The following is a 56162-nucleotide window of genomic DNA, read 5'->3' as shown; positions in this document are numbered from 1 at the left end:
TGCAGGCGTCCAGCGTTTCCACCGCTTTGACCGCCGCTTCATATACGCCGGTATGCCCCACCATGTCGCCGTTCGGGTAGTTGCAGATAATGGCGTCGTATTTGCCGCTGCGGATGGCGCTCAGCAGCTTGTCGGTCAGCTCGGCGGCGCTCATCTCCGGCTGCAGATCGTAGGTGGCGACCTTCGGCGAGTTGACCAGCACGCGGTCTTCGCCCTTGAACGGCGCTTCCACGCCGCCGTTATAGAAGAAGGTGACGTGGGCGTATTTTTCGGTTTCCGAGATGCGCAGCTGGGTTTTGTCGTGCTTCATCAGCCATTCGCCGAAGGTGTTGGCCAGCGACGCCGGCGGATAGGCGCAGGCGGTCGCGATGTCGGCGGCGTATTCGGTCAGCATCACGAAATCGCCGAACTGCACCTGTTTGGCGCGCGGGAAACCGTCGAAATCCGCGTTCACGAAGGCGCGGGTGATCTGGCGCGCGCGGTCGGCGCGGAAGTTCATGAAGATCAACGCGTCGCCGTCCTGCATCGCGGCATCGGCCTCACCGGCGGCGCGGATCACGGTCGGTCTGACGAACTCGTCGTTTTCACCGCGCTGATAAGCGGCCTGCAGCCCGGCGATCGCATCCTCGGCCACGGCGTCGCCTTTGGCCGCGGTCAGCAGGTCATAGGCCAGCTGCACGCGATCCCAGCGGTTGTCGCGGTCCATCGCGTAGTAGCGGCCGATCAGCGAGGCGATGCGCCCGACGCCCAACGCGGCGAAGGCGTCGCGGCAGCGTTGCAGCGGGGCTTCGGCGCTGCGCGGCGGCGTGTCGCGCCCGTCGAGGAAGGCGTGCAGATAAACGGCTTTGGCGCCGCGTTGGGCGGCCAGCTTGATCATGGCCAGAATGTGCTCGTCATGGCTGTGCACGCCGCCCGGCGACAGCAGGCCCATGATGTGCACCGCCTTGCCGGCCGCTACGGCCTTATCGATCGCGGCGGTCAGCACCGGGTTGGCGAAGAAGTCGCCGTCGGCGATCGCTTTGTCCAGCCGGGTCAGATCTTGGTACACGATGCGCCCGGCGCCCAGGTTGACGTGGCCGACTTCGGAGTTGCCCATTTGCCCATCGGGCAGGCCGACATCCAGCCCGGAGGCGGCGATCAGCGTATGCGGCTGCTCCCGCCACAGGCGATCCATCACCGGAGTGCCGGCGTTCAGGATCGCGTTGTCCTGCCGCTCTTCACGGTGGCCGTAACCGTCCAGGATCACCAGAACCATCGGTTTTTTGTTGCTCGACATTGCATTGACCTCTTATGAACTTTTTAAGCTGCGAATAGCCATGCGCCCGCCGCAAGCATGGCTATTCACCCTCGAAAAACCGGCTGATTTTACATCGCCGCCGGCGATAAATAGCCCAAAGAGATCAAGGTTGCGGCGAATCGCGCGGGCTTTTATGCTCTGACGTCGGGAATTTCTCAGCGCAGCCCGCAGTTTCTGCAATCGCGCTTGCTTATTGGCTGTATTTGCCGCACTCGGCAGGTATACTCTGGAACCTTGACTTATTTATCCCTTAACTGACGGGAGTTGTTACACCCCATGCTGCAAGAAATTATGCCATTCGTAAGCAGACACCCTATTCTGAGCCTGGCTTGGATCGCTCTGCTGGTCGCCGTGATCGTCATGACCTTCAAAAGCCGTTTCTCCAAGGTCAAAGAGATCGCCCGCGGTGAAGCTATTCGTCTGATCAACAAAGAAGAAGCCGTGGTGGTCGACACCCGCAGCCGCGACGATTTTCGCCGTGGTCACCTGGCCAACGCCATCAACCTGACCGCCAGCGAAATCAAAAGCGGCAGCCTGGGCGAGCTGGAAAAACACAAAGCGCAGCCGATCATCGTCGTGTGCGCCAACGGCACCGCCTCCCGCGAGCCGGCGGAGAACCTGAGCAAGGCCGGTTTTGAAAAGGTGACTATGCTGAAAGACGGCATTTCCGGCTGGAGCGGAGAAAACCTGCCGCTGGTGCGCGGTAAGTAACCGTTTAACCTATTTGAGGTGGCAATCCATGGCTAACATTGATATCTACACCAAAGCGACCTGTCCGTTCTGCCATCGCGCCAAGGCGCTGTTGAACAGCAAGGGCGCGGCGTTTAACGAGATCGCCATCGACGGCGATAACGCCAAGCGCGAAGTGATGATCGAGCGCAGCGGGCGCACCACCGTGCCGCAGATTTTCATCGATGGCCGGCATATCGGCGGCTGCGATGATTTATATGAACTCGATGCTCGCGGCGGCCTGGATCCACTGCTTTAAGCAGCTTGCCGGTTCACCGAGTGTCAATAAGGACGTTTAACCAAGGGTATTACTCACATGTCAGAACAAAACAGCACCGAAATGGCTTTCCAGATCCAACGTATTTATACCAAGGACATCTCTTTCGAAGCGCCGAATGCGCCGCAGGTTTTCCAGCAGGAATGGCAGCCGGAAGTTAAACTTGATCTGGATACCGCGTCCAGCCAGCTGGCTGACGAAGTGTATGAAGTGGTACTGCGCGTAACCGTGACGGCGACCCTGGGCGAAGAGACCGCGTTCCTGTGCGAAGTGCAACAGGCGGGCATCTTCTCGGTAGCAGGCATCGAAGGCACGCAGCTGGCGCATTGCCTGGGCGCATACTGCCCGAACATCCTGTTCCCGTATGCGCGCGAGTGCATCACCAGCCTGGTTTCCCGCGGTACGTTCCCGCAGCTGAACCTGGCACCGGTCAACTTTGACGCGCTGTTCATGAACTATCTGCAGCAGCAGGCGGAAGGCGAAGGTGCCGCACCACATCAGGATGCCTGATGAACACCGTCAATGCTTCAATGACTGTCATCGGTGCCGGCTCGTACGGCACCGCATTGGCCATTACGCTGGCGCGTAACGGCCACACCGTGGTGCTGTGGGGGCATAACCCCGCGCAAGTTCAAACGTTGCAGCAAAATCGCTGCAATCAGGCGTTTCTGCCCGACGTTCCCTTCCCCGATACCCTGCTGCTTGAAGCCGATTTGGCGCGGGCGCTGGCGGCCAGCCGCGACGTGCTGGTGGTGGTGCCGAGCCACGTGTTCGGTGACGTGCTGCGCCAGCTGAAGCCGCATCTGCGCCCGGACGCCCGCATCGTGTGGGCTACCAAGGGGCTGGAAGCGGAAACCGGCCGGTTGCTGCAGGACGTAGCGCGTGAGGCGCTGGGCGAGGCGATCCCGCTGGCGGTGCTCTCCGGGCCGACGTTCGCCAAAGAGCTGGCCGCCGGCCTGCCGACGGCGATCGCGCTGGCGGCGACCGATGCGCAGTTCGCCGACGATCTGCAACAGCTGTTGCACTGCGGCAAGAGCTTCCGCGTCTACAGCAATCCCGATTTCATCGGCGTGCAGCTTGGCGGCGCGGTGAAGAACGTGATCGCCATCGGCGCCGGCATGTCCGACGGCATCGGTTTTGGCGCCAACGCCCGCACCGCGTTGATTACACGCGGGCTGGCGGAAATGAGCCGTCTGGGTTCTGCGCTCGGCGCCGATCCTTCGACGTTCATGGGCATGGCGGGGCTGGGGGATCTGGTGCTAACCTGCACGGACAACCAATCGCGCAACCGCCGCTTCGGCATTATGCTGGGGCAGGGCAAAGGCGTGCAGGAAGCGCAGGACAGCATCGGTCAGGTGGTCGAGGGCTATCGCAATACCAAAGAGGTGTTGGCGCTGGCGCAGCGGCACGGTGTGGAAATGCCGATCACCGAACAGATTTATCAGGTGCTTTACTGCCATAAAGACGCCCGCGAAGCGGCGCTGAGCCTGCTGGGGCGAGCCCGAAAGGACGAAAAACCCAGCGCGTGACATAAAACGATATGTCGGGGCAGCATGCTGACCCCGCTAATGACCTGGGCCGCTTCGCGCTACCGTGTGAAGCGGCCCGTTTGGCAAGGCAGAGGGGAATGTGATGTCGTCAGAAGAGTTGGAACAGGTCTGGAACAGCATTAAATCAGAAGCGCGAGCACTGGCTGATTGTGAACCGATGCTGGCCAGCTTTTTCCATGCGACGTTGCTCAAGCACGAGAATCTGGGCAGCGCGCTCAGCTATATGCTGGCCAACAAGCTGGCGACGCCGATCATGCCCGCCATCGCGGTGCGCGAGGTGGTGGAAGAGGCCTACAAGTCCGACAACCAGATGATCGTGTCGGCGGCGCGCGATATCCTCGCGGTACGGCTGCGCGACCCGGCGGTCGATAAATACTCCACGCCGCTGCTTTACCTGAAAGGGTTCCATGCGCTGCAGGCTTACCGCATCGGTCACTGGCTGTGGCAGCAAGGGCGGCAAGCGCTGGCTATCTACCTGCAAAATCAAATTTCCGTCGCCTTCGGCGTGGACATCCACCCGGCGGCGACCATCGGCTGCGGCATCATGCTCGACCACGCCACCGGCATCGTGATCGGTGAAACGGCGGTGGTGGAGAACAATGTCTCTATCCTGCAGTCGGTCACCCTGGGCGGTACCGGTAAAACCAGCGGCGACCGTCACCCGAAAATCCGCGAAGGGGTGATGATTGGTGCCGGCGCCAAAATTCTCGGCAATATCGAAGTGGGCAAGGGCGCGAAGATCGGCGCGGGCTCGGTGGTCTTGCAGGCGATACCGCCGCACACCACCGCCGCCGGCGTGCCGGCGCGCATCGTCGGGCGGCCGGAGAGCGATACGCCGTCGATGGATATGGACCAATACTTTAACGGCACCAATCACGGCTTCGAGTACGGCGACGGCATTTGAGCGCCGTCTGTGCAGCCATTCAGGGGGAGCTTCGGCTCCCCCTGTGTTTTTCAGGCGGCGGTCAGCCCTGTTTCGGGAAGTTGGTGATATCGGTGACGATGTCGTCGATCGCCGCCTTGACGTCATCCGCCGTGACCGGCGTGCTGTCGTTGTTGACGGTTTTACCGTAGGCCTTGCGTACCACTTCCATCACCGTTTTACCGGTATCTTGGTCGATCAGCTCGCCTTCGATATACAGCGCGGTATTTTGCGTCCGGTGCCCGGTAGCAGCCATGGTGCTGGCGACCACGGCGGCGACCGGCACCACCTCATAGAATTTCATGTCTTCATTTTCGGCGGAAACGGCGGTGATGGCGAGCTTGGCCACCAGCACGCGCGAGCCCGTCGGGCTTGGCAGAATGGTGAAGCGGTTCTGCAGCGCGGTTTTGATCCGCTGGGTCGCGTAGGTCTTAATCTTGTTCAGCGTGTCCTGGCTGACGCGCGCCGTGGGTTTCTCCGCCGGGAAATAGACCACCGGTTGGAAATAGAGGCCGCGATAGTTGGATTCCTTGTAGCTTGGATCTATCCAGCGCAGCGTTTTATGGCCGCTTGGCGAGGTGGTTTCCTGCAGTTTGCTGTAATCGGACAAGAAGCCCGAATACTGCGACGTTTGGGTGACTTTGGACGAACAACCCGCCAGCAACAGGCCCGCTGCCAGAACCGCCATGGCAACGCTCAAGCGTTGTTTCTTCATATGGTTTCCTATGATGAGTGGTGATTACCCTTACAAAACATAGCGCATTATCTACGCCTCATCGGGCATTTTCGGGGCCGGGCGTGCCCTGCCGCGGCCTTTTTTCAGGATCGTGATGCGCCGCCGGTTTTCGCCGTCAGCGCCGATGATAAGGCGGCGAGCAAGTCGTCCGCCTTGGCCAGCGTCTGGCGTTGCTCAGCTTGCCACCGGGGCAACAAGGGCCAGAGATCCGCCTGATGTTCTGCCTGCAGGCACCAGACCTCACGATCGTGCCAGTCGCCGAGGGCGCTTTGCGCCGCCTTGAGGCCCGCCATCGCGGCGGGAGAGAGGGGAAGGCGTTGCGGATAGGCTTCGGCCGCGTAGCGCAGGCGCTTTATCAGCAGCCGCAGGCGGTGGCGATCGTAGCCGGTATCGGCCAATGCCCGGCGCAATTGCTGTTGCTGGCGCTGCAGGCGTCGGTTCAGGCGGTGTTTGGCGGTGCGTCGCGCCGTGCGGCGGAAGCGGCGCGGCCAGGCGTGCAACAGCGAGGGAAAGTCGATGATCTGCGGATGGGCGAGCAGTTGACGGTAGCGGGCCTGAAGATCGCTCTGGCGCACGTTGGCCTGCCAATCCAGGCGATGGCGCGCCAGTTCGGCGATCAGCACCTCGAGATCGCGCAACGGCGTCGTGAGCCTGCCCAACTCGGCGGCGGCCCGATCGAGCCGCGTTGCGCCTGTTGCAGCCGCAACAGCGCCTCGTTCAGCGCCGGCTCAAGCCGGCGAAGCTGGGTGACAATATCTGCGACGAAAGCCATGTGCCGTGCTCTGGAGAGGATGACCCTTTCAGTATGGCGCGTCGTCGCGGATTACGCCTTGATCAGCGCGCCGGCATAGTCCAGCTGCCGCCAGGCCTCATACACGACCACCGAGACGGCATTCGACAGGTTCATGCTGCGGCTTTGCGCCTGCATCGGGATGCGGATTTTTTGCTGCGCAGGCAGCGCATCGAGGATATCGGCGGGTAACCCGCGCGTTTCCGGGCCGAACAGCAGGTAGTCGCCGGCCTGATAGCTGACGGCGCTGTGCGCCGGCGTGCCTTTGGTGGTGAGGGCAAACAGCCGTTGCGGCTTTTCGGCGGCGAGAAAGGCGGCGTAATCGGCATGACGGCTGACGCGGGTGAACTCATGGTAGTCCAGCCCGGCGCGGCGCAGGCGCTTGTCGTCCCACGGGAATCCCAGCGGTTCGATCAGGTGCAGGTTAAAGCCGGTATTGGCGCACAGGCGGATGATATTGCCGGTGTTGGGTGGAATTTCGGGTTCAAATAAAACGATGTTCAGCATGTTGCAGGCCCCTCGTGAACGAGGGGCGCAGGATAGCAAACTCTTACTGTTCTGTCTTAGTCGACAAACGCTGATGATGCAGCGGCAGCCACAGCACCAATCGCAGGCCGCCAAGCGGGCTGTCTTCGGCCTTCACCCAGCCGCGATGTTGATTGACCGCCGCTTCGACGATCGCCAGGCCGAGGCCGGTGCCGCCGGATTCGCGGTCGCGCGCCTCGTCGGTGCGATAGAACGGACGGAAGATCTGCTCGCGGTCTTCGGCGCTGGCCGGGGCCGTCGTCGTCAACCTGGATGGTCACGCCCTGATTGTCGGCGCTGAACGCCACGGCGATGCGGGTGTGCGAATAACGCAGGGCGTTGCGCACGATGTTTTCCAACGCGCTGTCCAGCGCGCTCGCGTTGCCGAACAGCGTCCATGGGCCGGGCGGCGCGGTGATCTCCAACTGCTTGCCCATCTGTTCCGCTTCGAAACGGGCGTTGTCCAGCACGTCGGCCCACAGTTCGTTGGCCTTCAGCTGCTCGCGCGCCAGCTCGCTCTTCTGCTGACCGCGCGACAGCGCCAGCAGATCGTTGATCATCGAATCCAGCCGCTGCGCTTCGGTTTCGATGCGCGCCAGTTCGTGGCCTTCGCCGTGGCGGCGGCGCATCAGCGCGGTGGCCAACTGCAGGCGCGTCAGCGGCGTGCGCAGCTCGTGCGAGATGTCCGATATCAGGCGTTGCTGAGCATTCATCATGCGTTCCAGCGCGCTGACCATCTGGTTGAAACTGGCGCCGGTGGCCAGGAATTCCTGCGGGCCGGCCTCCAGTTCCGGATGCTGCTTCAGGTTGCCGCGCGCTACTTCATCGGCGGCGTTTTTCAGTTTGCGCGCCGGTTTCGCCAGGCTCCAGGCCAGCCACAGCAGCAGCGGGGCGCTGATCAGCATGGTGACGATCAGCAGCAGCAGCGGCCGGTCGAACATCAGGTTGATGAAATCGGATTGCGGGCTGTTGGCGGGACGGATCAGGTACAGCTGGTAGTTGTCTTCGCCGTCGCGCACCGCGAACGGCCCTACCAGCTCGACGCGGCCGTACTTTTTCTTCTTCGGATGATCCGAGTTGTCGGATTGGCCGATGAAGTTGCGGACGATCTGCATTTCATTGCGCTGCGCGCCGATCACCCGGCCTTCGCTGGTGACCAGCAGCAGGCGTTGGCCCGGCGGCGCCCATTTGTCGATGGCGCGGAACAGGCGGCGCCACCACATCAAATCGTTGGCCGGATCGTTTTGCAACTCGGCCTCGACGTGCTGTTCCAGCATCAATCCCTGCCGTTGTTCACTGTCGAGCAGCGAGGTCATTTGGCGGGAGTCGAGCTTGGGCACCATCAGCACCAACATTAGCACCAGGGCTAACGTGAACCAGAAAATGGCGAAGATGCGTGCCGTCAAACTGTTGATCATGTTGCAGATACCATCAAATAACCACGCCCGCGCAGGGTTTTGAACCACGGATGCCCGTCTTTGCGATCCGGCAGCTTACGCCGCAGGTTGGAGATGTGAATGTCGATGGCGCGATCGAACGGTGTCAGGCGTTTGCCCAGCACTTCTTGGCTCAGCAGTTCGCGCGACACCACCTGGCCGAGATGCTGCGCCAGCAGGTAAAGCAGGGTGAATTCGGTGCCGGTCAGATCCAGCACTTGGCCGTCGAAGCTGGCCTCCTGGCGACCGGGGTTCAGCTGCAGGCCATCGACATCCAGCGTCGGGGCGCCGCTGTCGACCTGCTGCTGCTGTTCGCTCCAGTTGGAACGGCGCAGAATGGCGCGAATGCGCGCGACCAGCTCGCGATCGTTAAAGGGTTTCGGCAGGTAATCATCGGCACCCAGCTCCAGGCCCAGCACGCGGTCCAGTTCGCTGCCGCGCGCGGTCAGCATGATGACCGGCGTCTGGTGATGTTGGCGCAGTTCTTTCAGCGTATCGATGCCGTTTTTCTTCGGCATCATGATGTCGAGCAGCAGCAGATCGACGGAGCTGTCCAGCAGCGACAACGCCTGCTCGCCATCGTGCGCGACGACGATATTAAAACCTTCCATTTCAAGCAGTTCTTTTAACAGCGAGGTCAACTCGCGGTCGTCGTCAACTAACAGAATCTTGTTCATTATGATTTACCTCCAGACGCAAAATACGTCATCAACTGTTGCCATTCCATGACTTTACGTAGTTTTACATGCACTGACGCAGGTTTTCAGGTGTAGCGGTACACTGCTCCTCGTTGATTCGCAAAGTGAGAAAGCTTGAGGAGTTGAAATGCGTAAGGTGACCGCATTAGTTATGGCATCACTGCTGGCAATTGGTTCGACCGCTGCCTTCGCTGCCGACACTATACCGGACACAGCCCAACCTCCCGGCAACGACGCGATGACCCGAATACCCGGCCAACACCATATGTTCGACGGTGTCAGCCTCAGCGAACAGCAGCGCCAGCAAATGCGCGATTTGATGCGCCAGGCCCGGCACGATCTGCCTGGTGTCAATGTAGCTGAAATGGAAGCCATGCATAAACTGGTGACCGCAGAGAAATTTGACGAAGCCGCCGTGTATGCCCAGGCGGAAAAGATGGCCCAACAGCAGGTCAAGCGCCAGGTCGAGATGGCCCGGGTGCGTAACCAAATGTATAACCTGCTGACGCCAGAGCAAAAAAGTGTTTTAGACCAGAAACATCAGCAGCGTATGCAGCAGATGGAGCAACAAATTTCTGGTTTGCAGCAAGCTTCTGCCCAGAAGTGAAGTACGACTGAGTAGTCCCCTGTTTTTCCTTGCCATAGACACCATCCCTGTCTTCCCCGCCATGATGGCGGGGTTTTTTTTATCCGACATTTCGCTATATTGAGCGCCACACCTTTTGACCGGGATCCCTTGATGGAACAGCGCTATGCACGCCTGGTAAAGTCCGCTGCGTTGGCCGCTACCGCGCTGGCGTCGTCACTGCTGTTGATCAAAATCGTCGCCTGGTACCACACCGGTTCGGTCAGCCTGCTGGCGGCGCTGGTAGATTCGCTGGTCGATATTGCCGCCTCGCTGACCAACCTTCTGGTGGTGCGTTATTCGCTGCAGCCGGCCGATGCCGAGCATACCTTTGGCCACGGCAAAGCGGAGTCGCTGGCAGCGCTGGCGCAAAGCATGTTTATTTCCGGTTCCGCCCTGTTTTTGTTTCTCACCGGCTTCCAGCATTTGTATGCGCCGCAAACGCTGCGCGATCCCGGCGTCGGGGTCGTCGTGACGGTGATCGCGTTGATCAGCACCCTGATTCTGGTCACCTATCAACGTTGGGTGGTCAGAAAAACGCGCAGCCAGGCGGTGCGTGCAGATATGCTGCATTATCAGTCAGATGTCATGATGAATGGTGCTATTCTTATCGCTCTTGGGCTAAGCTGGTATGGCTTCCGGCGGGCAGACGCGCTGTTCGCGCTGGGCATCGGCGTTTACATCCTGTATAGCGCGCTGCGCATGGGCTACGAGGCGGTGCAGTCGCTGCTGGATCGGGCGTTGCCGGATGACGAACGCCAGGCGATTATCGAGGTGGTTTCCTCCTGGCCCGGGGTGAAAGGCGCGCACGATCTGCGCACGCGGCAGTCGGGGCCGACGCGTTTCATCCAACTGCATCTGGAGATGGAAGACACGCTGCCGCTGCGCGAGGCGCACCGGTTGGCCGATCAGGTGGAACAGGCGCTGCGGCACCGTTTTGCGGGGGCGGACGTCATCATTCACCTGGATCCGTGCTCCGTGGTGCCGCCGGGTAGGCAGGGGCATTGAGAGCTATAATCAGATAGAGGCACAGATCGAAGTATTATCATGAATATCTGAGTTAGCTCAGCGTGCCATGCGGTATTTTTACCGTTATATTGCGTGACTTGAATCAATTCAGCTGGGTGTTTTTGATATAATATCCAGCAATAAGCCGTAAAGCTGGTTTTCTGCAGCCGGAGAGGTTTCAAGACGATCGGCGGAGACAGAATTCTTAAGAAATTGCATCTACACAGTTCAGAGGTAGTCATGATCAAGAAAATCGGTGTACTGACGAGCGGCGGTGATTCGCCGGGTATGAACGCTGCAATCCGCGGCGTTGTGCGTTCTGCGCTTTCAGAAGGTTTGGAAGTTTTTGGTATTTACGATGGCTACCTTGGCTTGTACGAAGATCGCATGGAGCAGCTGGACCGCTATAGCGTGTCCGACATGATCAACCGCGGCGGCACCTTCCTCGGCTCTGCCCGCTTCCCGGAGTTCAGGGATGAAAACGTGCGCGCCAAGGCGATTGAAAACCTGAAGAATCGCGGCATCGACGCGCTGGTGGTGATCGGCGGCGACGGTTCCTACATGGGCGCCAAACGCCTGACGGAAGAAGGTTTCCCGTGCATCGGTCTGCCGGGCACCATCGATAACGACGTTGCCGGCACCGACTACACCATCGGTTACTTCACCGCGCTGGAAACCGTGGTGGAAGCGATTGACCGCCTGCGCGATACCTCCTCTTCGCACCAGCGTATCTCCATCGTGGAAGTGATGGGCCGTTACTGCGGCGATCTGACGCTGGCGGCGGCGATTGCCGGCGGTTGCGAATTCATCGTGCTGCCTGAAATCGAATTCAACCGCGAAGACCTGGTGTGCGAAATCAAGGCCGGTATCGCCAAGGGTAAGAAACACGCCATCGTGGCGATCACCGAGCACATCTGCGACATCGATGAGCTGGCGCGCCACATCGAGCAGGAAACCAAGCGTGAAACCCGCGCCACCGTGCTGGGCCACATTCAACGCGGCGGTTCACCGGTTGCCTACGACCGCATCCTGGCCTCGCGCATGGGCGCCTACGCCATCGAGCTGCTGCTGCAGGGCTACGGCGGCCGCTGCGTCGGTATCCAGAACGAAAAAATGGTGCACCACGACATCATCGACGCGATCGAAAACATGAAGCGTCCGTTCAAGGGCGACTGGCTGGAAACGGCGAAAAAACTGTACTGATACGCCGCTCACCGCACGACAAAAGAGCTTCCGCTTGCGGGGGCTTTTTGATGCCCGCCGGCGATATATTCCGTAATCATCTATCCCAAAATTTTTTATTCTTTAATTGCCGGGAAAGTTTCTGGCAGGCTCTGATGCTAAACCAACCGATTGAGGTTGCGCTTAATTTTCTGGGAGAGCCTGTCGATGCGTAAATGGGGTGTAGGTCTGACATTGGTGCTGTTGGCGTCCGGCGCCATGGCGAAGGATATTCAGTTGCTGAACGTGTCATACGATCCGACGCGTGAGTTCTATCAGGCTTACAACACGGCATTCAGCAAGCACTATCAGGCGGAAACCGGCGACAAGGTGACGGTGCGCCAGTCGCATGGCGGATCCGGCAAACAGGCGACCTCGGTGATCAACGGCATCGAGGCCGACGTGGTGACGCTGGCGTTAGCCTATGACGTCGACGCCATCGCCGAACGCGGGCGCATCGAGAAAGACTGGATCAAGCGCCTGCCGGACAACTCGGCGCCTTACACCTCGACCATCGTCTTCCTGGTGCGCAAAGGCAACCCGAAACAAATTCACGACTGGCCCGATTTGATCAAGCCGGGCGTGTCGGTGATCACCCCGAACCCGAAAACCTCCGGCGGCGCCCGCTGGAACTACCTGGCCGCCTGGGGCTACGCGTTGCACCACAACAACAACGATAAGGCCAAGGCGCAGGACTTCGTCAAAAACCTGTACAAGAACGTTGAAGTGCTGGATTCCGGCGCGCGCGGCGCGACCAACACCTTCGTTGAGCGCGGCATCGGCGATGTGCTGATCGCCTGGGAAAACGAAGCGCTGCTGGCGGAGAAAGAGCTCGGCAAAGACAAGTTCGAGATTATTACGCCGAGCGAATCGATCCTGGCCGAACCGACGGTGTCGGTGGTGGATAAGGTGGTCGATAAACGCGGTACCCGCGACGTGGCGACCGCCTATCTGAAGTATCTGTATTCGCCGGAAGGGCAGACCATCGCGGCGCAGCACTATTACCGTCCGCGCGATGCGGCGGTGGCGGCCAAGTTTGCCGGGCAGTTCCCGCAGCTGAAGCTGTTCACCGTGGATGACACCTTCGGCGGCTGGACCGAAGCGCAGAAGGTGCACTTCGCCACCGGCGGCGTGTTCGACGAGATCAGCAAACGCTGATGCCGGTTGAGCGGCAATAAAAAACCCCGGCAAGCCGGGGTTTTTTTATGGCAGGCCTAAGGGAATCAGGCTTTTTTTGCTGCGGCAGCGGCTTTGACGATCACGGCGAAAGCGTCGGCTTTCAGCGAGGCGCCGCCAACCAGCGCGCCGTCGATGTCCGGCTGAGAGAACAGCTCTGCGGCGTTCTTGTCGTTCACCGAACCGCCGTACTGGATGATGATTTCAGCGGCAACCGCGGCATCGTGCTTGGCGATGTGGTCACGGATAAATTTGTGCACGGCCTGCGCCTGCGCAGGGGTAGCGGATTTGCCGGTGCCGATGGCCCAGACCGGCTCATAGGCGATCACGGTGCCTTTCATCGCCGGTGCGCCCAGCGTTTTCAGCACGGCGTCGATCTGGCGCGCGCACACTTCTTCGGTTTTGCCCGCGGCGTTTTCCGCTTCGGTTTCACCGATGCACAGCACCGGGATCAGGCCGGCTTCTTTCAGCACGGCGAATTTCTCGGCGATGACTTCGTCGCTTTCTTTGTGGTAGGTGCGGCGCTCGGAGTGGCCGATGATGATGTACTGGGCACCGACGTCTTTCAGCATGTTGGCGGAAACTTCACCGGTGAAGGCGCCGGACAGGTTAACGTCCACGTTCTGCGCGCCCAGCGCGATGCGGCTGCCGGCCAGCGCATGCTTGGCCTGATCCAGATACATCACCGGCGGGGCGATGGCGACGCCACAGCCGTCAACGCTGCTCAGCTCATTGCGCAGGCCGGCGATCAGTTCGTTGACCATGTGGGTGCTGCCGTTAAGCTTCCAGTTACCCATAACTAATGGATGACGCATGTTTTTTCCTCCAACTAGGGAACGCGAGAGTCGAAATGACAACTGCCGGACCGGCAGTTTACCTGCCCAACAGTATAGAGATCATTAAGCGCGAAGGCTTTGCTTTTCGTCATTAAATGCCGCGCCGTTACGGCTCGGAAAGCGCCAGCTTAATCGGTTCAACCGCGAAGGTTACGCCTTTATCGCCGTTGTCCGAAACGACATAGCGAATGGCGCCGACCTGCTGTTGGTAAAAGCGCGATCCTTTGCCTTTTTCCAGCAGGCTGTTCACCTTGTTCTGGCTCTGTTCCACCGTCAACGCCGGTTCGAACTGGCGCATCAGCGCCGCCATGTAGCTGATGGCGATGGCGCGCGCGGCTTTTTCTTCATTGGCCTGCTGCAGCGGCAGGTGAGTGATCTGCAACGTTTTGATTTTACCGGTGCCTTTCTCCAGCGCGGTGGAGGCGTACAGGTTTTCGTTGACTTTGCTGGCGGCGCGCGTCAGCAGCGGCGAATCGTCTTCGGCGGCGGGAATGGCGCGGAATTCGCCAATCGGCAGCTTCGGGTTGTCGCGGTTGTATTTTTCGCGGAATTTGACCACCGTCAGATCGAACGTCGGCGCCCCGGCCAGCAGGTAAGGTGCGGCGGGCGTCGCTTCGGCGGGCGGCGGATCGGCCCAGGCGCTGGCGGCCGCCTGCAGCAGGCAGGCGATGACGAGGGTTTTTCTCAGCATGGCGTATGGCATCAAGGACAAAGATGGCTCCGATTAAAGCGATAACCCGCGGGGCTTGTCAAAGATCCCACGCCATTATCGGTTCGCTGACGAGAAAGCTGTGCGGCGCACCGCGTTATGCAAGGCGGAAAACTCGGCCCGGCAGCGCCTATGTTACACTGCGGCGCAGAATATGGGCAGGCTTAGAGCGCAGGAATCGATGACGTTACAACAGTGGTGTTTTTCTTTTAAGGGCCGCATCGGGCGGCGCGACTTCTGGATTTGGATGGGGCTGTGGTTGGCGCTGATGGCGGCGGCGTTTACGCTGGCCAATTATCAGCTGATCGCCATCCAATCCATCGCCTTCTTTATCGTGGCGTTGCTGTGGCCGACGGCGGCGGTGCTGGTCAAGCGCCTGCACGATCGCAACAAGGCCGGCTGGTGGGCGCTGCTGCTGATCCTGGCGTGGATGCTGGCGGCGGGGAACTGGCAGATGCTGGCGCCGATCTGGCAATGGGGCGTCGGGCGTTTCATTCCGACGCTGATTATCGTGATGATGATGATCGATCTGGGGGCCTTCGTCGGCACGCCGGGGGATAACCGGTTCGGCCCGGAAGCCGAACCGGTGAAGTTCCGCTGATCCCCTTCGGGTTACCAGTAGTGTTCGCTGGTGATGTGGCCCGGCTTGCGGCGCAGGTGCTTGCGCATCTGGCGGTGGTCTTTCAGCGTTTGCTGGGTGTCCCGCACCATTTGTGGGTTGCCGCACAGCATCACGTGGCTGGTTTCGGCGTCGATGGTCAAGCCGATCGCCGCTTCCAACCGGCCGTCCTCGATCAGCGCCGGTACGCGGCCGGTCAATGAACCGGGCGCCTCTTCGCGGCTGACGACAGTCTGGATGCGCAGCTTGCCGTTGTAGCGCTGCTGCAGTTGCTGCATCAGCGGCAGGTAGCTCAGGTCACGCGCAAAGCGCGCGGCGTGCACCAGCACCAGGTTGTTGAAGCGCTCCAGCCCGATGCCCTGCTGCAGAATCGATAAATAGGGGCCGATGGCGGTGCCGGTCGCCAGCATCCACAGCGTGTCGCAGTCGGGCACCTCGTCCAGCACGAAGAAGCCGGCGGCTTCTTTGGTTACCATCACGTCCGAGCCCGGCTGCAGTTGATTGAGGCGCGGGCTCAGTTTGCCTTCCGGCACGGTGACCAGATAGAACTCCAGATTGGCGTCGTCGGGGGCATTGACGTAGGAGTAGGCGCGCTGCACCCGTTCGCCGTCGATCTCCAGCGCCAGCTTGGCGAATTGCCCGGCGGTGAAAGGATCGATGGGGGCATTGACCACCAGGCTGAACAGCCCGTCGGTCCATTGTTTTACCTGCGTAACCTTGCCGTTTACCCATTCAGCCATACTCTAAAGCTCCCGTGGTCGAATCAAATAAGCACAATGTCGTGAGCCGGAAATGGCGTGCGCGGTGCGCTCTACCCGGTAGTCGTTGCCGAACAGGCGGTGAAACAGCTGCAGCTCGGAATTGCACAGGCTACTGCAGCTGGAGCCGGCCACGCCGATCGGGCAGTGGTTTTCCACCAGCAGCGCGCCGTGCGGGTGGTCGAGCAATTCAGCCATGTAACCGTCATGTTGCCGCAGGCGCACCAGTCGGGCTAACCGATCTTGGTGGCTACGCTCGGCGGACAGCTCTTCGGCATAACGCAGATAAAGCTGCTCTTCGCGCGCGCTGAGCAACGGTTCCACCCCGGCGCCGCCAAACAGCTGCAGCGCGGATGCCCGCAACCGCTCCTGGTCGGCGGCCGTAAAGGCATGCCCTCGCTCGGTCAGCGACCAGTAGCGCGTCGGGCGGCCGACCTTGCTGCGCGCTTCTTCGTAACAAACCAACTCACGTTTTTCCAGGGATTGCAGATGTTGTCGGATGCCCATCGGCGTAATGTCCAGACGCTCCGCCAGCATTTTGGCCGAGTGCGGGCCGAGAGCCTTTAACTGCAATAAAATCAGCTCAGGTGTTTTCATGAACCAAATCCCTATGGTGTTATTTTATTTCAAGTTGATGAAAAGAATTATCGATTAAATGCTAAAGCGCGGCTACTGCAAGGGCACTGTTTTTAACTCCAAAGCGTTAGACGTACAGTTTAATTTACGAGCCTGGTCGGGTTTGCTGCCAGTGTGACCTGGATCAATATCTACCTGAAACTCGCTAAAAAAATCAGATTTGATTAGTTTATGCCGCCATAGAGGGCTGCTCGCCGTTCTGGCTGCTGCAACGGCCATTCCGGGACGCTGTGACGAGTTGAAACGTTAACGAAGATAATGAGAAAACTAGAGAATTTTCACCTGCTGGTGATGCTTATCCTGTTGGTCGCCGTCGGCCAGATGGCGCAAACCATTTATGTTCCCGTTATTGCTGATATCGCCCACGATCTGTCGGTTCGCACCGGCGCCGTGCAACGGGTGATGGCGGCGTATCTGCTGACCTACGGTTTCTCCCAGCTGATTTACGGGCCGATATCGGATCGTATCGGGCGTCGTCCGGTGATCCTGACCGGCATGATGATCTTCCTGATCGGCGCGCTGGGCGCGCTGCTGTCCACTAACCTGACGATGCTGGTCGCCGCCAGCGCCATTCAGGGGATGGGCACCGGCGTGGCGGGCGTGATGGCGCGCACCATGCCGCGCGATCTGTATGCCGGCACCGCGCTGCGCTATGCCAACAGCCTGCTGAATATGGGGATTTTGGTCAGCCCGCTGCTGGCGCCGGTGATCGGCGGCGCATTGGCGATGGTGTTCGGCTGGCGTGCCAGCTACGCCTTCCTGCTGGCGCTGTGCGCCTGCGTCGCTTTCGCCATGTTCCGCTGGCTGCCGGAAACCCGCCCGGTGCAAACGGAAAAACGCCGCATGCTGGCCAGTTTCCGCCAGCTGCTGGCTGACAGCACCTTCAGTTGCTACCTGGTGATGCTGATCGGCGCGCTGGCGGGCATTGCGGTATTCGAGGCCAGCTGCGGCGTGTTGATGGGCGGCGTGTTGGGGCTCAGTGGCCTGACCGTCAGCATCCTGTTCATTCTGCCGATCCCGGCGGCGTTTTTCGGTGCCTGGTACGCCGGGCGCGACGGCAAGACCTTCCACACGCTGATGTGGCATTCGGTGATTAGCTGCCTGCTGGCGGGGGCGATGATGTGGATCCCGGGCTGGTTCGGCGTGATGAACATCTGGACGCTGATCGTGCCGGCCGCACTGTTCTTCTTCGGCGCCGGCATGCTGTTCCCGCTGGCGACCACCGGGGCGATGGAGCCGTTCCCTTACCTGGCCGGCGCGGCGGGCGCATTGGTGGGCGGCATGCAGAATATGGGATCGGGTCTCGCGACCTGGCTTTCCGCCATGCTGCCGCAAACCGGGCAGTTCAGCCTCGGATTGCTGATGTTCGCGATGGCGCTGCTGATCCTGCTGTGCTGGTGGCCGCTGTCCAACCGGATGCAACATCAGGGGCATACCGCATAACGACAGGGCGCCATTCGGCGCTCTCATGCAGTTGACAAAGGGGGAAAAAGCGTGATTTTTCCCCCTTTGTGGTTATCAGCCGAAAATCAATAAATTGATTTTCCTGGTTTTCTATTCGTTGCTCTCTGCCAACCCGGCAAGGTCATGAGGTTTGTCATCAATCATCAGGGCGCCATTCGGCGCCCTGTTTCGTTACAGCAAAAACTCGTGCAGCGCCGGGTCTTTACGATCCAGATAGTGGGTTGAACGGATGCGGCGGATGGTGCGCGACTTGCCGCGGATCAGCAACGTTTCGGTCGTGGCCATATTGCCCTGGCGGCTGATGCCTTCCAGCAGATCGCCCTTGGTGATGCCGGTGGCGGAGAAGATCACGTTGTCGTTGCGCGCCATCTGATCCAGACGCAGCGCCTGACCGGCTTCGATACCCATCTCTCGGCAGCGCGCCAGCTCCTGTTCGCCGATGCGGCGGTTCTCGGCGCTGTCGCCTTTCACCTCATGGCGCGGCAGCAAACGCGCCTGCATGTCGCCGTCCAGCGCGCGGATCACCGCGGCTGAGATCACCCCTTCCGGCGCGCCGCCGATGCCATACATCACATCGACCTCGCTTTCCGGCATGCAGGTGAGAATGGAGGCCGCCACGTCGCCGTCAGGAATGGCGAACACCCGCACGCCGAGTTGCTGCATCTGCGCGATGACGCCGTCGTGGCGCGGTTTGGCCAAGACAATCACCGTCAGCTGCGACAGCGGTTTGCCCAGCCGGGCGGCGACGTTCTGCAGATTCTCCGCCAGAGGCAGGTTGAGATCGATGGCGCCGCGCGCCGCCGGGCCGACCACCAGCTTCTCCATGTACATGTCCGGCGCGTGCAGGAAGGTGCCGCGATCGCCCACCGCCAATACCGCCAGCGCATTGGACTGGCCCATGGCGGTCATGCGGGTGCCTTCGATCGGATCGACCGCGATGTCGACCGCGTCGCCCTGGCCGGTGCCGACCTGTTCGCCGATATACAGCATCGGCGCTTCGTCGATCTCGCCTTCGCCGATCACGATGCGCCCATCGATATCCACGTTGTTAAGCATGATGCGCATGGCGTGGACCGCCGCGCCGTCGGCGGCGTTCTTGTCGCCGCGTCCCAGCCATTTGTAGCCCGCCAGCGCGGCGGCTTCGGTAACGCGGGAAAATTCGATGGCTAATTCACGTTTCATGGCAAACCTGTCTGTGAGAAAGGGAAGAAAATATCGGCAAAGTCTATCACAGCGCGGCGGCGGCGGGGCGGGGCAAAAAAAAGCGCCGCCCGCAGGCAGCGCTTGTTGGAGAAACGGCAGCTTCGGGATTACTCGTGATCTTCCCACGCCTGAGCGCGAGCCACCGCTTTTTTCCAGCCGCCGTAGCGGTAGTTGCGTTCGGTGGTTTCGATGCTTGGGCGGAATTCGCGTTCAATCACCGCTTTGCTCTTCACTTCGTCCAGATCGTTCCAGTAGCCGATGGCCAGGCCCGCCAGGAACGCGGCGCCCAGCGCCGTCGATTCACGCACTTCAGGGCGTTCTACGCGAGTGCCGAGAATATCGGACTGGAACTGCATCAGGAAGTTGTTGGCGACCGCGCCGCCGTCCACGCGCAGCGATTGCAGGCGGGTGTTGGCGTCGGCCTGCATGGCGTCCAGCACGTCACGGGTCTGGAAGGCGATGGATTCCAGCGTGGCGCGGATGATGTGGTTGCTGTTGGCGCCACGGGTCAGGCCGAAGATGGCGCCGCGGGCGTACGGATCCCAGTAAGGGGCGCCCAGGCCGGTGAAGGCCGGCACCACATAGACGCCGTTGCTGTCTTTCACCTTGGTGGCGAAGTATTCGGAGTCGGCGGCGTCGCTGATCAGTTTCAGCTCGTCGCGCAGCCACTGGATAGACGCACCGCCGATGAACACCGCGCCTTCCAGCGCATAGTTCACTTCGCCGCGCGGGCCGCAGGCGATGGTGGTCAGCAGGCCGTTTTTCGAACGCACCGCTTCTTTGCCGGTGTTCATCAGCAGGAAGCAGCCGGTGCCGTAGGTGTTCTTCGCCATGCCCGGTTGAACGCACAGCTGGCCGTACAGCGCCGCCTGCTGGTCACCGGCGATACCGGCGATAGGAATACGCGTACCGCCCTTACCGCCGATGTTGGTCTGGCCGTACACCTCGGAGGAAGGACGGACTTTCGGCAGCATGGCGCGCGGGATATCCAGCACTTCCAGCATGCGTTCATCCCAGTCCAGCTCGTGGATGTTGAACATCATGGTGCGTGAGGCGTTGGTGTAATCGGTGACGTGTACGCGCCCCTGGGTCATTTTCCACACCAGCCAGGTGTCGACGGTGCCGAACAGCAGTTCGCCGCGCTTGGCGCGCTCGCGGGCGCCTTCGACGTTGTCCAGGATCCACTTCACCTTGGTGCCGGAGAAGTACGGGTCAACCACCAGGCCGGTATTGTGACGGATGTACTCTTCCAGGCCGTCGCGCTTGAGTTTCTCGCAGATGTCGGCGGTGCGGCGGCACTGCCAGACGATGGCGTTGTAAATCGGCTTGCCGGTCTCTTTTTCCCAGACGATGGTGGTTTCGCGCTGGTTGGTGATGCCGATGCCGGCGATCTGATCGGAACTGATGTCGGCTTTCGCCAGCACTTCTACCAGCGTCGAACTTTGCGACGCCCAGATTTCCATCGGATCGTGCTCAACCCAGCCGGCCTTGGGATAGATCTGCGGGAATTCGCGCTGCGATACCGCAACGATGTTGGCGTCGTGATCGAGCACGACGGCGCGTGAGCTGGTGGTCCCTTGGTCGAGTGCGACAATGTATTTTTTTTCTACAGTCATGGTAATTATCCTGCTGTTGTTAACCGTGTAAAACTGCACCCATCACGCTTTGCGCTGCTGGGTCTTGGCGTCGGGCTCTTCTTCCGTCACGCAGACGTCGCACGGCAGGTGGCGGCCAATCAGCGCGCGGTAACCGAAAGCGCCCAGGCCACAGCCGACGATAGGGGCGAAGATCGGCACCAGGAAGTACGGGATGTCGCGTGCGCCGGTGAAGGCGACTTTGCCCCAGCCGGCTAGGTAGGCGAACAGTTTCGGCCCGAAGTCACGCGCCGGGTTCAACGCAAAGCCGGTCAATGGTCCCATGGAGGCGCCGATCACGGCAATCAGAATACCGATCAGCAGCGGCGCCAGCGGGCCGCGCGGGATGCCGTTGCCGTCGTCGGTCAGCGCCAGGATCAGGCACATCAGAATGGCGGCGATCACCATTTCTACCAGGAAGGCCTGGCCGACGGAGATATGCGCGTTAGGGTAAGTCGAGAAGATGCCGGCCAGCTCGAGGCTTTCGTTGCTGCCGCGCACCATGTGGTGAGCCGCTTCGAAGTCGAAGAACAGGTTGTAGTACAGCCCATAGACCAGGGCGGCGGCGCAGAAGGCACCGGCGATCTGCGCAATGATGTAAGGCACCACTTTGCGCCCGTCGAAGCAGGCGAACAGCCACAGAGCGAGGGTGACCGCGGGGTTGAGATGCGCGCCGGAAATGGCGGCGGTCAGATAGATGGCCATGGCGACGCCCAGGCCCCAAATGATGCTGATTTCCCACTGGCCGAAGCTGGCGCCCGCCAGTTTCAGCGCGGCAACGCAGCCTACGCCAAAGAAGATCAGCAGCGCCGTGCCGAGGAACTCGGCGATGCACTGGCCTTTTAATGTCGGACTGGTGGTTTGGCTCATAATGTTGTTGTCCTGCAAAACGGCGGTTGTTGGTTTATAGGCTCAGTTAGGTATACATCTGACCTATGGGCACAGTTTTTTTCATCTCGTCCAATTATTGAATGAGGACGTGATGTAAATTTATCGTTAACGAACATAAACGAGAAATAGCGAAATCAAAATGTGTGTAGCTCGTCATAAAATTGAGCGATTTCGCGTCGTTTAGTGTTCTTTCTGAGCCATAAAAGTGTGATCTGACCAGTGGTTTGGCGAGGGGCGTTAACAACTCGCGGCGGCGGCGGCGGGGATTTTCAGTTTTTGCTGATGGCGGAGGCAGGAAAATTGCAACAGACTGCGCGATGATCCGGTATGTTGCTAGACACGCGGAGACTGGCTACTTACAATCGTTTTTAACGAATCGAGACTGGCGCGCCTTCCATAACGGCGCGCGTCACTGAGCGCGATGCAATATTCGCAGTAGCTGCAGCCGACGTTGCGGCCGCTACTTATAGATGTACGCCTTGCTATCATGAGGGGACTGAAGCATGTCATTTGAAGTATTTGAGAAACTGGAAGCAAAAGTACAGCAGGCGATTGATACCATCACCTTGTTGCAGATGGAAATTGAAGAGCTGAAAGACAAAAACAACTCTCTGTCGCAGGAAGTTCAGGCTGCCTCCGGCAACCACGAAGCGCTGGTGCGCGAAAACCAACAGCTGAAAGAAGAACAGCACGTATGGCAAGATCGCCTGCGCGCTCTGCTGGGCAAAATGGAAGAGGTTTGATTCCTCACGCCAGGCAGCAACGAAAAGGGCGCCTGCGGCGCCCTTTTTCATGACCGAAAATCACTCGATGTCGAGCGGGTCTTCGGAGAGGATGATGCCGGTGTTGTCGGCATACAGGTGATCGCCGGAGAAGAAGGTGACGCCACCGAAGTTGACGCGGATATCGCTTTCCCCCACGCCTTCGCTTACCGCGCCCGCCGGGATCGCCGCCATCGCCTGAATGCCGATGTCGAGCTCTTCCAGATCGTCCACCTGACGCACCGCGCCGTACACCACGATGCCTTCCCATTCGTTCTGGGCGGCCAGGCGCGCCAGTTCGGCGTTGATCAGCGCCCGGCGTACCGAACCGCCGCCGTCGACCAACAGCACGCGGCCGCGGCCGTTTTCTTCAAGCAGATCGAACAACAGGCCGTTATCCTCAAAGCATTTCACCGTGGTGATCTGCCCGCCAAATGAAGTACGCCCGCCAAAATTGGAGAACAGAGGTTCAACAACGTTCACCTCTTCATGATAGATGTCGCAAAGTTCGGAAGTATCGTATTTCATAGGATTTTACGTCTGTTTGCCGCTGGAATGTTCAGTATATCCCTTTATTCGCCCTGTTGGCAAAATCATCAGTTTTTAACTGAGCGCCACGCCGATAGCGAACAGCAGGTTGGCCAGCAACGCCGCCTTGACCATGTGCTCCAGCATCGGCCGCATGCCGACCGGCGTCGGATCGCGCAGTACGCGCAGGCCGTGGCGCACCAGCAGCGGGATCGCCAGCACGAACAGCCAGCCCCATGGGCTGTGGAGATTGAACAGCGTAAACAGCGCGAAACACAGCACCGCGCCGCCGAGCAGCAGGGCATGGTAAATGCGCGCCTTGTGCGGGCCGAGACGCACCGCCAGCGTATTCTTGCCGTTTTCGCGATCGCTCTCGATATCGCGCAGATTGTTGATGTTGAGCACCGCCGTCGCCAGCAGGCCGCAGGCGGTGGCCGGCAGCATCACGACGCTGTCGAAGGTGTGCGTTTGCAGATAGTAGGTGCCGGCTACGCTCAGCCAGCCGAAGAATACCAGCACCGAGATGTCGCCCAGCCCCAAATACCCGTAGGGCTTGTTGCCGACGGTATAGGTGATGGCTGCCACGATAGACAGCCCGCCCAGCACCAGGAAGCCGACCACGTCGCTGGGTTGCTCGCAGGCGACGGCGATCAGCGAACAGCCGGCGAGGGCGATCAGTACCACCGTCACCACCAGCGCCCGTTTCATCTGCGCCTGGGTGATCATGCCTTTTTGCATGCCGCGCAAGGGCCCGATGCGATCTTCTTTGTCGCTGCCTTTGACGGCATCGCCGTAGTCGTTCGCCAGATTGGAGAGGATCTGCAGCAGGCCGGCAGTCAACAGCGCCAGCAGCGCCACTTCGGGTTTCAGGCTGCCGTGCCAGGCGGCGATTGCCGAACCGACCACGATGGAGGCAAAGGCCAACGGCAGGGTGCGGGGGCGTAGACTTTCCAGCCAGGCGGAGATCGGGGTGGTGGGGGTCGATGAGCTCATGTTTCGCTTCTGTCAGTAAGTTGCGGTGTCCGTTAGAAATAATTGTGGGAGGCAATGCCTCCCACACAGATGACTGACAAGACAAAGATTGAGCGATTATAGGATAAAACGACTCAAATCTTCATCCGCCACCAGTTCATCCAGATGACTGCGCACGTAATCCGCATCAATTGTAATGGATTGGCCATTAATTTCACTCGCCTCGTAGGAAATATCTTCCATCAGACGCTCAAGCACGGTGTGCAGACGACGCGCGCCGATGTTCTCGGTGCTTTCGTTGACCTGCCACGCGGCTTCGGCGATGCGGCGGATGCCGTCGGCGGTGAACTCGATGTTGACGCCTTCGGTGCCCATCAGCGCTTTGTACTGCTCGGTCAGCGACGCGCTCGGCTCGGTCAGGATGCGCTCGAAGTCTTCGGTGGTCAGCGCCTGCAGCTCAACGCGGATCGGCAGACGGCCCTGCAGTTCCGGGATCAGATCCGACGGATTGGCGGTCTGGAACGCGCCGGAAGCGATGAACAGGATGTGGTCGGTCTTCACCATACCGTGCTTGGTGGACACGGTGCAGCCTTCCACCAGCGGCAGCAGATCGCGCTGCACGCCTTCGCGCGAGACGTCCGGGCCGGAGCTTTGGCCGCCGCGCTTACAGATTTTGTCGATCTCGTCGATAAACACGATGCCGTGCTGTTCAACCGCTTCGATCGCCTGCTCTTTCAGCTCTTCCGGGTTCACCAGCTTGGCGGCTTCTTCTTCCACCAGCAGCTTGAAGGCTTCTTTGATCTTCAGCTTGCGCGGCTTTTGCTTCTGGCCGCCGAGGTTCTGGAACATCGACTGCAGCTGGTTGGTCATCTCTTCCATGCCCGGAGGCGCCATGATTTCCACGCCCATCGGCGCGGCGGCCAGATCGATTTCGATCTCTTTGTCATCCAGCTGGCCTTCGCGCAGTTTCTTGCGGAATGCCTGGCGGGCGGCGGACGGTTCCTGGCCTTCTTCCGGCTGGCCCCAGTTGTTTTTGGCCGGCGGGATCAGCACGTCGAGAATGCGCTCTTCGGCCAACTCTTCGGCACGGGTGCGGTTTTTCTCGATCGACTGCATGCGCACCATTTTGATGGCGGCATCGGTCAGATCGCGGATGATGGAGTCCACTTCTTTGCCCACATAGCCCACTTCGGTGAACTTGGTGGCTTCAACCTTGATGAACGGCGCGTTGGCCAGCTTCGCCAGACGGCGGGCGATTTCGGTTTTACCGACGCCGGTCGGGCCGATCATCAGAATGTTTTTCGGGGTCACTTCGTGACGCAGCATCTCGTTGAGCTGCATCCGGCGCCAGCGGTTGCGCAGGGCAATGGCGACAGCGCGTTTGGCCTTGTTTTGGCCAATGATATAGCTGTCCAGTTCGCTGACGATCTCGCGCGGGGTCATTTCAGACATGGTATTCGATCCTTACGCTTTGGAAGGCAATTCTTCAATGGTGTGGAAATGGTTGGTGTAAATACAGATGTCGCCGGCGATGTTGAGGGATTTCTCAACGATGTCGCGGGCGCTCAGCTCGGTATTTTCCAACATGGCGCGGGCTGCGGCCTGGGCGTAAGGGCCGCCGGAGCCGATGGCGATCAGATCGTTTTCCGGCTGCACCACATCGCCGTTGCCGGTGATGATCAACGAAGCGTTTTCATCGGCGACCGCCAGCAGCGCTTCGAGCTTGCGCAGCATGCGGTCGGTGCGCCAGTCTTTCGCCAACTCGACGGCGGCTTTCACCAGGTGGCCCTGATGCATTTCCAGTTTGCGTTCAAACAGTTCAAACAGCGTGAAGGCGTCAGCGGTGCCACCGGCGAAACCGGCGATCACTTTGTCGTTATACAGGCGACGCACTTTCTTGACGTTACCCTTCATCACCGTATTACCCAGGGTTGCCTGGCCATCACCACCGATGACGACCTGGCCGTTGCGGCGTACGCTTACAATTGTTGTCACGAGCAGACCCTCGTTAAAGACGGAAAGAAGCCCCCGCAGCGCCTGCTTTCGCAGACGCTACGAGGCATATTGAGAGTATAGATGGGGGGGGATTGACGCTTTTCAACCCCCAACGGAGAGGGGAATGCAACTCGACATGCCGACGCCCTTCAGGCGCGAAAGGGTTTTGTCCGCGGCGGCGCGGCTGCTGTACGGGCCGAGCACCACGCGATTCCAACCGCCGCCGGCGGTGATGCGGCTCTCGATGCCTTCGAACGCCAGGCGCGCACGCACGGATTCAGCCTGATCGGTGGCGCGGAACGAACCGCATTGCACCATCCACTTCTGTTTTGATTCCGGTTTGGTTTCCTGCTTGGCCGTTTCCTGTTTCACTTCCGGCTTCGGTTGCGGCTTCGGCTCAGGCTGTTTCACCTGCACCGGTTGCTGGGTAGTCGGTTTTGGCTGCGGGTGCGGCTGCACCGGCGCGGTGGTGGCCCCGTTGTTGAACGGGTTGCGCGGCGGCTGGCTGACCTGCTGCTGTTGCTGCACCGGCTGCTGCTGCATTTGCTGTTGTTGCATCTGCTGCTGCTGGCGAGCGCTGCGCGCGTTGGCCTGGCCCGGATCGTTATACGGCACTTCGTTCAGCTGCGTCGGGCGCTGCTGCATGTCGGCCTGCATCTGTTCCAGCAGTTGCCGCTGTTCGGCGGTCAGCTGAGTTTTGGAATTGAGCTCGCCGCCGGCCGTCGGTTCGGTCGGGGTTTGCACGCCGATCTGCCGGTTTTCCAGCTCTTTGATGTAGCGCCAGCGCTCTTCCGGCTTCGGCGGCAGGCCGTTGCCGGGGCGCGTGGTGTGCGCAGGCAACAACGGCGCGTCTTCCGGCTTGTTGTGCGTAATGAAATAGAGGCCACCGACAAAGACAACCAGCAACGCGGCGGCTAACGCCAGCACGGTTTTGGAAACCTTCGGAGAACTGCGTTTTTTACGGCTGGGGGTTTTACGCTTAGCTCCTGCTGCGCGCCCACGGCTTACATAGTCTTTTTGTGCCACTATTATTCCGCTGTGTCCTGATGAAAGGATAAGTCCGTCATGTTACTGAACCCTAAAATATTTGACTAGCGTTTCGGGGCAGCGGTGCTGCCTCTGATAATCAATTCACTGTCCAACAGCCGGGAGCCGCTGGCCACCGTCTGGCCGTTCAACTGCTCCAACAGCAACAACATCGCCTGCTGGCCGATCTGGAAGCGCGGCTGCGCCACCGTGGTCAGCGGCGGATCGCAATACTGCGCCAGCTTGAGGTCGTCAAAGCCGACGATCGACAGATCCTGCGGCACCCGCAGCCCCATTTTCTTCGCCTGGGACAGCACGCCGATCGCCATGACGTCGCTGTGGCAGAACACCGCCGTCGGCGGTTTCGGCTGTGCCATCAGCGCCGTCAGCGCTTGCGCGCCGGCTTCGTAGGTAAAATCACCCCGGGTAATATAGCTGCTTTCGACGGTAATGCCATTACGACGTAGCGCTTGAACGTAACCCTGCAGCCGATAATGGCTCAGCGGCATCTGTTCCGGCCCGGCGACGCAGGCGATCTGCCGGTGGCCCAATTGATGCAAATAATGCACGGCTTCAAAGGCGGCGGTCAGGTTGTCGATGTGCACCGTCGGCAGTTCCAGCTCGGGAGCGAACTCGTTGGCCATCACCATCGGCGGCAGGTTGCGCTGCTCTTCCTTGCTGGCGTCGAACGGCAGGTTGGAGCCCAGCAGCAGCATGCCGTCGATCTGTTTGGTGATGATCAGATTGACGAAGGTGCGCTCCTGCTGGTTTTGCTGCGCGCAGTCGCCGATCAGCACCAGATAGCCTTGTTGGGCGGCGGTCTGTTCGATCCCCTGGATCACATCGGCGAAAAACGGATCGCAGATGTCGGGCACGATCACCAGGATGGTGCGGGATTCGTTGCGCTTGATATTGCGTGACAGAGCATGAGGAGAATAACCCACGGCTAGGACGGCCTGTTCCACTTTCTGGCGCGTCGGCGTTGACACCTTTTCCGGATTCATCAGCGCACGCGATACGGTAGCCGTTGAAACGCCCGCCATTTCGGCGACGTCTTTCATGGTCGCCATGGATAACTCTTTCTTGTGTTCCAACGCCTTTCTCCTTGCGTCAGCCCCATGCCGACGCCACTACTGCTGTTTGCTCACAATGTCCGGCATGCGGTGGCGAAATTGTTGTCATTGAGCGCCACTCGCGTTCGGGCACTCCGTCGCGCTGCGATGTGGCGACAAAATTTGCCCTCGCAGACATTCTAAACAGAATACGCCCCGCCTTTGTTACCTAATTTGCATAAAAAATGTGACCTGAGAAGGTTTTTTAGCGTTCGCTCGCAATTTCAAGGGTAAACGTTTGCACTGCGGCAGCTAAATCGGACTTTTCCGGGATCAGCTGTCGATCGGATCGACATCCAGCGTCCATTTCACCTTGCGCGTTTGCGGCAGGGTGCCGATCAGCGGCAGCGAGCTTTTCATCAGCTGTTGCAGGACGCGCCGCGTCGGGTGCTGCAGCAGCAGCTGCCAGCGGAAACGGCCGCCGCGTTTGGACTGCAGCGCCGGCACCGGGCCCATCACCCACAGCGAATCGTCCTTCAGCGGGCTGGCTTCCAGCAGGTTGCGCAGCTGCTGCAGGAACAGCGGGGCCTGCTGGTTGTCGTGATCTTCGGCGCGCACGATGATGTGGCTGGTGTAAGGCGGCAGAAACACGCTGTTGCGCTCCGCCAGCGTCTGTTTGGCGAAGGCGTCGTAACCCTGTTGCAGCAGTACCTGCAGCAGCGGGTGCTCCGGATGGTGGGTTTGCAGCAGCACTTCCCCCTGTTTGCCCGCGCGGCCGGCCCGCCCGGAGACCTGGGTATACAACTGAGCGAAACGCTCGGCTGAGCGGAAGTCGGCGGAGAACAGCGCGCCGTCCACGTCCAGCAACGCCACCAGCGTGACGTCGGGAAAATGGTGGCCCTTGGCCAGCATCTGCGTGCCGATCAGAATGCGCGCTTCGCCGCGATGGATATCCGCCAGGTGCTGCTCCAGCGCCCCTTTGCGGCTGGTGGTGTCGCGATCGATGCGGGTGATCGGCGTGTCGGGGAACAGCGGCGCCAGCTCCTGCTCCAGCTGTTCGGTGCCGACGCCGACCGACACCAGGTGGGTGGAGCCGCACTGTGGGCACTGGTGCGGCACCGGCCGCTGGCTGTCGCAGTGGTGGCAGCGCAACTGGCGCTGGTGCTGGTGGAAGGTGTAATAGTGATCGCAGCGCTGGCATTCGGCTATCCAGCCGCACTCGTGGCACAGCAGCGCCGGAGCGTAACCGCGGCGGTTGAGGAACAGCATCACCTGATTGCCGGCTTTTAAATGGTGCTGCATGCTCTTCAGCAGCGGCTGCGACAGGCCGACCTTCAGCGGCAGCCCCTTCAGATCGATCAGGTGCTGCGCCGCCGGTTTGGCGTTGCCCGCGCGCTGGGTGAGCTTCAGCTGGCGATATTTACCCAGCTGCACGTTGTGCAGCGTTTCCAATGCCGGGGTCGCGGAGCCCATTACCATCGGGATGTCCTCTTCCCGGGCGCGGAACACCGCCAGATCGCGGGCGTGGTAGCGCCAGCCTTCCTGCTGTTTATAAGAGCTGTCGTGCTCTTCGTCGATGATGATCACGCCCAGCTGACGGAACGGCGTGAACAGCGCCGAACGGGTGCCGATGACGATGGCGGCTTCGCCGCTGCGCGCGCGCAGCCAAACCGCCAGCCGTTCGCTGTCGTTCAGCCCGGAGTGCAGCACGTCTACCGGCGCGTTGAAGCGCTCGCGAAAGCGGGCGATGGTTTGCGGCGTCAGGCCGATTTCCGGCACCAGCACCAGCGCCTGTCGGCCTTTGGCCAGCACGTTTTCCAGCACGCTGAGGTAGACTTCGGTCTTGCCGGAGCCGGTTACCCCCGCCAACAGCCAGGCGGCGAACTGCTCATCCTCGCTTCTGATCGCCCCGACGGCGGTAGCCTGCTCGGTGTTCAGCCGCAGCCGCTCGCCGAGCACTGCGAAGTTGGGGCGCCAGTCGTGCGTATCCGCGACCTGAGCGCGCAGATCGATCAGCCCTTTGGCGCGCAGCGCCTGCAGGGCGCTTTCCGTCAACTCAAGCTGGCTGACCTGATGGCGATAGACCGGGCGTTGCAGCAGCGCCGCCAGCGCCTGCTGCTGTTTCGGCGCGCGTTTCAGGCTTTCGGGCGGGGTGGCGCGCCCCTCTTCGGTGGCGAACCATTGCCACAGCGGCGCGGCCTCGGCCGGTTTGCCTTGCCGCAGCAGGATCGGCAGCGCATGGAACAGCACTTCGCCGATGGGGTAGTGATAGTAATCGCTGGCCCAGCGCAGGATGCGCCACAGGCTGGGGGAGAACAGCGATTCGGCGTCGATCACGCTGTCGATCGGTTTGAGCTTGTCCAGCGGCAGTTCACTGGTGTCGCTGCAGCCGGTGACGATGCCGATCGCATGCTGCCTGCCCCAGGGCACGCCCACGCGCGCGCCGGCCACCGGCTGCATGCCGGGCGGCAGCAGATAGTCGAAGGTGCGGGCGAGGGGGACCGGCAAGGCAACGTGTACGACGGGCATGATCTCATCCAAATTGAAAAAAGTGGGCATCAGTTTACACGGCGCATCGGCAAATGTACGGTTCCGATTGCGCGCCCCGGCTAATGCTGTATAATTTGCCGCCTTTGGTATAATTCGATACCAAAATTCTATTATCAACCACGTGTGGTGTCTGGCGAAACAGGGCTGGATAGCGACACGGCCTTAACTGAGGTTTCCCATGAAACAAGGTATCCACCCAAAATACGAAGAAGTTACTGCTAACTGCTCTTGCGGTAACGTGATGAAGATCCGCTCCACCGTGGGTCACGATCTGAACCTGGACGTTTGTGGCGCATGCCACCCGTTCTACACTGGCAAGCAGCGTGACGTTGCTACCGGTGGCCGCGTTGACCGCTTCAACAAGCGTTTCAGCGTACCAGGCGCTAAGAAATAAGATTTCTTATCGTCCGATGAAAAAGGCGCCTTTGGCGCCTTTTTTCGTTTCTGCCGCCGGCGTTCGCCGGGCGGTTCTCAATATTCCCAGGTATCGGGATCGACACCCAGTTCGCGCATCAACACTTTCGCGGCTTCCGGAATTTCATCGCTGCGCTCTTTGCGCAGGTCTTCATCGTTCGGCAGCGGCTGGCCGGTAAAGGCATGCAGAAACGCTTCACACAGCAGTTCGCTGTTGGTGGCGTGGCGCAGGTTGTTCACCTGGCGACGGGTCCGTTCGTCGGTGAGGATTTTCAGGACCTTCAGCGGAATGGATACCGTGATCTTTTTGACTTGCTCGCTTTTTTTACCGTGTTCAGCGTAAGGGCTGACATACTCGCCGTTCCACTCAGCCATGGGACACCTTAACTTTGTCAGAAAAATTACAAAATTCTAAAAACCGGCCAATTATGCCCGATCTTCACTGTTCTCACTAAATAAATGTCAATTTTACGCGACCAGGGTCACTGAATGCCCCGCCTCGGCCAGGCATTGCGGCTTAACATCTTATCGTCATGTCATATCGGCATAATTTTAGCGGGTATTGTGCCATTGCTCAATCTATACGCAGAGAAGTTTAGATGTCCAGATGTATTGACGTCTATCAATCCTGCGATTACTCTTTAGGCCTCATTCACCGAACCGAGAGCCGAGCGAGCCCATGACGCGTAAACCAGCCACGATTGCCGTACGCAGCGGCCTGAACGACGACGAACAGTACGGCTGCGTTGTCCCGCCGATTCATCTGTCCAGCACCTATAACTTTACCGACTTCAACCAACCCCGAGCCCATGATTACTCGCGCCGCGGCAACCCGACGCGCGACGTGGTGCAACGCGCGTTGGCGGAGCTGGAAGGCGGCGCCGGCGCGGTGATGACCGGCAGCGGGATGTCGGCGATCCATCTGGTGACCACCGTGCTGCTGAAGCCCGGCGATCTGCTGGTGGCGCCGCACGACTGCTACGGCGGCAGCTATCGGTTGTTCGACAGCCTGAGCAAACGCGGTGCCTATCGCGTGCTGTTCGTCGATCAGGGTAATGAAGCCGCCCTGCAACAGGCGCTGGCGCAAAAGCCGAAGCTGGTGTTGATCGAAAGCCCCAGCAACCCGCTGCTGCGGGTGGTGGATATCGCGGCGATCTGCGCCGCCGCGCACGCGGCGGGCGCGTTGACGGTGGTGGACAACACCTTCCTCAGCCCGGCCCTGCAACAGCCGATCGAACTCGGTGCCGATCTGGTGGTCCATTCGTGCACCAAATACCTGAACGGGCATTCGGACGTGGTGGCCGGGGCGGTGATCGCCAAAGATCCCGAGCTGGCGGTCGAGCTGGCCTGGTGGGCGAACAATATCGGCGTGACCGGCGGCGCGTTCGACAGCTATCTGCTGCTGCGCGGCATGCGCACGCTGTCGCCGCGCATCAAGGCGGCGCAGCAAAACGCTGAAGCGATTGTTGACTATTTACAGCAGCAACCGTTGGTGAAAAAGCTGTATCATCCCTCCCTGCCGGAGAATCCGGGGCATGAGATCGCCCGCCGGCAGCAGCGCGGTTTCGGCGCGATGCTGAGTTTTGAACTGGACGGCGATGAAGCGGTGCTGCGCCGTTTTCTCTCTGCCCTTGAGCTGTTTACTCTGGCAGAATCGTTGGGCGGTGTAGAAAGCCTGATCTCGCATGCAGCGACCATGACCCACGCCGGCATGGCGGCGGAGGCGCGGGCAGCGGCCGGCATCTCCGAGAGCCTGCTGCGCATTTCCGTGGGTATTGAAGACAGTGAAGATTTGATTGCCGATCTGGAACGCGCTTTCCAGGCGGCGGCAACGAGGTAAGCATGAATGCAATTGCTGTAGCAGGGCCGGTGAGTGGGCGTCAACTGCACAAGTTTGGCGGCAGCAGTCTGGCGGATGTGAAGTGTTATCTGCGTGTGGCCGGGATTATGGCGGAATACAGCCAGCCGGGCGACATGATGGTGGTATCGGCCGCCGGCAGTACCACCAACCAGTTGATCAACTGGCTGAAGCTCAGCCAGAGCGATCGCCTGTCTGCGCACCAGGTGCAGCAGACGTTGCGTCGTTATCACAGCGATCTTATCAGCGGCCTGCTGCCGCCGGAAAGCGCCGAGCCGCTGATCGCCGAGTTTATTCAGGATCTGGAACGTCTGGCGGTGCTGCTGGACGGCAAAGTCGACGAGGTGTGCTATGCCGAAGTGGTCGGGCACGGCGAGATCTGGTCGGCGCGCCTGATGGCGGCGGTGCTCAACCACCTGGATATGCAGGCGGCCTGGCTGGATGCGCGTGATTTCCTGCGCGCCGAGCGCGCCGCGCAGCCGCAGGTGGATGAAGGCCGTTCTTATCCGCTGCTGCAGCAATTGTTGGCTCAACATCCGGGCAAACGCCTGGTGGTGACCGGCTTCATTTCGCGCAATGACGCCGGGGAAACCGTGCTGTTGGGGCGTAACGGCAGCGACTACTCCGCCACTCAGGTCGGCGCGTTGGCCGGCGCGGCGCGCGTCACCATCTGGAGCGACGTGGCCGGGGTGTACAGCGCCGACCCGCGCAAGGTGAAAGACGCCTGCCTGCTGCCGCTGCTGCGCCTGGACGAAGCCAGCGAGCTGGCGCGCCTGGCGGCACCGGTGTTGCATACCCGCACCCTGCAGCCGGTCTCCGGCAGCGATATCGATCTTCAGCTGCGCTGCAGCTACCAGCCGGAGCAGGGCTCGACGCGCATCGAGCGCGTATTGGCGTCCGGCACCGGCGCCAAGATTGTCACCAGCCACGATGACGTGTGTCTGATTGAGCTGCACGTCGCCGCTCAGCATGACTTCAAACTGGCGCAGAAAGAGTTGGATCTGGTGCTCAAGCGCGCGCAGATCAAACCGCTGGCGGTGGGCATCCATCCTGATCGCAATCGGGTGCAGCTGTGCTACACCTCCGAGGTGGTCAACAGCGCGCTGGCGATCCTGCAGGCCTCGGCGCTGCCGGGTGAACTGCACCTGCGCGAAGGGTTGGCGCTGGTGGCGATGGTCGGCGCCGGGGTGTGCAAGAACCCGCTGCACAGCCATCGTTTCTATCAGCAGCTGAAAGATCAGCCGGTCGAGTTTATCTGGCAGGCGGAAGATGGCATCAGCCTGGTGGCGGTATTGCGTCAGGGGCCGACCGCGCTGCTGATCCAGGGGCTGCACCAAAGCTTGTTCCGCGCCGAGAAGCGCATCGGTCTGGTGCTGTTCGGCAAGGGCAACATTGGGTCGCGCTGGCTGGAGCTGTTTGCCCGCGAGCAGACCAATATTTCCGCGCGCAGCGGCTTCGAATTTATCCTGGCGGGGGTGGTGGACAGCCGCCGCAGCCTGCTGAACTACGAAGGGCTGGACGCCAGCCGCGCATTGGCGTTCTTTGAGGACGAGGCGCAGGCGCTCGACGAAGAGTCGCTGTTCCTGTGGATGCGCGCGCACCCGTTCGACGATCTGGTGGTGCTCGACGTGACCGCCAGCGAAGAGCTGGCCGGGCAGTATCTGGATTTCGCCAGCTACGGTTTCCACGTGATCAGCGCCAACAAGCTGGCGGGAGCCTCGTGCAGCGATACCTATCGCCAAATTCGCGACGCCTTCGCCAAAACCGGCCGCCACTGGCTGTACAACGCCACCGTCGGCGCCGGTCTGCCGGTCAACCACACGGTGCGCGATCTGCGCGACAGCGGCGACAGCATTTTGGCGATCAGCGGCATTTTCTCCGGCACGCTTTCCTGGCTGTTTCTGCAGTATGACGGCACGGTGCCGTTCACCGAGCTGGTGGATCAGGCCTGGCAGCAGGGGCTGACCGAACCGGATCCGCGGGTCGATCTCTCCGGCCAGGACGTGATGCGCAAGTTGGTGATCCTGGCGCGCGAAGCGGGCTACGACATCGAACCTAACCAGGTGCGGGTCGAGTCGCTGGTGCCGGCGGGCTGCGAGCAGGGCTCCGTCGATCAGTTCTTCGAGAACGGCGAGGCGCTGAACCAGCAGATGCAGCAGCGTTTTGAGGCCGCCAGCGAAATGGGCCTGGTGCTGCGTCACGTGGCGCGTTTCGACGCCAACGGCAAGGCGCGGGTCGGCGTGGAGGCGGTGCGTCCTGAGCATCCGCTGGCCTCGTTGCTGCCGTGCGACAACGTGTTCGCCATCGAAAGCCGCTGGTATCGCGATAATCCGCTGGTGATCCGCGGGCCGGGCGCCGGCCGCGACGTGACCGCCGGAGCGATCCAGTCAGACCTTAACCGGTTGGCGCAGCTGCTTTAATCCTCTGCGGGCGCGGGTTCACCGCGCCCCTTTGCTTTTCCTGCCATACTTATCCCTGCCGCCGTCATGAAATTCCCTCGTTGAGCGGGTGAAGATTAATCATCTTATTCCCCTCATTTTCCTGTTGACTCTTTAGCCAACATGCGGCATTTTCTATCTAGACGTCTAAACGTATAGACGCTCATCAAGATGAAAAAAACAGTGATTGATAAGAGGTGAGCAGGGTATGAGCTTTTTCCACGCAAACCAGCGGGAAGCGCTGAATCAGAGTCTGGCGGAGTTGAACGGCCAGATTAACGTATCATTCGAGTTCTTCCCGCCGCGCACCAGCGAGATGGAAGAGACCCTGTGGCAGTCGATCGATCGTCTGAGCATCCTCAAACCCAAATTCGTTTCCGTCACCTACGGCGCCAACTCCGGCGAGCGCGATCGCACCCACAGCATCATCAAGGGGATCAAGGAGCGCACCGGCCTGGAGGCGGCGCCGCACCTGACCTGCATCGACGCCAGCCCGGCGCAGCTGCGCGACATCGCGGCCGATTATTGGAACAGCGGCATTCGCCATATCGTGGCGCTGCGCGGCGATCTGCCGCCGGGCGGCGGCAAGCCGGACATGTACGCGACCGATCTGGTGGCGCTGCTGAAAGACGTGGGCGACTTCGACATTTCCGTCGCCGCCTACCCGGAAGTGCACCCGGAGGCGAAGAGCGCCCAGGCCGATTTAATCAACCTGAAGCGCAAGATCGACGCCGGCGCCAGCCGCGCCATCACCCAGTTCTTCTTCGACGTTGAGAGCTACCTGCGTTTTCGCGACCGCTGCGTCACCGCCGGTATCGACGTGGAAATCGTGCCGGGCATTCTGCCGGTGTCCAACTTCAAGCAGCTGCAGCGCTTCGCCACCATGACCAACGTGCGGGTGCCAAGCTGGATGACCAGCATGTTCGAAGGGCTGGACGACGATGCGGAGACCCGCAAAATGGTCGGCGCCAACATCGCCATGGACATGGTGAAGATCCTCAGCCGCGAAGGCGTGAAAGATTTCCACTTCTATACGCTGAACCGCGCCGAAATGAGCTACGCCATCTGCCACACGCTGGGCGTGCGCCCGGTGGCAGCCGCCTGACAGGCCTGTTCCATTGAAAAAGGGCGTCGCTTACTGCGGCGCCTTTTTTTTGTGGGGGAAGACAAGACATAAAAAAACGGCCCCGATAAACGGGGCCGCGATGAGGCTCGCTAGCCGGTGTTGCGCATCCCGGCGGCGACGCCGGCGATGGTGACCATCAGCGCCTGCTCGACGCGGGCGTCCGGCTGCTCCTGCTGGCGTGAACGGTGCAGCAGCTCGGCCTGCAAGACGTTCAGCGGGTCGGTATAAACGTTGCGCAGCGCGATGGATTCGGCGATCCACGGCAGGTCTTCCATCAGGTGCGCATCGTTGGCGATGGTCAGCACCACCTTGATGTCGCTTTCCAACTGATCGCGCAGCTGTTGGCCCAGCGGCCACAGCGATTTATCCACCAGGCGCTGATCGTAGTATTCCGCCAGCCACAGGTCGGCCTTGGCGAACACCATTTCCAGCATGGCGATGCGGGTGGAGAAGAACGGCCAGTCGCGACACATCGCCTCCAGTTCCGCCTGTTTGCCGGCTTTCACCGCCTCCTGCAATCCGGCGCCGGCGCCGAGCCAGGCCGGCAGCATCAGGCGGTTCTGCGTCCAGGCGAAGATCCACGGAATGGCGCGCAGGCTCTCTACGCCGCCGTTCGGCTTGCGTTTGGCCGGGCGTGAGCCCAGCGGCAGTTTACCCAGCTCCAGCTCCGGCGTGGCCGCGCGGAAGTAAGGCACGAAGTCCGGGTTTTCACGCACGTAGCCGCGATACATCCGGCAGGAGGTGTCTGACAGATCGTCCATCAGCGCCCGCCATTCTTTCTTCGGTTCCGGCGGCGGCAGCAGGTTTGCCTCGAGGATCGCGCCGGCATACAGCGCCAGGCTGCTGATGGTGACTTCCGGCAGGCCGAATTTGAAGCGGATCATCTCGCCCTGTTCGGTGACGCGCAGGCCGCCCTTCAGGCTGCCCGGCGGCTGCGACAGCAGCGCCGCATGCGCCGGTGCGCCGCCGCGGCCGATGGAACCGCCGCGGCCGTGGAACAGCGTCAGCGCCACGCCGGCCTTTTCACAGGTTTTGATCAGCGCGTCCTGCGCGCGGTACTGCGCCCAGGAAGCGGCCATCACGCCGGCGTCTTTCGCCGAGTCGGAGTAGCCGATCATTACCATCTGTTTGCCCTGAATAAAGCCGCGATACCAGTCGATGTTCAGCAACTGAGTCATCACGTCGTCGGCGTTGTTCAGATCGTCGAGGGTTTCGAACAGCGGAGCGACCGGCAGCGCGAACGGGCAACCGGCCTCTTTCAGCAGCAGGTGCACCGCCAGCACGTCGGAAGGCGTGCGCGCCATCGAAATCACGTAGGCGGCGATCGAGCCCTGCGGCGCTTCGGCGATCACCCGGCAGGTTTCCAGCACTTCCTGCGTGTCGGCGCTCGGTTGCCATTTCAGCGGCACCAGCGGGCGTTTGGAGTTCAGTTCGCGGATCAGGAACGCCTGTTTATCGGCTTCCGACCAGCTTTCATAGTCGCCCAGCCCCAGGTAGCGGGTCAGCTCGGCGATGGCCTCGGTATGGCGGGTGCTTTCCTGGCGCACGTCGATCCGTACCAGCGGCACGCCGAAGCAGCGCACGCGGCGCAGGGTATCCAGCAGCTGACCGTTGGCGATGATGCCCATGCCGCAGGCCTGCAGCGATTGGTAGCAGGCATACAGCGGCTCCCACAGCTGCTCGTTGTTCACCAGCAGGTCGTGCGGCTTCAGCACGCGTTCGCCCTTCAGGCGGCCTTCCAGATAGGCCTGGGAGCTCATCAGCTGGCTGCGCAGCTGCTTCATGATTTCGCGGTACGGTTCCTGCACCTCGTCACCGCCGGCGCGGGCGCGCAGCTCCGGGGTACATTCGGTCATCGACAGCTCGGAGACCAGCACCTGAATATCGCGGGTGAACAGGTCGCAGGCTTTCCAGCGGCTGAGCAGCAGCACATGGCGGGTGATTTCGGCGGTCACGTTCGGGTTGCCGTCGCGGTCGCCGCCCATCCAGGAGGTGAAGCGCACCGGCACCGCTTCCGCCGGCAGGCTGTAATCGATGGAGTTTTCCAACTGCTCGTTGAACTCGCGCAGGAACGCCGGCACGCCTTCCCACAGGCTGTTTTCCACCACCGCGAAGCCCCATTTGGCTTCGTCGATCGGGGAAGGGCGATGTTTGCGAATTTCATCGGTGTGCCACGACTGGGCCACCAGCTGGCGCAGGCGGCGCATGATCTTGTTGCGCTCGTAGTCGGCCAGATCGTTGTGATCGAGCTGGCTGAGACAGGTGTTGACCTCCACCAGCTTGTGGATCAGGGTGCGGCGGGTGATCTCCGTCGGGTGCGCCGTCAGCACCAGCTCGATGGAAAGTTGCGACACCGCGTGCTGCAGCTCTTTGTCGCTGAGCTTTTTGTCTTTGAGGCGGCTGAACAGCTGCGCCAGCGCTTCCGGGTTGCTGGCGGCTTCGCCGTTGGGCGAAATGCTGTGGTACTGCTCGGCGACGTTGGTCAGGTTGAGGAACTGGCTGAAGGCGCGCGCCACCGGCAGCAGCTCGTCGTTGGACAGGTTCTGCAGGGTGGAGAGCAGCTCCTGGCGATGCGCTTCGTTGCCGGCGCGTGAGGATTTGGAAAGCTTACGGATGGTCTCAACGCGATCGAGAATATGCTCGCCCAGCGCTTCTTTGATGGTATCGCCGAGCAATTTGCCGAGCATACTGACATTACTGCGCATTGCCGAATATTGTTCGTTCATATAACCCCTGACCCAGTTCTGTATGATTTTTATCTTGTAAATAAATTTCACGCGTCAGGCGCAGACCGCCTGCCTGATCACATCGCGTTCCTGTCCAATCGTCAATTGACACTATTTTTAGCAAAAAAACATCAAAATCGGCGCATTTTCTGAAATTTAATTACGCCGCATCGGTTATCAGCGTGGCTTATTTCGCCGTTTTCTACTTATTTTGAGTTAGGGGAAGCATAGCGCGTTTCCCCTGTTAAATGTCGGGTTTACTGCCGGCAAAAGTGATTGACCAGCTGGCCCAGCAGTTTGCGCGTCGGTTCGATAAACGCGGTGTCGATGTATTCGTCCGGCTGGTGGGCCTGATCGATGGAACCGGGCCCGAGCACCAACGTCGGGCAGACCTGCTGTACGAACGGCGCTTCGGTGCAGTAGTTGACCACCTGCGTGCGGGTGCCCAGCAGCTCCTCGATCACCGCCACCATGCGGTGGTCGGTCGGGCATTCGTAACCCGGCACCGACGCGTGCAGCTCTTCGATGGTCAGGCGGCCCGGCCAGCGTTGGCTCACCGGCTCCAATGCCTGATGCATCAGCTCGTTGATGTTGTCGAGCGTCATGCCAGGCAGCGGGCGGATATCCAGGTGCAGCTCGCAGCAGGCGCAGATGCGGTTGGCCGCGTCGCCGCCGCTGATATGGCCGAAGTTCATGGTGGGATAAGGCACGGCGAACGCCGGATTGTTGTAGCGCTCCTGCAGGGTTTTGCGCAGCTCCATCAGGCGGCCGATGGATTCGTGCATCAGATCGATGGCGTTGACGCCGCGCGCCGGATCGCTGGAGTGGCCGGACTGGCCGACGATGCGAATGGCGTTGGCCATGTGGCCCTTGTGTGCGCGCACCGGCTGCAGCGAGGTCGGTTCGCCGATGATGGCGAAATCCGGACGAATGGCGGTGGAGGCGGCGAAATAACGTGCGCCGGCCATCGTCGTTTCTTCATCTGCGGTCGCCAGAATGTACAGCGGCTTGGTCAATTTGCTCGCGTCGATGTCGCGCACCGCATCCAGAATAAAGGCGAAGAAGCCTTTCATGTCGGCGGTGCCCAGGCCGTAGAGCTTGTTGTCGTGCTCGGTCAGGGTGAAGGGATCGCGCGTCCAGCGGCCTTCGTCGTAAGGCACCGTATCGGTATGGCCGGCCAGCAGCAGGCCACCGCTGCCTTCGCCGATGCTGGCCAGCAGGTTGAATTTGTGGCGCGATTCCGGCACCGGCTGTACGTCGACGCGAAAGCCCAGGTCGGCAAACCAGCCGGCCAGCAAGTTGATTAACGCCTCATTGCTCTGATCGAGGCCGGCATCGGTGGCGCTGATCGACTTCGTTGCGATCAACGCCCGGTACAGCTCAATAAATGGAGGTAATTTCATCTTCACTGTTGACAGCCTTTGGTTAGGATAGTATCAATATTCATGCATTTATTTTGAATAAAAATACAGTAAGCCGACGCGTAAGGGAACCCGATACCCGGATGTTTATAAAAGCATCAACGCCAGGCTCCGTGGGTGAACGGCGCAACAACGCTGGCTAGCCCTGTTACCTGGGTCGCAAGCGACCGCACGTCAGTTTAGAAGGTGAAAGGCCACATGTTGAATACGCTGATCGTTGGTGCCAGCGGTTACGCCGGAGCGGAGCTCACGGCTTACCTGAATCGCCACCCACACATGAACATAACCGCTTTAGCGGTTTCAGCGCAAAGTGCAGATGCAGGAAAGTTGCTTTCCGATCTCCATCCCCAGTTGAAAGGCATCGTCGATCTGCCGCTGCAGCCGTTGACCGACGTCGCCAAGGCGGCGCAGGGCATCGACGTGGTGTTCCTCGCCACCGCTCATGAAGTCAGCCACGATATCGCACCGGCCTTCCTGGCGGCGGGCTGCGTGGTGTTCGACCTGTCGGGCGCCTTCCGCGTGCAGGACGCCGATTTTTATAGCCAGTACTACGGTTTCGAGCATCAGCATGGCGCCCTGCTGGAGCAGGCGGTGTACGGCCTGGCGGAATGGCAGAGCGACAAGATTAAACAGGCGCAGCTGATTGCCGTGCCGGGCTGTTACCCGACGGCGGCGCAGCTGGCGCTGAAACCGTTGATCGAAAAACAGCTGCTGAACCTCGACCAGTGGCCGGTGATCAACGCCACCAGCGGCGTCAGCGGCGCCGGGCGCAAGGCCAGCATGACCACCAGCTTCTGCGAAGTGAGCCTGCAGCCATACGGTATTTTCACCCACCGGCACCAGCCGGAGATCGCCGCGCACCTGGGCGTGCCGGTCATCTTTACGCCGCACCTGGGCAACTTCCCGCGCGGCATCCATGAAACCATCACCTGCCGCCTGAAGGCCGGCGTGACCGCGCAGGACGTGGCCGCCGCCTACCACGCCGCCTATGACGACAAGCCTCTGGTGCGGCTGTACGACCAGGGCGTGCCGGCGCTGAAAGCGGTGGTGGGGCTGCCGTTCTGCGACATCGGTTTTGCGGTGCAGGGCGAGCATCTGATCGCCGTGGCGGTGGAAGACAACCTGCTGAAAGGCGCGGCGGCACAGGCGGTGCAATGCCTGAATATCCGTTTCGGCTTCCCGGAAACCCAGTCACTCCTTTAAACCAGCGTGAGTAAACAGCAATGAACCCGTTAATTATCAAGTTAGGTGGCGTGTTATTAGACAGTGAAGAAGCGCTGGAGCGTCTGTTTACCGCGCTGGACAGCTACCGGCAGCAGCATCAGCGCCCGCTGGTGATCGTGCACGGCGGCGGCTGCGTGGTGGACGAACTGATGAAGCAGCTCTCTTTGCCGGTGGTGAAAAAGAACGGCCTGCGGGTCACGCCGGCCGATCAGATCGACATCATCACCGGCGCGCTGGCCGGCACCGCCAACAAAACGCTGCTGGCGTGGGCGATTAAACACCAAATCAACGCCGTCGGCCTGAGCCTGGCGGACGGCGGCAGCGCAGTCGTGACCCCGCTCGATCCGGCATTGGGCCACGTCGGCAACGCGCAGCCCGGTTCCCCCGCGCTGCTCAATACCCTGCTGAGCGCCGGCTACCTGCCGGTTGTCAGCTCCATCGGCATCACCGCCGATGGGCAGTTAATGAACGTGAACGCCGATCAGGCGGCGACGGCGCTGGCGGCGACGCTGGGGGCGGATCTGATCCTGCTGTCGGACGTCAGCGGCATCCTCGACGGCAAGGGGCAACGCATTGCGGAAATGACGGCGCAAAAAGCGGAACAACTGATCGCGCAAGGCATTATCACCGATGGTATGGTGGTGAAGGTGAATGCGGCGCTCGACGCTGCCCGCACCCTCGGCCGCCCGGTGGATATCGCCAGCTGGCGCCATGCCGATCAGCTTCCTGCTTTGTTTAACGGTGTGTCGATTGGCACCCGGATCCTCGCTTAATTTTAGAATTAGAAAGGAATAGATCATGCAAAACCAAGGCATCAAAAAAATCGTTCTGGCGTACTCCGGCGGCCTGGATACCTCGGCCATCATTCCATGGCTGAAAGAGAACTACGGCGGCTGTGAAGTGGTGGCGTTCGTGGCGGACATCGGTCAGGAGCGCAGCGATCTGGAAGGCGTGGAGCAAAAAGCCCTGCAGTCCGGTGCCTCTGAATGTCACGTGGTCGATCTGCGTGAAGAATTTATCCGCGATTACGTTTATCCGGTGCTGCAGACCGGCGCCCTGTACGAGGGCAGCTACCTGCTGGGCACCTCGATGGCGCGGCCGATCATCGCCAAGGCGCAGGTCGAGCTGGCGTTGAAAGTGGGGGCCGACGCGCTGTGCCACGGTGCGACCGGCAAAGGCAACGATCAGGTGCGTTTCGAGACCACCTACACCGCGCTGGCGCCGCAGCTGAAAGTGGTGGCGCCGTGGCGTGAGTGGAATCTGCGTTCCCGTGAAGCGCTGCTGGATTACCTGAAAGAGCGCAACATCCCGACCACCGCGTCGCTGGAGAAGATCTACAGCCGCGATGAAAACGCCTGGCACATCTCCACCGAAGGCGGCGTGCTGGAAAGCCCGTGGAATGCGCCGAACAAAGATTGCTGGGTGTGGACCGTCGATCCGCAGGAAGCGCCGGACCAGCCTGAGCAGGTGACCGTGACCGTTGAGAAAGGCCGCGTTGTGGCGGTTAACGGTAAAGCGCTGTCGCCGTACCAGTGCCTGGAAACCCTGAACGCGCTGGGCGCCAAACACGGCGTCGGCCGTATCGACATCGTGGAAAACCGCCTGGTGGGCATCAAATCCCGCGGCTGCTATGAAACCCCGGGGGGCACCATCATGGTGGCGGCGCTGCGCGCCGTCGAGCAGTTGGTGCTGGACCGCGACAGCTTCAAATGGCGCGAGCAGCTGGGCCTGGAGATGTCCTATGTGGTGTACGACGGCCGCTGGTTCGCGCCGCTGCGCCGCTCGCTGCAGGCCTCTGCCGAAGCATTGGCTGAAGAGGTGAACGGTGAAGTGGTGCTGCAGCTGTACAAAGGCCAGGTGACGGCGATCCAGAAAAAATCCGCCAACAGCCTGTACTCCGAAGAGTTCGCCACCTTCGGCGAAGACGAAGTTTACGATCACAGCCACGCGGGCGGCTTTATCCGCCTGTTCTCTCTGTCTTCACGCATCCGCGCGTTGAACGAGAAAAAGAATAAATAATCGATTGGCGTGACTCTGCAAGGGCGCAGCATGCTGCGCCCTTTCGCATAAAAATTCAGGAGTAAGATATGGCACTTTGGGGCGGACGGTTCACTCAGGCGGCGGATCAGCGGTTCAAGCAACTCAATGATTCGCTGCGGTTCGATTATCGCCTGGCGGAGCAGGATATCGTGGGCTCGGTGGCCTGGTCGAAGGCGCTGGTGACCGTTAACGTGTTGACGGCAACGGAGCAACAGCAGCTGGAGCAGGCGCTGAATGCGCTACTGACGGAGGTCCAGGCCGATCCTTTGGCGATCGTCCAAAGCGATGCCGAAGACATCCACAGCTGGGTGGAGCAGAAGCTGATCGAGAAGGTCGGCGATTTGGGCAAGAAGCTGCACACCGGCCGCAGCCGCAACGATCAGGTCGCGACCGATCTGAAGCTGTGGTGCAAACAGCAGATCGGCGACCTGTATCAGGCGATCGTCCAGCTGCAGCAGGCGCTGGTGGAGACCGCCGAAGCCAACCAGGATGCGGTGATGCCGGGGTATACCCACCTGCAACGCGCGCAGCCGGTGACTTTCGCGCACTGGTGCCTGGCCTATGTCGAGATGCTGGCGCGCGATGAGAGCCGCCTGCAGGATACCCTGAAACGGCTGGACGTCAGCCCGCTGGGCAGCGGCGCGCTGGCCGGCACCGCTTATCCTATCGATCGCGAGCAGCTGGCCGGCTGGCTGGGCTTCGCCTCGGCGACCCGCAACAGCCTGGACAGCGTATCCGATCGCGATCACGTGCTGGAGCTGCTGTCCAACGCCGCCATCAGCATGGTGCACCTGTCGCGCTTCGCCGAAGACCTGATCTTCTTCAACAGCGGTGAAGCGGCGTTTGTCGAGCTGTCCGACCGCGTGACCTCCGGCTCTTCGCTGATGCCGCAGAAGAAAAACCCGGACGCGCTGGAGCTGATCCGCGGCAAGTGCGGCCGCGTACAGGGCGCGCTGACCGGCATGATGATGACGCTGAAAGGCTTGCCGCTGGCGTACAACAAAGACATGCAGGAAGATAAAGAAGGGCTGTTCGACGCGCTCGACACCTGGATGGACTGTCTGCAGATGGCGGCGCTGGTGCTGGACGGCATTCAGGTGAAGCGCCCGCGCTGCCAGGAAGCGGCGGAGCAGGGCTATGCCAACGCCACCGAACTGGCGGATTACCTGGTCGCCAAGGGCGTGCCGTTCCGCGAGGCGCACCATATCGTCGGCGAGGCGGTGGTAGAAGCGATTCGCCAGGGCAAACCGCTGGAAGCGCTGCCGCTGGCGGACTTGCAGCAGTTCAGCGCAACGATCGGCGACGACGTTTACCCGATCCTGGCCTTGCAATCCTGCCTGGACAAGCGTGCGGCCAAAGGCGGCGTCGCGCCGCAGCAGGTGGCCGCGGCAATCGCCGCAGCGAAACAGCGTTTGGCTTGACGACGACAAGGGCGGCCCGGTGCCGCCCTTGAACCTCTACCCCGCCAGGCGTGCGCACAGATAACGGTTCAGACTCACGCCTTCCTCCATCGCGCCGATCGCCAGCCGCCGATGCTGTTCCGGCGTCATGCGCAACACCAGTTTTCCGCTGAAGTTCTTTTCCGCCAGCGCCTGCGGCGGCGTTTCACCTTGCGCCAACATATCGTCGATCGTTTCGCTCACCACTTTTTCGATACCCTCCAGTGCGCCGGTACGCGTGGCCGCCAGCCAGGACAACGAGGGGAATTCGGCGCATAGCCCGACATATTCACGATCATCCGCTGACCAGGTGATGCGATAGGTATAGTGTTCATGCTTTTCCATGTTCTTCCTCCATTCTGGCTCCCTGCTTTATTCTAGTATCGTTATTGGTATCACTTCAATGTCGAAGCATAAAAAATGAACGCAGAAGGGCCGTGAGGCAAGAGGAGGGAGGAAAATGTGGAAAGTGCTGCGCAAAAAAACCGGGCCTGAAGGCCCGGTGGGGATGAGCGGAGAATGAGAGGTTATTCGCCCGGGCAGCGCTGGCAGCGCTCGATTTCGGTCGTGCCGAGTTTGAGTTTCGCCTGCAGGTCACGCAGCGCAGTGCGCAAGCCTTCCTCGATCACCGGGTGATAGAACGGCATGTCCAGCATCTGATCGACGGTCATCTGTTGCTGATGCGCCCAGGCCAACAGGTGCGCGATGTGTTCGGCGTCCGGGCCGATCATTTCCGCGCCGAGGAAACGGCCGGTGCCTTGCTCGCCGTAGACGTGCAGAATGCCTTTGTTGCGCAGCATCACCCGCGAGCGGCCCTGATTCTCAAACGAGACCTTGCCCACTTCAAAGCAGCCGCAGGCGCTGAACTTCTCGCTCAGCTCGCGGAAGGTCGAGCCGACCATGGCGATCTGCGGATCGGAGAACACCACTGAAATCGCGCTGCGGCGCAGGCCCGGATTGATCTCCGGGAAGCTGCCGGCGTTGGCGCCGGCGATGCGCGCCTGATCGCTGGCCTCATGCAGCAGCGGCAGCTGGTTGCTGGCGTCGCCGGCAATGAAAATATGCGGCACGCTGGTTTGCATCGTCAGGCGGTCGGCCAACGGCACGCCTCGGGCGTCGAGCTGTAAGCCGGTGTTTTCGAGGCCCAGCCGATCGACGTTGGGGCGGCGGCCGGTGGCGGCCAGCACGTAGTCCACCAGGATCTCCTGCGGTTGGCCCTGCAGATCCCGATAGCGGATAAATACGCGGTCGCCTTCGCGCTGCATCATCTCTACCTTCACGTCGGCGTCGAGATAGAACTCTTCCCCCAGCGCGTTGGCGGCGTAGTCGCGCACGGCGCTGTCGGTCAGCGGCCCGACGGCGCCGCCGATGCCGAAGACCTTGGTGTCGACACCGAGGCGGTGCAGCGCTTGCCCCAGCTCGAGCCCGATGACGCCGGGGCCGAATACCGCTACGGACTGCGGCAAATCATCCCAGTTGAACAGATCGTCGTTGACGATCAGACGATCGCCCAGTTCGTTCCACGGCGCCGGCCAGCTGGGGCGGGAACCGGTGGCGATCACGATGCGCTGCGCCACGATGCGCGTATGCTCGTCGACCTGCAGCGTGTTGTCGTCGATAAAGCGGGCATAGCCCTGAATTTTGTCGCCGGCCGGGATCTCGTCCACGCCTTCCAGCACGAAGCTGACGAAGCGATCGCGTTCGCGTTTGACGCGCGCCATCACTTCGCGCCCGTCGATGCGGGTTGTACCGGTTGGGTGCACGCCAAAGCCCGGCGCGCGTTCGATTTGATGCACCGCTTCGGCGGCGGCTATCAATAATTTGGATGGCATGCAGCCAACGCGCGCACAGGTGGTGCCGTAAGGCCCGCCTTCGATCATCACCACGCTGGGGGTAGACAGTTTGGCCGCGCGATAGGCGCCGAGCCCTGCGGTGCCGCCGCCGATGACCGCAACATCAACGTTCAACAGTTTCATATCCGCTCCTGAAAGGTAAAAAAAGGGCGGGCCGTAGCCCGCCAAAGTTCACGTTGGCTTTGTTATTACTTATTAAGCTGACAGGAAAGTTTCCAGATCGTCGCTGCCGCCGATGTGACGGCCGCCGATGAACACTTGCGGCACCGTGGCGCGGCCGCTGACGGCGCGCAGGCTGACGGTGGTGGCGTCTTTGCCCAGTACGATCTCTTCATACTGAATGCCGCGCTCTTGCAGCATCTGCTTGGCTTTGGCGCAGAATGGGCAGCCCGGCTTGGTGAACAGGGAGACCGACTCCTGCACTTTGAATTCCGGCGCCAGGTATTTCAGCATGGTGTCGGCGTCGGACACTTCAAACGGATCGCCCGGCTTGTTCGGTTCGACGAACATTTTCTCGACCACGCCGTCGCGCACCAGCATCGAGTAGCGCCATGAACGCGGGCCAAAGCCCAGATCCGCTTTCTCGACCAGCATGTTCATGCCTTTGGTGAATTCACCGTTGCCGTCCGGCACGAAGGTGATGTTTTCCGCATGCTGATCGGCTTTCCAGGCGTTCATCACAAAGGTATCGTTCACCGAGACGCACAGAATGCCGTCGACGCCGTGCTGCTTGAATACGCTGGACAGTTCGTTGTAGCGCGGCAGATGGCTCGAAGAACAGGTTGGCGTAAATGCGCCCGGCAGCGAGAACACGATAACGGTTTTGTTTTTGAACAGGTCATCAGTGGTCACATCAATCCATTGGTCGCCCTGACGGGTGTGGAAAGTAACCTGAGGAACTTTCTTGCCTTCTTGACTGGTAAACATTGATTAACCCCTTAATTAGCAAAATTAATTTTTAGCATTTAGCGCGATATCGCTTCGTTGGGACACATTATTGTCGCTGGGGGTTGATAGATCTAATCGCTCATTGCTATCTTATCTATCGCCATGAGCTATCATGGAATGGAGGGAAACAATGAATATTCGTGATTTAGAGTATCTGGTCGCCTTGGCCGAGCACCGGCACTTCCGCCGCGCGGCCGATTCATGCCATGTAAGCCAACCCACGCTGAGCGGGCAGATCCGCAAGCTGGAAGACGAGTTGGGCGTCATGCTGCTCGAGCGCACCAGCCGCAAGGTGCTGTTCACCCAGGCGGGTCTGCTGCTGGTGGAGCAGGCGCGTACCGTGCTGCGCGAAGTGAAAGTATTGAAGGAGATGGCCAGCCAGCAGGGCGAAGCCATGTCCGGGCCGCTGCACATCGGCCTGATCCCGACCGTGGGGCCTTATCTGCTGCCGCAGATCATCCCGACGCTGCACAAAACCTTCCCGAAACTGGAAATGTACCTGCACGAAGCGCAAACCCAGCAACTGCTGGCGCAACTCGACAGCGGCAAATTGGACTGCGCCATTCTGGCATTGGTGAAGGAAACCGAGGCGTTTATCGAAGTGCCTCTGTTCGATGAACCGATGAAGCTGGCGGTGTATTCCGATCACCCGTGGGCGCAGCGCGAGCGCGTGGCGATGCCGGATTTGGCGGGAGAGAAGCTGCTGATGCTGGAGGATGGCCACTGCCTGCGCGATCAGGCGATGGGCTTCTGCTTCCAGGCGGGCGCGGACGAAGATACCCACTTCCGCGCCACCAGTCTGGAAACGCTGCGCAATATGGTCGCGGCCGGCAGCGGCATTACCCTGCTGCCGTCACTGGCGGTGCCGCCGCAGCGCGAACGCGACGGCGTCTGCTATCTGGATTGCTACAAGCCGGAACCGAAGCGCACCATCGCGTTGGTGTATCGCCCCGGTTCCCCACTGCGCAGCCGTTATGAGCAGTTGGCCGAAGCGATCCGCGAGCACATGCAGGGCTACATCGACAACGCGTTAAAACAGGCGGTTTAAGCCGTTAAGCGCCGCCACCCGGTAGGCTTCGGCCATGGTCGGATAGTTGAAGGTCGTATTAACGAAATACTCGATAGTATTGCCTTCACCTTTCTGTTCCATGATCGCCTGGCCGATGTGGATGATCTCCGCCGCACGCTCGCCGAAGCAGTGGATCCCGAGGATCTGCAGGGTGTCGCGATGGAACAGGATCTTCAGGCTGCCTACGTTCATCCCGGCGATCTGCGCGCGCGCCAGATGCTTGAACTGGGCGCGGCCCACTTCATACGGCACCTTCATCGCCGTCAGTTCCTGCTCGGTTTTGCCGACGGAGCTGATTTCCGGAATGGTGTAGATGCCGGTCGGGATATCTTCGATTAGGTGACCGCTGGCTTCGCCGGAAGCGATCGCCTGCGCGGCGATGCGGCCCTGATCGTAGGCGGCGGAAGCCAGGCTCGGATAGCCGATCACGTCACCGACCGCATAGATGTGCGACAGCGCGGTTTGGTACATGCTGTTCACCTTCAGCAGCCCGCGGCTGTCCGATTCCAGGCCGACGTTTTCCAACCCCAGCGAATCTGTGTTGCCGGTACGGCCGTTGGCGTACAGCAGGCAGTCCGCTTTCACCTTCTTGCCGGACTTCAGGTGCACGATCACGCCGTCTTCGGTGCCTTCAATCTTCTCGAACTCCTCGTTGTGGCGGATCACCACGCCGTTGTTCCAGAAGTGGTAAGAGAGCGAATCCGACATCTCCTGATCGAGGAATGCCAGCAGGCGATCGCGGGTGTTGATCAGATCGACCTTGACGTTCAGACCGCGGAAGATAGAAGCGTATTCGCAGCCGATCACCCCGGCGCCGTAAATGATCACGTGGCGCGGTTCATGGCTCAGCTCGAGAATGGAGTCGCTGTCATAGATGCGCGGGTGATTGAAATCGACGCTGGCCGGGTGATAAGGGCGCGAGCCGCAGGCGATCACGATGTGGTCGGCGCGGATGGTGTCCTGGGTGCCGTCCATGTAGCTGACGCTGACGGTGTTGGCGTCGATGAAACGCGCGTCGCCGGCGAACAGTTTGCACTGGTTCCGCTCATAGAACCCTTGGCGCATGCGGGTTTGCTGGCTGATGACGTTATCGGCGTGGCGTAAAATGTCAGGGAAGGTCGCGCTGAGCGTGCGCGAGTTGTTGTAAAGCGGGTTCTGGTTGAATTCGATAATGCGGCTGACGGCGTGGCGGAGGGCTTTGGAAGGGATGGTGCCCCAGTGGGTACATCCGCCGCCTACGTTGTTGTACCGTTCGATAACGGCCACGCGGGCGCCCTGTTTCACCAGCCCCATGGCGGCACCTTCACCACCAGGGCCCGAGCCAATCACAATGGCATCAAATTGATAGTGCTGTTGCATGTAGGAGAGACCTGTTTTTTATACAAGATTACAACGGTATCTTAACATCATAGCGCTGCTCACCCAATCACCATTAGGCTTTTTGAGGCAAAGCACAATCGGCTCAGGGCGGAAGTGTGATAGAGCGCGTTAGTATAAATGCTGTTGCAATAAAATTTGCTATATTGCCGAGTCTAGGGCGTTAGACTGAGAGAATGGAACCTATCCGGATATGCATATGGGCGTCAGAGCACAACAAAAAGAACGGACTCGTCGTTCCCTGATCGAAGCCGCATTCAGCCAGCTGAGCGCCGAACGCAGCTTCGCCAGCCTGAGCCTGCGGGAAGTTTCACGCGAGGCGGGCATCGCGCCCACGTCGTTTTACCGCCATTTCCGCGATGTGGATGAGCTGGGGCTGACCATGGTGGACGAAAGCGGCCTGATGCTGCGTCAGTTGATGCGCCAGGCGCGCCAACGCATCGCCAAGGGCGGCAGCGTGATCCGCACCTCGGTGTCCACCTTTATGGAATTTATCGGCAACAACCCGAACGCCTTCCGTCTGCTGCTGCGCGAGCGCTCCGGCACGTCGGCGGCATTCCGTGCGGCGGTGGCGCGCGAGATCCAGCATTTCATCGCCGAACTGGCGGACTACCTCGAGTTGGAAAACCACATGCCGCGCAGCTTTACCGAAGCGCAGGCGGAAGCGATGGTCACCATCGTGTTCAGCGCCGGCGCGGAAGCGCTGGATATCGACGTCGAGCAGCGGCAGCAGCTGGAAGAGCGGCTGGTGCTGCAGCTGCGGATGATCTCCAAAGGGGCGTATTACTGGTATCGCCGCGAACAAGAAAAAGCTTCTGTGTCCCACGTATAAAAAAGGTAAAAAATGATGGAAAAACCAGGCCGTGAAAATGGCACCTTACTGCTGGCGTTGATTGCCGGCCTTTCGATCAACGGTTCGTTTGCCGCGCTGTTCAGCTCGGTGGTGCCGTTTTCGATCTTCCCGCTGATCGCGTTGGTGCTGGCGGTGTACTGCCTGCATCAGCGTTACCTGAACCGCGCTATGCCGGACGGCATGCCGAAGCTGGCGGCGGCCTGTTTCCTGCTGGGGCTGCTGCTGTACAGCGCCATCGTGCGCGCCGAATATCCGCAGATCGGCTCCAACTTCCTGCCGTCGGTGATCTGCGTGGCGCTGGTGCTGTGGATCGGGATGAAACTGAAGGCGCGCAAGGCGCCGGATGCGCCGACTCAAGAGTCGTAATGAAACGGGGCGCCATGATGGCGCCCCTGTCGTATCAGCGGTGCTTCTCCAGCAACACGCCGCATTCCATGTGATGGGTATACGGGAACTGATCGAACAGCGCCAGGCGGCTGACCCGGTGCGTGGCCTGCAGCGTTTCCAGGTTGGCGCACAGCGTTTCCGGATTGCATGAGATATAGAGAATGCGCGGGTAGGCCTGCACCATCTTCACCGTTTCCTCGTCCAGCCCGCTGCGCGGCGGATCGACGAAAATCGTCTCGCAGTTGTAGCCGCTCAGATCGATGCCTTTCAATCGGTTGAATTCGCGCACCCCGTTCATCGCCTGGGTGAAGTCTTCCGCCGCCATGCGAATGATCTGCACGTTGTCGATATGGTTGGCGGCGATGTTGTACTGCGCCGCCGCCACCGACGGTTTGGCAATCTCGGTCGCCAGCACGCGCTCGAAATTGCGCGCCAGCGCCAGCGAGAAGTTGCCGTTGCCGCAATACAGCTCCAGCAAATCGCCTTTGGAACCGGCGGTCACCGCCAGCGCCCATTCCAGCATCTGTACGTTCATGGCCGCGTTGGGCTGAGTGAAGCTGTTTTCCACCTGGCGGTAGATCATGTCGCGGCCGGCGACCGGCAGCACTTCGTCAACATAATCCTGGTCGAGCATGATTTTGGTCTTCGACGCCCGGCCGATCAGCTGCAGGTCGAAACCCTGCGCGCGCAGATCGTCACGCAGCTGCTCGGCGCGCCGTTGCCAAACGTCATCCAGCTTGCGGTGGTACAGCAGCGAGGCGATGATTTTGCCGCTTTGCGTCGACAGATAATCGATCTGGAACAGCTTGTGACGCAGGATCGGTTCCGGTTTCAGCGCGGCGATCAGGGCGCTCATCAGGCGGTTGATCAGTTCGCTGGCGGCCGGGAACCGATCGACGCGAATACGCTGCTTGGTCTGCTGATCGAACATGATGTGGTACATGTCGTCCGCGTCGTGCCAGATGCGGAATTCGGCGCGCATGCGGTAGTGGTCGACTGGCGAGCGGAACACTTCCGGCTCGGGCGCCGCGAACGGTGACATCAACGTCTTCAGGCGGGCGACTTTCTCCGCCAGTTGGTCATCGTAACGTTCAATAGGCAAATTCTCGGGCGTCATGTGTGTCTTCTCGTCAGGCAAATTTGATCAGCGGGGATTGTAGGGAATCAGCCCGTGAAGTCCAGTTTTGTCGCGTTTATTATTTGTAACATTAGTAGCAGTCTAGACATCTATTTTCATTGATCGTAGCATTGCCGTCCGGCCTCAAGCAGCGAGTGAAAAGGGAATCCGGTGTGAATCCGGAGCTGACGCGCAGCGGTAAGGGGAAGTCACGGCGATAGCGTTTCGACGCAGACACTGTCCATTGCAGGATGGGAAGTCATCGCCCGTTGCCGGTCGCGCCCCGCGGCCTGCAAATCCCAAGCCCGAAGACCTGCCGGTGTTACGTCGCAATGTCCGTGGCCGTCGCGAACTACCGGCCATGATCCTGCGGCATCCGCCAATTAAGTTTGGATGCTTTTCTCATGACAATTACAAAAAATACGCTGCTGGCGGTGGTTTCCTCCGTCACGGCTTTTTCTGGATGGGCGCAAGACAACACCACAACCACGAATGGCGATAACCTGGTGGTGACCGCCAACCGCTTCCCGCAGCCGGTTTCTTCCGTGCTGGCGCCGACTTCCATCGTCACCCGCAACGATATCGATCGCTGGCAGGCCAAGAGCCTGACCGACGTGATGCGCCGCCTGCCGGGCGTGGATGTTGGCCAGAACGGCGGGCTGGGGCAAAAGAGCTCGCTGTTTATTCGCGGCACCAACTCCAGCCACGTGCTGGTGCTAATTGACGGCATTCGCCTTAATCAGGCGGGCGTCAGCGGTTCTTCCGATCTTAGCCAAATCCCAATTTCGCTGGTGCAGAAAGTCGAATACATCCGCGGCCCGCGCTCGGCGGTGTACGGCTCCGACGCCATCGGCGGCGTGGTCAACATCATTACCACCCGCGAAAAGAACGGCACGACGCTTTCCGCCGGCCTCGGCTCCAACGGCTATCAATCCTATGACGCGTCGACCCAACAGCAGCTGGGCGACAGCACCGTGGCGACGGTGGCAGGGAATTACACTTATACCAAAGGGTATGATGTGGTGGCCTATGGCAGTACCGGTATGCAAAGCCAGCAGGATCGCGATGGTTTTATGAGTAAATCACTGTATGGTGCGCTTGAGCATCAGTTCAGCGAATCGGTCAGCGGTTTTGTACGTGGGTATGGCTACGACAACCGCACGGCGTACGATAGTTACTATTCCTCTCCGGCCAGCTCTCTGCTAGATACTCGCAAGCTGTACAGCCAAACCTGGGATACCGGATTGCGTTATAAAGAAGGCATTTACGCAACACAATTGACCGGCAGCTACAGCCATAGCAAGGATTACGATTACGATCCTCGCCGCGGTATGCATGATAGCTCGGCCAGCCTGGTGGATTCCGAACAGTACAACCTGCAGTGGGGCAATACGCTGCAGGTTGGACAGGGGACCGTAAGCTCTGGCGTCGACTGGCAGCAACAGAAAATCAAACCGGACTCCACCACCGTAAAGGGTGAAAAAAGCCAACGTGATGCAGGCATCTATCTGACCGCGCAGCAACTGGTTGGCCCGGTGACGCTGGAAGGCGCGGTTCGGGGTGACGATCATTCCGAGTTTGGCTGGCACGGCACCTGGCAAACCAGCGCGGCCTGGGAGTTCGTCGAGGGATACCGTTTTATCGCGTCGTATGGCACGGCGTTCAAAGCACCGAATATGAGCCAGCTATACGGCAACTTCGGTAACAACACCGATCTGAAACCGGAAGAAAGCAAGCAGTGGGAAGGTGGCTTTGAAGGGCTGACCGGCCCGGTGACCTGGCGCATCTCCGGTTATCGCAACGACATCGACAATTTGATCGATTCCACGGGGGAAACCAACTACGTCTATTACAACGTGGGTAAGGCGACCATCAAAGGGATTGAAGCGACGGCGTCTTTTGATACCGGCCCGTTGACGCACCAGATTGGTTACGATTATGTCGACCCGCGCAACGCAAAAACTCACGAAGTGCTGCTGCGCCGCGCCAAACAGCAGGTGAAATATGAGCTGGACTGGCAGCTGTATGACTTTGACTGGGCGGTGACTTATCAATATTTGGGTCAACGTTATGACAAGGACTACAGTACCTATCCGGAGCAGAGCGTGAAACTCGGCGGCGTGAGCCTGTGGGATCTCGCAGTTTCGTATCCGGTCACATCTCATCTGACAGTTCGTGGTAGAATTGCCAACCTGTTTGATAAAGATTATGAGACGGCCTATGGCTACGCTACTCCAGGAAGAGAATACTACCTCACTGGAAGCTATACCTTCTAACAGCACCGCCACACCTCGCCCGACGGTGCTGGTTTTCGATTCCGGCGTCGGCGGGCTGTCGGTATATCAGGAGATTCGGCAGTTGCTGCCGGATCTCCACTATATATACGCTTTCGACAACGTGGCGTTCCCCTACGGTGAGAAGTCCGAAGAGTTTATCGTTGAGCGTGTGGTGGAGATTGTCGGCGCAGTGCAGCAGCGGCATCCTCTGGCGATTGTCGTCATTGCCTGCAACACCGCCAGCACCGTTTCCTTGCCGGCCCTGCGCGAGCGTTTCAGCTTCCCGGTCGTGGGCGTGGTGCCCGCCATCAAGCCTGCCGCCCGTCTTACCGTTAACGGCATCGTCGGCCTGTTGGCGACCCGCGGCACCGTACAGCGCAGCTACACCCACGAACTGATTTCCCGTTTCGCTACCGACTGCAAGATTGAACTGCTGGGCTCTTCAGAGCTGGTGGAGCTGGCGGAGGCCAAGCTGCACGGTGAAGCCGTGCCGTTGCCGGTACTGAAGAAGATCCTGCATCCGTGGCTGAGCATGCGCGAGCCGCCGGATACCGTCGTGCTGGGCTGCACCCATTTCCCTCTATTAGCTGAAGAGCTGATGCAGGTGTTGCCGGAAGGCACCCGGCTGGTGGATTCCGGCGCGGCGATTGCCCGTCGTACCGCCTGGCTCATCTCGACGCAGGAAAATCTGGTCTCGAGCCAGGAAGAGAATCTGGCCTATTGCATGGCGTTGAATGAAGATACTGACGCTTTATTGCCCGTTTTGCAGAGCTACGGCTTTAAATCGTTGAAAAAACTGCCGCTTTAACGGTGTTTTGGTTAAACATTCAACGGTCGGAAAAAATATTGAAAATAGGGGTTGCGGCCTGCCGAGAACTCCCTATAATGCGCCTCCACTGACCGGGAACAACGACTGACAAGCCGCCGGGTCAGCGAGAAGACAGCGAAATAAACGCTTGACTCTCCGGGCTA

At 60.3% G+C, this 56162-nt stretch carries 52 protein-coding genes, 1 pseudogene and 1 riboswitch (1 of these 54 running past the window's edge); of the genes and pseudogenes, 25 read left to right on the top strand and 28 right to left on the bottom strand.

The window, feature by feature from the left end; translation table 11 throughout:
• Window positions 1-1276, bottom strand: partial view of a 2,3-bisphosphoglycerate-independent phosphoglycerate mutase gene (gpmM, locus tag ACJ8MK_RS22720; RefSeq protein ID WP_442518079.1) — the 5' portion only. The gene continues 269 nt to the left of window position 1, outside the view; 1276 of the gene's 1545 nt are visible here — the first part of the coding sequence; the start codon lies at window positions 1274-1276; its stop codon lies off the left edge, out of view.
• A gap of 297 nt (window positions 1277-1573) precedes the next feature.
• Between gpmM and ACJ8MK_RS22715 the strand changes: the two genes are divergently transcribed.
• From ACJ8MK_RS22715 to cysE, 5 genes are all read left to right on the top strand, one after another.
• Window positions 1574-2008, top strand: coding sequence for a rhodanese-like domain-containing protein (locus ACJ8MK_RS22715; RefSeq protein WP_033649725.1), 435 nt, complete (start codon window positions 1574-1576; stop codon window positions 2006-2008).
• Between the two features lie 28 nt (window positions 2009-2036).
• Window positions 2037-2285 (top strand): glutaredoxin 3, encoded by a 249-nt coding sequence (grxC, locus tag ACJ8MK_RS22710; RefSeq protein WP_004931142.1) that lies wholly within the window; start codon window positions 2037-2039, stop codon window positions 2283-2285.
• A gap of 57 nt (window positions 2286-2342) precedes the next feature.
• Window positions 2343-2813 carry a protein-export chaperone SecB gene (gene secB, locus ACJ8MK_RS22705; protein WP_004931139.1) on the top strand — a complete coding sequence of 157 codons (471 nt, stop codon included), beginning with the start codon at window positions 2343-2345 and terminating at the stop codon, window positions 2811-2813.
• Window positions 2813-3832, top strand: a complete 1020-nt coding sequence (gpsA, locus tag ACJ8MK_RS22700) for an NAD(P)H-dependent glycerol-3-phosphate dehydrogenase (RefSeq protein WP_103799368.1) — start codon at window positions 2813-2815, stop codon at window positions 3830-3832. The genes secB and gpsA overlap by 1 nt, the downstream gene beginning before the upstream one ends.
• Before the next feature lie 103 nt (window positions 3833-3935).
• Entirely contained in the window at window positions 3936-4757 is an 822-nt protein-coding gene (gene cysE, locus ACJ8MK_RS22695) for a serine O-acetyltransferase (RefSeq protein WP_004931135.1), read from the top strand.
• Window positions 4758-4818: 61 nt separating this feature from the next.
• Here the strand turns inward: cysE and ACJ8MK_RS22690 are convergent, their stop codons facing one another.
• From ACJ8MK_RS22690 to cpxR, 5 genes and pseudogenes are all read right to left on the bottom strand, one after another.
• Window positions 4819-5490 (bottom strand): DUF3313 domain-containing protein, encoded by a 672-nt coding sequence (locus ACJ8MK_RS22690; protein WP_033654532.1) that lies wholly within the window; start codon window positions 5488-5490, stop codon window positions 4819-4821.
• Window positions 5491-5594: 104 nt separating this feature from the next.
• A complete protein-coding gene (locus tag ACJ8MK_RS22685; protein ID WP_243403136.1) occupies window positions 5595-6170 on the bottom strand; it encodes a CHAD domain-containing protein in 576 nt (191 codons plus the stop codon).
• Window positions 6171-6334: 164 nt separating this feature from the next.
• A complete protein-coding gene (gene trmL / locus ACJ8MK_RS22680) occupies window positions 6335-6808 on the bottom strand; it encodes a tRNA (uridine(34)/cytosine(34)/5-carboxymethylaminomethyluridine(34)-2'-O)-methyltransferase TrmL (RefSeq protein ID WP_033636451.1) in 474 nt (157 codons plus the stop codon).
• Window positions 6809-6851: 43 nt separating this feature from the next.
• A pseudogene (gene cpxA, locus ACJ8MK_RS22675) lies at window positions 6852-8244 on the bottom strand (envelope stress sensor histidine kinase CpxA).
• Window positions 8241-8939, bottom strand: coding sequence for an envelope stress response regulator transcription factor CpxR (gene cpxR, locus ACJ8MK_RS22670; protein WP_442518078.1), 699 nt, complete (start codon window positions 8937-8939; stop codon window positions 8241-8243). Before cpxR ends, cpxA begins: the two are co-directional and overlap by 4 nt.
• Window positions 8940-9087: 148 nt before the next feature.
• Here cpxR and cpxP point away from each other — a divergent pair, with 148 nt between their 5' ends.
• The 4 genes from cpxP (at window position 9088) to ACJ8MK_RS22650 (ending at window position 12972) form a co-directional block, all read left to right on the top strand.
• On the top strand, window positions 9088-9567 hold the full coding sequence (cpxP, locus tag ACJ8MK_RS22665; protein WP_004931122.1) for a cell-envelope stress modulator CpxP: 480 nt from the start codon (window positions 9088-9090) through the stop codon (window positions 9565-9567).
• A 132-nt stretch (window positions 9568-9699) separates the two neighbouring features.
• Complete coding sequence (gene fieF / locus ACJ8MK_RS22660; RefSeq protein ID WP_442518077.1) at window positions 9700-10593, top strand: CDF family cation-efflux transporter FieF; 894 nt, start codon at window positions 9700-9702, stop codon at window positions 10591-10593.
• Window positions 10594-10833: 240 nt separating this feature from the next.
• Window positions 10834-11796 carry a 6-phosphofructokinase gene (gene pfkA / locus ACJ8MK_RS22655; RefSeq protein WP_004931116.1) on the top strand — a complete coding sequence of 321 codons (963 nt, stop codon included), beginning with the start codon at window positions 10834-10836 and terminating at the stop codon, window positions 11794-11796.
• Window positions 11797-11982: 186 nt separating this feature from the next.
• Window positions 11983-12972 carry a sulfate ABC transporter substrate-binding protein gene (locus ACJ8MK_RS22650; RefSeq protein ID WP_033636447.1) on the top strand — a complete coding sequence of 330 codons (990 nt, stop codon included), beginning with the start codon at window positions 11983-11985 and terminating at the stop codon, window positions 12970-12972.
• Window positions 12973-13037: 65 nt separating this feature from the next.
• Here ACJ8MK_RS22650 and tpiA read toward each other — a convergent pair whose 3' ends face one another.
• Together tpiA and ACJ8MK_RS22640 are read right to left on the bottom strand one after the other, a co-directional pair.
• Window positions 13038-13805 (bottom strand): triose-phosphate isomerase, encoded by a 768-nt coding sequence (tpiA, locus tag ACJ8MK_RS22645; RefSeq protein WP_004931113.1) that lies wholly within the window; start codon window positions 13803-13805, stop codon window positions 13038-13040.
• A 127-nt stretch (window positions 13806-13932) separates the two neighbouring features.
• Window positions 13933-14517, bottom strand: coding sequence for a DUF1454 family protein (locus ACJ8MK_RS22640; RefSeq protein WP_442518076.1), 585 nt, complete (start codon window positions 14515-14517; stop codon window positions 13933-13935).
• A 199-nt stretch (window positions 14518-14716) separates the two neighbouring features.
• Between ACJ8MK_RS22640 and ACJ8MK_RS22635 the strand changes: the two genes are divergently transcribed.
• Window positions 14717-15136 (top strand): DUF805 domain-containing protein, encoded by a 420-nt coding sequence (locus ACJ8MK_RS22635; protein ID WP_033639143.1) that lies wholly within the window; start codon window positions 14717-14719, stop codon window positions 15134-15136.
• Window positions 15137-15147: 11 nt separating this feature from the next.
• Here the strand turns inward: ACJ8MK_RS22635 and fpr are convergent, their stop codons facing one another.
• Together fpr and ACJ8MK_RS22625 are read right to left on the bottom strand one after the other, a co-directional pair.
• Window positions 15148-15894 (bottom strand): ferredoxin--NADP(+) reductase, encoded by a 747-nt coding sequence (fpr, locus tag ACJ8MK_RS22630; RefSeq protein ID WP_033636442.1) that lies wholly within the window; start codon window positions 15892-15894, stop codon window positions 15148-15150.
• A 3-nt stretch (window positions 15895-15897) separates the two neighbouring features.
• Window positions 15898-16509 carry a helix-turn-helix transcriptional regulator gene (locus tag ACJ8MK_RS22625; protein WP_049195683.1) on the bottom strand — a complete coding sequence of 204 codons (612 nt, stop codon included), beginning with the start codon at window positions 16507-16509 and terminating at the stop codon, window positions 15898-15900.
• A gap of 297 nt (window positions 16510-16806) precedes the next feature.
• Here ACJ8MK_RS22625 and emrD point away from each other — a divergent pair, with 297 nt between their 5' ends.
• Complete coding sequence (gene emrD, locus ACJ8MK_RS22620) at window positions 16807-17991, top strand: multidrug efflux MFS transporter EmrD (RefSeq protein WP_033649888.1); 1185 nt, start codon at window positions 16807-16809, stop codon at window positions 17989-17991.
• A gap of 192 nt (window positions 17992-18183) precedes the next feature.
• Here the strand turns inward: emrD and glpX are convergent, their stop codons facing one another.
• The 3 genes from glpX to ACJ8MK_RS22605 form a co-directional block, all read right to left on the bottom strand.
• Window positions 18184-19194 carry a class II fructose-bisphosphatase gene (glpX, locus tag ACJ8MK_RS22615; RefSeq protein WP_033636438.1) on the bottom strand — a complete coding sequence of 337 codons (1011 nt, stop codon included), beginning with the start codon at window positions 19192-19194 and terminating at the stop codon, window positions 18184-18186.
• A gap of 128 nt (window positions 19195-19322) precedes the next feature.
• Window positions 19323-20831 carry a glycerol kinase GlpK gene (gene glpK / locus ACJ8MK_RS22610; RefSeq protein ID WP_033649890.1) on the bottom strand — a complete coding sequence of 503 codons (1509 nt, stop codon included), beginning with the start codon at window positions 20829-20831 and terminating at the stop codon, window positions 19323-19325.
• A 42-nt stretch (window positions 20832-20873) separates the two neighbouring features.
• A complete protein-coding gene (locus ACJ8MK_RS22605; protein WP_004931095.1) occupies window positions 20874-21719 on the bottom strand; it encodes an MIP/aquaporin family protein in 846 nt (281 codons plus the stop codon).
• Window positions 21720-22243: 524 nt separating this feature from the next.
• On the opposite strand from ACJ8MK_RS22605, the gene zapB reads away from it, so the two are divergent.
• On the top strand, window positions 22244-22483 hold the full coding sequence (gene zapB / locus ACJ8MK_RS22600; RefSeq protein WP_004931092.1) for a septal ring assembly protein ZapB: 240 nt from the start codon (window positions 22244-22246) through the stop codon (window positions 22481-22483).
• Window positions 22484-22543: 60 nt separating this feature from the next.
• On the opposite strand, the gene rraA is transcribed toward zapB, so the two are convergent.
• The 7 genes from rraA to priA form a co-directional block, all read right to left on the bottom strand.
• Window positions 22544-23029: a ribonuclease E activity regulator RraA gene (gene rraA / locus ACJ8MK_RS22595; RefSeq protein ID WP_004931090.1), complete on the bottom strand. Its 486-nt coding sequence runs from the start codon at window positions 23027-23029 to the stop codon at window positions 22544-22546.
• 75 nt (window positions 23030-23104) lie between these two features.
• Complete coding sequence (locus ACJ8MK_RS22590) at window positions 23105-24022, bottom strand: 1,4-dihydroxy-2-naphthoate polyprenyltransferase (protein ID WP_033636436.1); 918 nt, start codon at window positions 24020-24022, stop codon at window positions 23105-23107.
• A 96-nt stretch (window positions 24023-24118) separates the two neighbouring features.
• Window positions 24119-25453 carry an HslU--HslV peptidase ATPase subunit gene (gene hslU, locus ACJ8MK_RS22585; RefSeq protein WP_033636435.1) on the bottom strand — a complete coding sequence of 445 codons (1335 nt, stop codon included), beginning with the start codon at window positions 25451-25453 and terminating at the stop codon, window positions 24119-24121.
• 12 nt (window positions 25454-25465) lie between these two features.
• Window positions 25466-25996 carry an ATP-dependent protease subunit HslV gene (gene hslV, locus ACJ8MK_RS22580; protein ID WP_033649891.1) on the bottom strand — a complete coding sequence of 177 codons (531 nt, stop codon included), beginning with the start codon at window positions 25994-25996 and terminating at the stop codon, window positions 25466-25468.
• A gap of 102 nt (window positions 25997-26098) precedes the next feature.
• A complete protein-coding gene (gene ftsN, locus ACJ8MK_RS22575; RefSeq protein WP_442518075.1) occupies window positions 26099-27022 on the bottom strand; it encodes a cell division protein FtsN in 924 nt (307 codons plus the stop codon).
• Between the two features lie 65 nt (window positions 27023-27087).
• Window positions 27088-28116 (bottom strand): DNA-binding transcriptional regulator CytR, encoded by a 1029-nt coding sequence (gene cytR, locus ACJ8MK_RS22570; RefSeq protein ID WP_004931082.1) that lies wholly within the window; start codon window positions 28114-28116, stop codon window positions 27088-27090.
• Window positions 28117-28407: 291 nt separating this feature from the next.
• Window positions 28408-30603, bottom strand: coding sequence for a primosomal protein N' (gene priA / locus ACJ8MK_RS22565; RefSeq protein WP_033654545.1), 2196 nt, complete (start codon window positions 30601-30603; stop codon window positions 28408-28410).
• A 199-nt stretch (window positions 30604-30802) separates the two neighbouring features.
• On the opposite strand from priA, the gene rpmE reads away from it, so the two are divergent.
• On the top strand, window positions 30803-31018 hold the full coding sequence (rpmE, locus tag ACJ8MK_RS22560) for a 50S ribosomal protein L31 (protein WP_004931078.1): 216 nt from the start codon (window positions 30803-30805) through the stop codon (window positions 31016-31018).
• A gap of 77 nt (window positions 31019-31095) precedes the next feature.
• On the opposite strand, the gene metJ is transcribed toward rpmE, so the two are convergent.
• Window positions 31096-31413, bottom strand: a complete 318-nt coding sequence (gene metJ, locus ACJ8MK_RS22555; protein WP_006317756.1) for a met regulon transcriptional regulator MetJ — start codon at window positions 31411-31413, stop codon at window positions 31096-31098.
• A gap of 304 nt (window positions 31414-31717) precedes the next feature.
• Between metJ and metB the strand changes: the two genes are divergently transcribed.
• The 3 genes from metB (at window position 31718) to metF (ending at window position 36439) form a co-directional block, all read left to right on the top strand.
• On the top strand, window positions 31718-32878 hold the full coding sequence (metB, locus tag ACJ8MK_RS22550; protein WP_033645215.1) for a cystathionine gamma-synthase: 1161 nt from the start codon (window positions 31718-31720) through the stop codon (window positions 32876-32878).
• Window positions 32879-32880: 2 nt separating this feature from the next.
• Window positions 32881-35316: a bifunctional aspartate kinase/homoserine dehydrogenase II gene (locus tag ACJ8MK_RS22545; protein WP_033649894.1), complete on the top strand. Its 2436-nt coding sequence runs from the start codon at window positions 32881-32883 to the stop codon at window positions 35314-35316.
• Between the two features lie 226 nt (window positions 35317-35542).
• Complete coding sequence (gene metF / locus ACJ8MK_RS22540; protein ID WP_033649895.1) at window positions 35543-36439, top strand: methylenetetrahydrofolate reductase; 897 nt, start codon at window positions 35543-35545, stop codon at window positions 36437-36439.
• 110 nt (window positions 36440-36549) lie between these two features.
• On the opposite strand, the gene ppc is transcribed toward metF, so the two are convergent.
• The gene (gene ppc, locus ACJ8MK_RS22535; protein WP_033638623.1) at window positions 36550-39186 is read right to left on the bottom strand and encodes a phosphoenolpyruvate carboxylase; all 2637 of its coding nucleotides are present in this window, start codon (window positions 39184-39186) and stop codon (window positions 36550-36552) included.
• A 257-nt stretch (window positions 39187-39443) separates the two neighbouring features.
• Window positions 39444-40589: an acetylornithine deacetylase gene (argE, locus tag ACJ8MK_RS22530; RefSeq protein ID WP_033649896.1), complete on the bottom strand. Its 1146-nt coding sequence runs from the start codon at window positions 40587-40589 to the stop codon at window positions 39444-39446.
• A gap of 216 nt (window positions 40590-40805) precedes the next feature.
• Between argE and argC the strand changes: the two genes are divergently transcribed.
• The 4 genes from argC (at window position 40806) to argH (ending at window position 45292) form a co-directional block, all read left to right on the top strand.
• Window positions 40806-41810, top strand: coding sequence for an N-acetyl-gamma-glutamyl-phosphate reductase (gene argC / locus ACJ8MK_RS22525; protein ID WP_442518074.1), 1005 nt, complete (start codon window positions 40806-40808; stop codon window positions 41808-41810).
• Between the two features lie 20 nt (window positions 41811-41830).
• Window positions 41831-42604 (top strand): acetylglutamate kinase, encoded by a 774-nt coding sequence (argB, locus tag ACJ8MK_RS22520; RefSeq protein WP_033636427.1) that lies wholly within the window; start codon window positions 41831-41833, stop codon window positions 42602-42604.
• A 25-nt stretch (window positions 42605-42629) separates the two neighbouring features.
• Window positions 42630-43850, top strand: a complete 1221-nt coding sequence (locus ACJ8MK_RS22515) for an argininosuccinate synthase (protein ID WP_033649897.1) — start codon at window positions 42630-42632, stop codon at window positions 43848-43850.
• Between the two features lie 68 nt (window positions 43851-43918).
• Window positions 43919-45292, top strand: a complete 1374-nt coding sequence (argH, locus tag ACJ8MK_RS22510; protein WP_342176717.1) for an argininosuccinate lyase — start codon at window positions 43919-43921, stop codon at window positions 45290-45292.
• Window positions 45293-45328: 36 nt separating this feature from the next.
• Here the strand turns inward: argH and ACJ8MK_RS22505 are convergent, their stop codons facing one another.
• From ACJ8MK_RS22505 to ACJ8MK_RS22495, 3 genes are all read right to left on the bottom strand, one after another.
• A complete protein-coding gene (locus tag ACJ8MK_RS22505; protein ID WP_049234152.1) occupies window positions 45329-45655 on the bottom strand; it encodes a type II toxin-antitoxin system HicB family antitoxin in 327 nt (108 codons plus the stop codon).
• A gap of 182 nt (window positions 45656-45837) precedes the next feature.
• A complete protein-coding gene (locus tag ACJ8MK_RS22500) occupies window positions 45838-47286 on the bottom strand; it encodes a dihydrolipoyl dehydrogenase (RefSeq protein WP_103799362.1) in 1449 nt (482 codons plus the stop codon).
• A gap of 72 nt (window positions 47287-47358) precedes the next feature.
• A complete protein-coding gene (locus ACJ8MK_RS22495) occupies window positions 47359-48090 on the bottom strand; it encodes a glutathione peroxidase (protein WP_019452251.1) in 732 nt (243 codons plus the stop codon).
• 151 nt (window positions 48091-48241) lie between these two features.
• On the opposite strand from ACJ8MK_RS22495, the gene oxyR reads away from it, so the two are divergent.
• The gene (oxyR, locus tag ACJ8MK_RS22490) at window positions 48242-49159 is read left to right on the top strand and encodes a DNA-binding transcriptional regulator OxyR (RefSeq protein ID WP_033636422.1); all 918 of its coding nucleotides are present in this window, start codon (window positions 48242-48244) and stop codon (window positions 49157-49159) included.
• Here the strand turns inward: oxyR and sthA are convergent.
• Window positions 49142-50539 carry a Si-specific NAD(P)(+) transhydrogenase gene (sthA, locus tag ACJ8MK_RS22485; RefSeq protein WP_004931047.1) on the bottom strand — a complete coding sequence of 466 codons (1398 nt, stop codon included), beginning with the start codon at window positions 50537-50539 and terminating at the stop codon, window positions 49142-49144. The genes oxyR and sthA overlap by 18 nt on opposite strands.
• A gap of 217 nt (window positions 50540-50756) precedes the next feature.
• Here sthA and fabR point away from each other — a divergent pair, with 217 nt between their 5' ends.
• Both fabR and ACJ8MK_RS22475 read left to right on the top strand, forming a co-directional pair.
• A complete protein-coding gene (fabR, locus tag ACJ8MK_RS22480; RefSeq protein WP_004931044.1) occupies window positions 50757-51389 on the top strand; it encodes an HTH-type transcriptional repressor FabR in 633 nt (210 codons plus the stop codon).
• Window positions 51390-51404: 15 nt separating this feature from the next.
• Window positions 51405-51776, top strand: coding sequence for a YijD family membrane protein (locus ACJ8MK_RS22475; protein ID WP_025304650.1), 372 nt, complete (start codon window positions 51405-51407; stop codon window positions 51774-51776).
• Between the two features lie 34 nt (window positions 51777-51810).
• Here ACJ8MK_RS22475 and trmA read toward each other — a convergent pair whose 3' ends face one another.
• Complete coding sequence (trmA, locus tag ACJ8MK_RS22470) at window positions 51811-52914, bottom strand: tRNA (uridine(54)-C5)-methyltransferase TrmA (RefSeq protein ID WP_033636420.1); 1104 nt, start codon at window positions 52912-52914, stop codon at window positions 51811-51813.
• Window positions 52915-53029: 115 nt separating this feature from the next.
• Window positions 53030-53249, top strand: a riboswitch (cobalamin riboswitch).
• A gap of 69 nt (window positions 53250-53318) precedes the next feature.
• Between trmA and btuB the strand changes: the two genes are divergently transcribed.
• Window positions 53319-55190 (top strand): TonB-dependent vitamin B12 receptor BtuB, encoded by a 1872-nt coding sequence (gene btuB, locus ACJ8MK_RS22465; RefSeq protein ID WP_161727131.1) that lies wholly within the window; start codon window positions 53319-53321, stop codon window positions 55188-55190.
• On the top strand, window positions 55135-55998 hold the full coding sequence (gene murI, locus ACJ8MK_RS22460; protein ID WP_033636418.1) for a glutamate racemase: 864 nt from the start codon (window positions 55135-55137) through the stop codon (window positions 55996-55998). Before btuB ends, murI begins: the two co-directional genes overlap by 56 nt.
• The last annotated feature ends 164 nt before the right edge of the window (window positions 55999-56162 follow it).

The organism is Serratia sp. CY38905, assembly GCF_052168875.1.
Taxonomy (GTDB): Bacteria; Pseudomonadota; Gammaproteobacteria; order Enterobacterales; family Enterobacteriaceae; genus Serratia; species Serratia sarumanii.
Note: the sequence above shows the minus strand (reverse complement) of the source record. Positions and strands in the feature narration are given on the sequence as shown.

Coding starts and splice junctions, on each gene's coding strand:
- ACJ8MK_RS22545 (WP_033649894.1), top strand. CDS start 32,881: ATGAATGCAATTGCTGTAGCAGGGCCGGTGAGTGGGCGTCAACTGCAC.
- secB (WP_004931139.1), top strand. CDS start 2,343: ATGTCAGAACAAAACAGCACCGAAATGGCTTTCCAGATCCAACGTATT.
- glpK (WP_033649890.1), bottom strand. CDS start 20,831: ATGACTGTAGAAAAAAAATACATTGTCGCACTCGACCAAGGGACCACC.
- ACJ8MK_RS22590 (WP_033636436.1), bottom strand. CDS start 24,022: ATGAGCTCATCGACCCCCACCACCCCGATCTCCGCCTGGCTGGAAAGT.
- ppc (WP_033638623.1), bottom strand. CDS start 39,186: ATGAACGAACAATATTCGGCAATGCGCAGTAATGTCAGTATGCTCGGC.
- metJ (WP_006317756.1), bottom strand. CDS start 31,413: ATGGCTGAGTGGAACGGCGAGTATGTCAGCCCTTACGCTGAACACGGT.
- murI (WP_033636418.1), top strand. CDS start 55,135: ATGGCTACGCTACTCCAGGAAGAGAATACTACCTCACTGGAAGCTATA.
- grxC (WP_004931142.1), top strand. CDS start 2,037: ATGGCTAACATTGATATCTACACCAAAGCGACCTGTCCGTTCTGCCAT.
- fpr (WP_033636442.1), bottom strand. CDS start 15,894: ATGGCTGAATGGGTAAACGGCAAGGTTACGCAGGTAAAACAATGGACC.
- fabR (WP_004931044.1), top strand. CDS start 50,757: ATGGGCGTCAGAGCACAACAAAAAGAACGGACTCGTCGTTCCCTGATC.
- ACJ8MK_RS22495 (WP_019452251.1), bottom strand. CDS start 48,090: ATGTTTACCAGTCAAGAAGGCAAGAAAGTTCCTCAGGTTACTTTCCAC.
- ACJ8MK_RS22515 (WP_033649897.1), top strand. CDS start 42,630: ATGCAAAACCAAGGCATCAAAAAAATCGTTCTGGCGTACTCCGGCGGC.
- ACJ8MK_RS22650 (WP_033636447.1), top strand. CDS start 11,983: ATGCGTAAATGGGGTGTAGGTCTGACATTGGTGCTGTTGGCGTCCGGC.
- cysE (WP_004931135.1), top strand. CDS start 3,936: ATGTCGTCAGAAGAGTTGGAACAGGTCTGGAACAGCATTAAATCAGAA.
- argE (WP_033649896.1), bottom strand. CDS start 40,589: ATGAAATTACCTCCATTTATTGAGCTGTACCGGGCGTTGATCGCAACG.
- btuB (WP_161727131.1), top strand. CDS start 53,319: ATGACAATTACAAAAAATACGCTGCTGGCGGTGGTTTCCTCCGTCACG.
- argC (WP_442518074.1), top strand. CDS start 40,806: ATGTTGAATACGCTGATCGTTGGTGCCAGCGGTTACGCCGGAGCGGAG.
- trmL (WP_033636451.1), bottom strand. CDS start 6,808: ATGCTGAACATCGTTTTATTTGAACCCGAAATTCCACCCAACACCGGC.
- ACJ8MK_RS22640 (WP_442518076.1), bottom strand. CDS start 14,517: ATGCTGAGAAAAACCCTCGTCATCGCCTGCCTGCTGCAGGCGGCCGCC.
- zapB (WP_004931092.1), top strand. CDS start 22,244: ATGTCATTTGAAGTATTTGAGAAACTGGAAGCAAAAGTACAGCAGGCG.
- ACJ8MK_RS22635 (WP_033639143.1), top strand. CDS start 14,717: ATGACGTTACAACAGTGGTGTTTTTCTTTTAAGGGCCGCATCGGGCGG.
- rraA (WP_004931090.1), bottom strand. CDS start 23,029: ATGAAATACGATACTTCCGAACTTTGCGACATCTATCATGAAGAGGTG.
- argB (WP_033636427.1), top strand. CDS start 41,831: ATGAACCCGTTAATTATCAAGTTAGGTGGCGTGTTATTAGACAGTGAA.
- fieF (WP_442518077.1), top strand. CDS start 9,700: ATGGAACAGCGCTATGCACGCCTGGTAAAGTCCGCTGCGTTGGCCGCT.
- glpX (WP_033636438.1), bottom strand. CDS start 19,194: ATGAAACGTGAATTAGCCATCGAATTTTCCCGCGTTACCGAAGCCGCC.
- pfkA (WP_004931116.1), top strand. CDS start 10,834: ATGATCAAGAAAATCGGTGTACTGACGAGCGGCGGTGATTCGCCGGGT.
- ACJ8MK_RS22475 (WP_025304650.1), top strand. CDS start 51,405: ATGGAAAAACCAGGCCGTGAAAATGGCACCTTACTGCTGGCGTTGATT.
- metB (WP_033645215.1), top strand. CDS start 31,718: ATGACGCGTAAACCAGCCACGATTGCCGTACGCAGCGGCCTGAACGAC.
- ACJ8MK_RS22715 (WP_033649725.1), top strand. CDS start 1,574: ATGCTGCAAGAAATTATGCCATTCGTAAGCAGACACCCTATTCTGAGC.
- cpxR (WP_442518078.1), bottom strand. CDS start 8,939: ATGAACAAGATTCTGTTAGTTGACGACGACCGCGAGTTGACCTCGCTG.
- trmA (WP_033636420.1), bottom strand. CDS start 52,914: ATGACGCCCGAGAATTTGCCTATTGAACGTTACGATGACCAACTGGCG.
- rpmE (WP_004931078.1), top strand. CDS start 30,803: ATGAAACAAGGTATCCACCCAAAATACGAAGAAGTTACTGCTAACTGC.
- tpiA (WP_004931113.1), bottom strand. CDS start 13,805: ATGCGTCATCCATTAGTTATGGGTAACTGGAAGCTTAACGGCAGCACC.
- ACJ8MK_RS22690 (WP_033654532.1), bottom strand. CDS start 5,490: ATGAAGAAACAACGCTTGAGCGTTGCCATGGCGGTTCTGGCAGCGGGC.
- hslU (WP_033636435.1), bottom strand. CDS start 25,453: ATGTCTGAAATGACCCCGCGCGAGATCGTCAGCGAACTGGACAGCTAT.
- argH (WP_342176717.1), top strand. CDS start 43,919: ATGGCACTTTGGGGCGGACGGTTCACTCAGGCGGCGGATCAGCGGTTC.
- ACJ8MK_RS22500 (WP_103799362.1), bottom strand. CDS start 47,286: ATGAAACTGTTGAACGTTGATGTTGCGGTCATCGGCGGCGGCACCGCA.
- metF (WP_033649895.1), top strand. CDS start 35,543: ATGAGCTTTTTCCACGCAAACCAGCGGGAAGCGCTGAATCAGAGTCTG.
- ACJ8MK_RS22605 (WP_004931095.1), bottom strand. CDS start 21,719: ATGAGCCAAACCACCAGTCCGACATTAAAAGGCCAGTGCATCGCCGAG.
- gpsA (WP_103799368.1), top strand. CDS start 2,813: ATGAACACCGTCAATGCTTCAATGACTGTCATCGGTGCCGGCTCGTAC.
- priA (WP_033654545.1), bottom strand. CDS start 30,603: ATGCCCGTCGTACACGTTGCCTTGCCGGTCCCCCTCGCCCGCACCTTC.
- ACJ8MK_RS22505 (WP_049234152.1), bottom strand. CDS start 45,655: ATGGAAAAGCATGAACACTATACCTATCGCATCACCTGGTCAGCGGAT.
- sthA (WP_004931047.1), bottom strand. CDS start 50,539: ATGCAACAGCACTATCAATTTGATGCCATTGTGATTGGCTCGGGCCCT.
- oxyR (WP_033636422.1), top strand. CDS start 48,242: ATGAATATTCGTGATTTAGAGTATCTGGTCGCCTTGGCCGAGCACCGG.
- cpxP (WP_004931122.1), top strand. CDS start 9,088: ATGCGTAAGGTGACCGCATTAGTTATGGCATCACTGCTGGCAATTGGT.
- ACJ8MK_RS22625 (WP_049195683.1), bottom strand. CDS start 16,509: ATGAAAACACCTGAGCTGATTTTATTGCAGTTAAAGGCTCTCGGCCCG.
- emrD (WP_033649888.1), top strand. CDS start 16,807: ATGAGAAAACTAGAGAATTTTCACCTGCTGGTGATGCTTATCCTGTTG.